Source organism: Pseudomonas entomophila (genome assembly GCF_029478665.1).
GTDB lineage: Bacteria > Pseudomonadota > Gammaproteobacteria > Pseudomonadales > Pseudomonadaceae > Aquipseudomonas > Aquipseudomonas entomophila_F.
In genome coordinates this window covers 1-57,033 of record NZ_JARPQB010000019.1, presented here as the reverse complement: position 1 = coordinate 57,033, position 57,033 = coordinate 1, and the positions used below count along the sequence as shown (strand labels likewise).

At 64.3% G+C, this 57,033-nt stretch carries 50 protein-coding genes (1 of these 50 only partly in view); 29 read left to right on the top strand and 21 right to left on the bottom strand.

What is annotated here, in order from left to right; genetic code table 11:
• The 6 genes from P5705_RS11970 to P5705_RS11945 form a co-directional block, all read left to right on the top strand.
• Positions 1–67, top strand: partial view of a tautomerase family protein gene (locus P5705_RS11970; protein ID WP_011535780.1) — the 3' portion only. 119 nt of this gene lie to the left of the window's left edge; 67 of the gene's 186 nt are visible here — the last part of the coding sequence; its start codon lies beyond the left edge, outside the window; the stop codon is at positions 65–67.
• A 250-nt stretch (positions 68–317) separates the two neighbouring features.
• Positions 318–1,469, top strand: a complete 1,152-nt coding sequence (locus tag P5705_RS11965; RefSeq protein ID WP_277461071.1) for an acyl-CoA dehydrogenase family protein — start codon at positions 318–320, stop codon at positions 1,467–1,469.
• 138 nt (positions 1,470–1,607) lie between these two features.
• The gene (locus P5705_RS11960; protein ID WP_277461070.1) at positions 1,608–2,693 is read left to right on the top strand and encodes an efflux RND transporter periplasmic adaptor subunit; all 1,086 of its coding nucleotides are present in this window, start codon (positions 1,608–1,610) and stop codon (positions 2,691–2,693) included.
• Between the two features lie 9 nt (positions 2,694–2,702).
• Positions 2,703–5,789 carry a MexW/MexI family multidrug efflux RND transporter permease subunit gene (locus P5705_RS11955; protein WP_277461069.1) on the top strand — a complete coding sequence of 1,029 codons (3,087 nt, stop codon included), beginning with the start codon at positions 2,703–2,705 and terminating at the stop codon, positions 5,787–5,789.
• Between the two features lie 4 nt (positions 5,790–5,793).
• Positions 5,794–7,233 carry an efflux transporter outer membrane subunit gene (locus tag P5705_RS11950; RefSeq protein WP_277461068.1) on the top strand — a complete coding sequence of 480 codons (1,440 nt, stop codon included), beginning with the start codon at positions 5,794–5,796 and terminating at the stop codon, positions 7,231–7,233.
• 628 nt (positions 7,234–7,861) lie between these two features.
• The gene (locus P5705_RS11945; protein ID WP_213658394.1) at positions 7,862–8,221 is read left to right on the top strand and encodes an ArsR/SmtB family transcription factor; all 360 of its coding nucleotides are present in this window, start codon (positions 7,862–7,864) and stop codon (positions 8,219–8,221) included.
• A 30-nt stretch (positions 8,222–8,251) separates the two neighbouring features.
• On the opposite strand, the gene P5705_RS11940 is transcribed toward P5705_RS11945, so the two are convergent.
• Positions 8,252–8,809 carry a chorismate--pyruvate lyase family protein gene (locus P5705_RS11940; RefSeq protein WP_277461066.1) on the bottom strand — a complete coding sequence of 186 codons (558 nt, stop codon included), beginning with the start codon at positions 8,807–8,809 and terminating at the stop codon, positions 8,252–8,254.
• 22 nt (positions 8,810–8,831) lie between these two features.
• Positions 8,832–9,329: a flavin reductase gene (locus P5705_RS11935; protein WP_011535772.1), complete on the bottom strand. Its 498-nt coding sequence runs from the start codon at positions 9,327–9,329 to the stop codon at positions 8,832–8,834.
• 309 nt (positions 9,330–9,638) lie between these two features.
• On the opposite strand from P5705_RS11935, the gene P5705_RS11930 reads away from it, so the two are divergent.
• From P5705_RS11930 to P5705_RS11900, 7 genes are all read left to right on the top strand, one after another.
• Complete coding sequence (locus tag P5705_RS11930) at positions 9,639–10,250, top strand: TetR/AcrR family transcriptional regulator (protein WP_277461065.1); 612 nt, start codon at positions 9,639–9,641, stop codon at positions 10,248–10,250.
• Positions 10,251–10,677: 427 nt separating this feature from the next.
• Positions 10,678–11,649, top strand: coding sequence for a DapH/DapD/GlmU-related protein (locus P5705_RS11925; RefSeq protein ID WP_277461064.1), 972 nt, complete (start codon positions 10,678–10,680; stop codon positions 11,647–11,649).
• A complete protein-coding gene (locus tag P5705_RS11920; RefSeq protein ID WP_277461063.1) occupies positions 11,646–12,860 on the top strand; it encodes a hypothetical protein in 1,215 nt (404 codons plus the stop codon). The genes P5705_RS11925 and P5705_RS11920 overlap by 4 nt, the downstream gene beginning before the upstream one ends.
• Before the next feature lie 36 nt (positions 12,861–12,896).
• Entirely contained in the window at positions 12,897–15,068 is a 2,172-nt protein-coding gene (locus P5705_RS11915) for a prenyltransferase/squalene oxidase repeat-containing protein (protein ID WP_277461062.1), read from the top strand.
• Positions 15,069–15,112: 44 nt separating this feature from the next.
• Positions 15,113–16,177, top strand: a complete 1,065-nt coding sequence (rfbB, locus tag P5705_RS11910) for a dTDP-glucose 4,6-dehydratase (protein ID WP_277461061.1) — start codon at positions 15,113–15,115, stop codon at positions 16,175–16,177.
• Positions 16,178–16,213: 36 nt separating this feature from the next.
• Positions 16,214–17,128 carry a glucose-1-phosphate thymidylyltransferase RfbA gene (gene rfbA, locus P5705_RS11905; protein ID WP_277461060.1) on the top strand — a complete coding sequence of 305 codons (915 nt, stop codon included), beginning with the start codon at positions 16,214–16,216 and terminating at the stop codon, positions 17,126–17,128.
• A 144-nt stretch (positions 17,129–17,272) separates the two neighbouring features.
• On the top strand, positions 17,273–18,481 hold the full coding sequence (locus tag P5705_RS11900; protein WP_277461059.1) for an SGNH/GDSL hydrolase family protein: 1,209 nt from the start codon (positions 17,273–17,275) through the stop codon (positions 18,479–18,481).
• 75 nt (positions 18,482–18,556) lie between these two features.
• On the opposite strand, the gene P5705_RS11895 is transcribed toward P5705_RS11900, so the two are convergent.
• A complete protein-coding gene (locus P5705_RS11895; protein ID WP_277461057.1) occupies positions 18,557–18,862 on the bottom strand; it encodes a putative quinol monooxygenase in 306 nt (101 codons plus the stop codon).
• A 60-nt stretch (positions 18,863–18,922) separates the two neighbouring features.
• Here P5705_RS11895 and P5705_RS11890 point away from each other — a divergent pair, with 60 nt between their 5' ends.
• Positions 18,923–19,336 carry a VOC family protein gene (locus P5705_RS11890; protein ID WP_277461056.1) on the top strand — a complete coding sequence of 138 codons (414 nt, stop codon included), beginning with the start codon at positions 18,923–18,925 and terminating at the stop codon, positions 19,334–19,336.
• Positions 19,337–19,455: 119 nt separating this feature from the next.
• On the opposite strand, the gene P5705_RS11885 is transcribed toward P5705_RS11890, so the two are convergent.
• The 14 genes from P5705_RS11885 to dksA form a co-directional block, all read right to left on the bottom strand.
• The gene (locus tag P5705_RS11885; protein WP_277461055.1) at positions 19,456–22,392 is read right to left on the bottom strand and encodes a DUF748 domain-containing protein; all 2,937 of its coding nucleotides are present in this window, start codon (positions 22,390–22,392) and stop codon (positions 19,456–19,458) included.
• A 78-nt stretch (positions 22,393–22,470) separates the two neighbouring features.
• Positions 22,471–23,340 carry an oxygenase MpaB family protein gene (locus tag P5705_RS11880; protein WP_277461054.1) on the bottom strand — a complete coding sequence of 290 codons (870 nt, stop codon included), beginning with the start codon at positions 23,338–23,340 and terminating at the stop codon, positions 22,471–22,473.
• Positions 23,341–23,378: 38 nt separating this feature from the next.
• A complete protein-coding gene (acs, locus tag P5705_RS11875) occupies positions 23,379–25,313 on the bottom strand; it encodes an acetate--CoA ligase (RefSeq protein WP_277461053.1) in 1,935 nt (644 codons plus the stop codon).
• Between the two features lie 173 nt (positions 25,314–25,486).
• A complete protein-coding gene (pgi, locus tag P5705_RS11870) occupies positions 25,487–27,151 on the bottom strand; it encodes a glucose-6-phosphate isomerase (protein WP_277461052.1) in 1,665 nt (554 codons plus the stop codon).
• A gap of 201 nt (positions 27,152–27,352) precedes the next feature.
• Entirely contained in the window at positions 27,353–28,216 is an 864-nt protein-coding gene (gene panC, locus P5705_RS11865) for a pantoate--beta-alanine ligase (protein ID WP_277461051.1), read from the bottom strand.
• Positions 28,213–29,013 carry a 3-methyl-2-oxobutanoate hydroxymethyltransferase gene (panB, locus tag P5705_RS11860; RefSeq protein ID WP_277461050.1) on the bottom strand — a complete coding sequence of 267 codons (801 nt, stop codon included), beginning with the start codon at positions 29,011–29,013 and terminating at the stop codon, positions 28,213–28,215. Before panB ends, panC begins: the two co-directional genes overlap by 4 nt.
• 250 nt (positions 29,014–29,263) lie before the next feature.
• Entirely contained in the window at positions 29,264–29,743 is a 480-nt protein-coding gene (folK, locus tag P5705_RS11855) for a 2-amino-4-hydroxy-6-hydroxymethyldihydropteridine diphosphokinase (protein WP_277461049.1), read from the bottom strand.
• Between the two features lie 2 nt (positions 29,744–29,745).
• Positions 29,746–31,140, bottom strand: a complete 1,395-nt coding sequence (locus tag P5705_RS11850; protein ID WP_277461048.1) for a polynucleotide adenylyltransferase PcnB — start codon at positions 31,138–31,140, stop codon at positions 29,746–29,748.
• Positions 31,134–31,727 carry a hypothetical protein gene (locus P5705_RS11845; protein ID WP_277461047.1) on the bottom strand — a complete coding sequence of 198 codons (594 nt, stop codon included), beginning with the start codon at positions 31,725–31,727 and terminating at the stop codon, positions 31,134–31,136. The genes P5705_RS11850 and P5705_RS11845 overlap by 7 nt, the downstream gene beginning before the upstream one ends.
• Before the next feature lie 277 nt (positions 31,728–32,004).
• Positions 32,005–33,444, bottom strand: coding sequence for a sigma-54-dependent transcriptional regulator (locus tag P5705_RS11840; protein WP_277461046.1), 1,440 nt, complete (start codon positions 33,442–33,444; stop codon positions 32,005–32,007).
• 4 nt (positions 33,445–33,448) lie between these two features.
• Positions 33,449–36,424, bottom strand: a complete 2,976-nt coding sequence (locus P5705_RS11835; protein WP_277461045.1) for a sensor histidine kinase — start codon at positions 36,422–36,424, stop codon at positions 33,449–33,451.
• Entirely contained in the window at positions 36,408–36,584 is a 177-nt protein-coding gene (locus P5705_RS11830) for a hypothetical protein (protein WP_003250005.1), read from the bottom strand. The genes P5705_RS11835 and P5705_RS11830 overlap by 17 nt, the downstream gene beginning before the upstream one ends.
• A 245-nt stretch (positions 36,585–36,829) precedes the next feature.
• Positions 36,830–37,717 (bottom strand): tRNA glutamyl-Q(34) synthetase GluQRS, encoded by an 888-nt coding sequence (gene gluQRS / locus P5705_RS11825; RefSeq protein WP_277461044.1) that lies wholly within the window; start codon positions 37,715–37,717, stop codon positions 36,830–36,832.
• Between the two features lie 65 nt (positions 37,718–37,782).
• Positions 37,783–38,226 carry an RNA polymerase-binding protein DksA gene (gene dksA, locus P5705_RS11820; protein ID WP_213658371.1) on the bottom strand — a complete coding sequence of 148 codons (444 nt, stop codon included), beginning with the start codon at positions 38,224–38,226 and terminating at the stop codon, positions 37,783–37,785.
• A gap of 213 nt (positions 38,227–38,439) precedes the next feature.
• On the opposite strand from dksA, the gene P5705_RS11815 reads away from it, so the two are divergent.
• Entirely contained in the window at positions 38,440–39,612 is a 1,173-nt protein-coding gene (locus P5705_RS11815; protein WP_277461043.1) for a pyridoxal phosphate-dependent aminotransferase, read from the top strand.
• The gene (sfsA, locus tag P5705_RS11810; RefSeq protein WP_277461041.1) at positions 39,612–40,328 is read left to right on the top strand and encodes a DNA/RNA nuclease SfsA; all 717 of its coding nucleotides are present in this window, start codon (positions 39,612–39,614) and stop codon (positions 40,326–40,328) included. The genes P5705_RS11815 and sfsA overlap by 1 nt, the downstream gene beginning before the upstream one ends.
• Here the strand turns inward: sfsA and P5705_RS11805 are convergent.
• Entirely contained in the window at positions 40,318–40,635 is a 318-nt protein-coding gene (locus P5705_RS11805) for a Rieske (2Fe-2S) protein (RefSeq protein WP_277461040.1), read from the bottom strand. The two genes, sfsA and P5705_RS11805, sit on opposite strands and share 11 nt — an antisense overlap.
• A gap of 166 nt (positions 40,636–40,801) precedes the next feature.
• On the opposite strand from P5705_RS11805, the gene P5705_RS11800 reads away from it, so the two are divergent.
• The 4 genes from P5705_RS11800 to P5705_RS11785 are packed head-to-tail and all read left to right on the top strand — an operon-like array spanning position 40,802 to position 44,389.
• Positions 40,802–41,683, top strand: coding sequence for a heme/hemin ABC transporter substrate-binding protein (locus tag P5705_RS11800; protein ID WP_277461039.1), 882 nt, complete (start codon positions 40,802–40,804; stop codon positions 41,681–41,683).
• Between the two features lie 50 nt (positions 41,684–41,733).
• Complete coding sequence (locus P5705_RS11795; protein ID WP_252088554.1) at positions 41,734–42,717, top strand: FecCD family ABC transporter permease; 984 nt, start codon at positions 41,734–41,736, stop codon at positions 42,715–42,717.
• Complete coding sequence (locus P5705_RS11790) at positions 42,714–43,484, top strand: heme ABC transporter ATP-binding protein (protein ID WP_431196942.1); 771 nt, start codon at positions 42,714–42,716, stop codon at positions 43,482–43,484. The genes P5705_RS11795 and P5705_RS11790 overlap by 4 nt, the downstream gene beginning before the upstream one ends.
• A gap of 11 nt (positions 43,485–43,495) precedes the next feature.
• Positions 43,496–44,389 carry a ChaN family lipoprotein gene (locus P5705_RS11785; protein WP_277461037.1) on the top strand — a complete coding sequence of 298 codons (894 nt, stop codon included), beginning with the start codon at positions 43,496–43,498 and terminating at the stop codon, positions 44,387–44,389.
• A gap of 171 nt (positions 44,390–44,560) precedes the next feature.
• On the opposite strand, the gene P5705_RS11780 is transcribed toward P5705_RS11785, so the two are convergent.
• From P5705_RS11780 to P5705_RS11770, 3 genes are all read right to left on the bottom strand, one after another.
• Entirely contained in the window at positions 44,561–44,839 is a 279-nt protein-coding gene (locus tag P5705_RS11780) for a TfoX/Sxy family protein (protein ID WP_011535742.1), read from the bottom strand.
• 230 nt (positions 44,840–45,069) lie between these two features.
• Positions 45,070–45,417, bottom strand: coding sequence for a pentapeptide repeat-containing protein (locus tag P5705_RS11775; protein ID WP_240064799.1), 348 nt, complete (start codon positions 45,415–45,417; stop codon positions 45,070–45,072).
• Between the two features lie 98 nt (positions 45,418–45,515).
• Positions 45,516–47,078: an AAA family ATPase gene (locus P5705_RS11770; protein ID WP_277461035.1), complete on the bottom strand. Its 1,563-nt coding sequence runs from the start codon at positions 47,076–47,078 to the stop codon at positions 45,516–45,518.
• A gap of 121 nt (positions 47,079–47,199) precedes the next feature.
• Between P5705_RS11770 and mrcB the strand changes: the two genes are divergently transcribed.
• From mrcB to msrQ, 9 genes are all read left to right on the top strand, one after another.
• Positions 47,200–49,521: a penicillin-binding protein 1B gene (mrcB, locus tag P5705_RS11765; protein WP_277461034.1), complete on the top strand. Its 2,322-nt coding sequence runs from the start codon at positions 47,200–47,202 to the stop codon at positions 49,519–49,521.
• Between the two features lie 26 nt (positions 49,522–49,547).
• Positions 49,548–50,327, top strand: coding sequence for a tetratricopeptide repeat protein (locus P5705_RS11760; RefSeq protein WP_277461033.1), 780 nt, complete (start codon positions 49,548–49,550; stop codon positions 50,325–50,327).
• Positions 50,324–50,656, top strand: coding sequence for a YqcC family protein (locus P5705_RS11755; protein WP_277461032.1), 333 nt, complete (start codon positions 50,324–50,326; stop codon positions 50,654–50,656). The genes P5705_RS11760 and P5705_RS11755 overlap by 4 nt, the downstream gene beginning before the upstream one ends.
• Positions 50,657–51,063: 407 nt before the next feature.
• Positions 51,064–52,788, top strand: a complete 1,725-nt coding sequence (locus P5705_RS11750; protein WP_277461031.1) for an acetolactate synthase 3 large subunit — start codon at positions 51,064–51,066, stop codon at positions 52,786–52,788.
• Position 52,789: 1 nt separating this feature from the next.
• Positions 52,790–53,281 carry an acetolactate synthase small subunit gene (gene ilvN / locus P5705_RS11745; RefSeq protein ID WP_003250040.1) on the top strand — a complete coding sequence of 164 codons (492 nt, stop codon included), beginning with the start codon at positions 52,790–52,792 and terminating at the stop codon, positions 53,279–53,281.
• A 55-nt stretch (positions 53,282–53,336) separates the two neighbouring features.
• Entirely contained in the window at positions 53,337–54,353 is a 1,017-nt protein-coding gene (gene ilvC / locus P5705_RS11740) for a ketol-acid reductoisomerase (protein WP_277461030.1), read from the top strand.
• A 152-nt stretch (positions 54,354–54,505) separates the two neighbouring features.
• Positions 54,506–55,348 (top strand): CDP-diacylglycerol--serine O-phosphatidyltransferase, encoded by an 843-nt coding sequence (gene pssA, locus P5705_RS11735; protein WP_011535734.1) that lies wholly within the window; start codon positions 54,506–54,508, stop codon positions 55,346–55,348.
• A gap of 75 nt (positions 55,349–55,423) precedes the next feature.
• Complete coding sequence (gene msrP, locus P5705_RS11730; RefSeq protein ID WP_277461029.1) at positions 55,424–56,437, top strand: protein-methionine-sulfoxide reductase catalytic subunit MsrP; 1,014 nt, start codon at positions 55,424–55,426, stop codon at positions 56,435–56,437.
• On the top strand, positions 56,437–57,033 hold a 597-nt coding region (gene msrQ / locus P5705_RS11725; protein ID WP_277461028.1), incomplete at its 3' end, for a protein-methionine-sulfoxide reductase heme-binding subunit MsrQ. The genes msrP and msrQ, both read left to right, overlap by 1 nt.

Here is a 57,033-nt window from a genome sequence, read left to right as displayed (position 1 = left end):
GGTGCAGATCGTCGAGGCCCCACCCGGTGACAAGGCCAAGGGCGGTATCCCCTTCGACGAGCGTTGAAGCTCGCCCCTGGGCACGGCGCGGGGCGTCGTGCCTTTCTGTTGGTTGCCTTACAGATATCCCGCCCAGCGCTGCCATTGCCTGATGTTTGCCGGCGCTCAGGCCTGATTACTCGTCTTCGCGGTTTGCAAACACGCTTTACAGAAAGATTGTACGAGGGGGTTGCAACAGTACGACTGTATGCGTACATTGGCCTCGTTCGATGTCGACACGGACCCCAGGACCCATCCCACACAGCAAGGAGCTGAACATGAAGACATTGATGCAGTGGCGTGACCTGCCTGCCGAGGCAGAAGAATGGATGGCCCGTATCGAGGCGGTCAGGCCGCTGATCCTGCGGCACCGCGACTACGCCGAAGAACACGGCGAAACCCACCCCGAAGTCATGGCCGAGCTGTTCAAGCTGGGCTTTTCCCGTCTGTGCGTGAGCAAGGCCTTCGGTGGCCAGCAATTGGACATGCGGGTGATCTCGCAGGTCGTCCAGCGCCTCGCCGCCCTTGACGCTTCGGTGTCCTGGCAGGTGATGGTGCAGGTCGCCATGGGGCGCCTGGCCGACTACCTCCCCGAGCAGGCCGCCCAAGAGATCTACAGCGGGTGCAACGGCTTCGTGGTCGGTGCGATCCACTCCGGCGGCGAAGCCATCGCCGTCGAAGGTGGCTACCGTGTCAGCGGCAAGTGGGGCTTCGCCAGCGGTTCGGCACATGCCGACTGGCTGGTGTGCACCGCCACGCTCAAGCAGGAAGTCGCCGACGGCTCGCAACCGCAGGTGCGCATGCTTTTCGTGCCACGCAGCGAATGCCGCATCCTCAAGACTTGGGATGTGATGGGCATGCGCGGCACCGGCAGCAATCACTTCGAATGCAGCAATGTCTTTGTGCCGGCGCACTACAGCGTCGACCCCGAGTCGTTGAAGAAAGCCCCGGCGCCACGCGCCTCGCTGGCCTACAAGGTGGGTTACTACGACTTCGGCACCATCGCCGCGATGGGCACCGTGCTGGGTGTGGCCAAGGCCGCGCTGGAGTACTTCCGCGACGAGCGCACCGTGCCGGCCGACGAGGGCGTGGCCGCGTTGACCAGCGAGAAGACCGGCATCGTCCTGGCGCAACTGCACAGCGCTCAGTTGCTGTTGGAAGACGCCATCACCCAGTCGCAACTGGCCGATGGCGATGGCATGAACGTGCGCGTCGGGCTGGCCGGCTCGCTGCTCAACGAGCATGCGCTCAATGCCGTGAACCAGTTGCATGGGCTGACCGGCTCCAAGGCGGTCTACAAGACCTGTGCGCTCGAGCGCAGCCTGCGCGACATCCATGTCGGCTCCAAGCACTTCGTCCTGTCGCCGTTGAACCTGTTCGGCCTGGGCAAGCTGTACCTGGGCAAGGCGCAGACCAGCAAGATCTATTGATCCGGCGATTTTCGCCAGTCACCGACATTCAGCCGATGCAACCCCGGTCAGCCCGACCGGGCCAGCAGCGTGCAGGTTGGAGTTTTCTATATGTTGAATTTCCAGAAGGTTGCCGATCCAGGCGACAGGGGGTAAGTCATGCGGGCGAAACACTATCTAGGGAAGGTAACGGCGTCAGTGGTCACGCTTGCGGTACTGGGGGGCTTGTCACTGCGTTACGTGGCTCATGGAGAAGAGCCGGCGCCCGCCCCCGTTCTGGTACCCGCGGCCCTGGCCAAGGTCAAGCAGGTGCCGTACACCTATTACCAGGTTGCCATCGGCCAGATCGAGGCCCGCCAGCAGGTGCTGCTGTCGGCCGAAGTCAGCGGCCAGGTGGTGGCCCTGGCCTTCGACTCCGGCGACAAGGTCAAGGCCGGCAACGTGGTGGTCAGGCTCAACACCTCGCCGGAAGAAGGCGAGCTGACTCGCCTGCGCGGTGAGTTCGAAGCCGCCAAGACCCACTACGGGCGACTGCAGGCCCTGGCGCGCAACGGTGCCGAGAGCCAGCGTGCGCTGGACAGCGCACGGGCGCAGTTCGACGCGGCCAAGGGCAACCTCGAGAACATCCAGGCGCAGATCGCGCAGAAGACCATCCGCGCACCGTTTTCCGGCGAGCTGGGCATTCGCCAGGTTCACCTGGGCGACTACGTGCAGGCCGGTCGGCCACTGGCCACGCTCACCGACCTCAATGGCCTGCGGGTCAATTTCACCGTCTCCGAGCGCGACAGCGCCAACATCGTCAAGGGCCAGGCCGTCGAGCTGGGTGTCGATGCGTGGAGCGGCATGAAGTTCGAAGGCACGGTCAGCGCCATCGACCCACAGGTGAACAACTCCCACGTGATCAAGGTCCAGGCGCTGCTCAAGGAGCACCAGGGCAAGCTGCGCCCGGGCATGTACGCCAAGGTCAAGGTGCAGTTGCCGGGCAAGGATGAGCTGGTGGTGCCGGAAACCGCGATCACCTACAACGCCTATGGCGAGAGTGTGTTCGTCACCTATGAAGAAAACGGCCTGAAGAAGGTTCGCCGGCAGAATATCAGCATCGGCGAGCGCCGCGATGGCCTGGCGGTGGTCGCCAAAGGCCTGCAGGCGGGCGATGAAGTGGTGACCTCCGGGCAGATCAAGCTGCAGGACGGCGTCGCCATCGAGCCTGTGGCCGACACCGTGCGGCTCAACGTCCAGCGCTGAGGAACGATCATGCATTTCACCGATATTTTCCTGCGCCGGCCCGTGCTGGCGCTGGTGGTCAGCACGCTGATCCTGCTGTTCGGGATCATGGCGTTCACCAAGCTGCCGGTACGCCAGTACCCGATGCTGGAAACCTCCACCATCACCATCACCACCCAGTACCCCGGCGCCTCCTCCGAGCTGATGCAGGGCTTCGTGACCCAGCCGATCAGCCAGGCCGTGGCCTCGGTCGAGGGCATCGACTACCTGTCGTCCAGCTCGACCCAGGGCAAGAGCCTGGTCACCGTGCGCATGCAGCTCAACAGCAACTCGATCAACGCCCTCACCGAGGTGATGGCCAAGGTCAACCAGATCCGCTACAAGCTGCCCGCCGAAGCCTATGACCCGGTGATCGAGCGCACCTCCGGCGGCTTCACCAGCGTTGCCTACGTGGCGTTCTCCAGCGAGCAACTGTCGATGCCGGAAGTGGCCGACTACATCTCGCGGGTGGTCGAGCCGATGTTCTCGGGCATCGATGGCGTGGCCAAGATCAACGTGCTGGGCGGCCAGACCATGTCCATGCGCCTGTGGCTGGACCCGGACCTGCTGGCCGGCTACGGCATCACCGGCCAGGACGTGGCGGACGCGATCAAGGAGAACAACTTCCAGGCCGCGCCTGGCCAGGTCAAGGGCCTGTACGTGGTCAGCAACCTGCGCATCAACACCGACCTGACCAGCGTCGACGACTTCAAGGACATGGTCCTGCGCAACGACAACGGCAACATCATCCGGGTGCGTGATGTCGGCACCGTCGAGCTCAACGCAGCATCGTTCGACACCAGCGGCGCAATGAGCGCGGTCCCGGCGATGTTCCTCGGCCTCGACGCCGCGCCTACCGGCAACCCGCTGACCATCGTCAACGCGGTCAAGGCACTGATCCCGGAAATCGAGAAGACCCTGCCGCCAGGCGTGAAGGTGCAGATCCCGTTCGAGGTGGCGCACTTCATCCAGTCGTCCATCGACGAGGTGACCCACACCCTGATCGAGGCGCTGGTGATCGTGGTCCTGGTGATCTACCTGTGCCTGGGTACCTTCCGCACCGTGCTGATCCCGCTGGTGACCATCCCGCTGTCGATGCTCGGTGCCGCGGTGCTGATGCAGATGTTCGGCTTCAGCCTGAACCTGCTGACGCTGCTGGCGATGGTGCTGGCGATCGGCCTGGTGGTGGATGACGCGATCGTCGTGGTGGAGAACGTCCACCGCCATATCGAGGACGGCAAGACGCCGTTCGAAGCCGCCTTGCTCGGTGCCCGCGAAGTGGCGGGGCCGGTGGTGGCGATGACCTTCACCCTCGCCGCGGTGTATGCGCCGATTGGCCTGATGGGCGGCCTGACCGGCACCCTGTTCAAGGAGTTCGCGCTGACCCTGGCCGGCTCGGTGGTGGTGTCCGGCATCGTCGCCCTGACCCTGTCGCCGATCATGAGCACCCGCTTGCTCGACGCCAAGTCCAGCGAAGGCTACATGGCGCGCAAGGCCGAGGCCTTCTTCCACTGGCTGGCCGAGCGCTATGGCAAGTTGCTGGGGATGTCGCTGTCCCAGCGCTGGATCAGCCTGGCCATCGCCCTGGTGATCTTCTTCAGCCTGCCGGTGCTGTACAAGTCGGCGCAGAGCGAGCTGGCGCCACTGGAGGACCAGAACATCCTGCTCACCGCGATCAAGGCACCGCAACACGCCAACATCAACTACGTCGAGGCGTTTTCGGAAAAGCTCCACGAAGTCTTCAAGGAGTTCCCGGAAGGCTACAGCGACTGGGTGGCCAACGGCACCGACGGCCTGTCGAACAGTGTCGGCGGCATCAACCTGGTCGACTGGGACAAGCGCGAGCGCAGCGCCAACCAGATCCAGCCCCTGCTGCAGCAACGCGTCAGCCAGATCGAAGGCACCAGCATCTTCGTCTTCCAGATGCCGCCACTGCCGGGCTCCACGGGCGGTCTGCCGGTGCAGATGGTGGTGCGCAGCGACCAGGACTACCAATCGCTGTTCGACGTGATGGACAAGCTCAAGGCCAGTGCCCGCAGCAGCGGCCTGTTCGCCGTGGTCGACAGCGACCTGGACTTCAACAACCCGGTGGTCGAGGTGCAGGTCGACAGGGCCAAGGCCAACGCCATGGGCATCCGCATGAGCGACATCGGCAAGACCCTCAACAGCCTGATCGGCGAGAAGTACGTCAACCGCTTCGCCTACCACGGCCGCTCCTATGACGTGATTCCGCAGTCGGTGCCGCAGGATCGCATGACCCCCGAGGCGCTGAACCGTTACTACGTCAAGGACCAGCACGGCAACCTGGTGCCGCTGTCGACCCTGGCCACCATCAAGGTCAAGGTCGAGCCGAACCTGCGCCCGCAGTTCAACCAGCAGAACGCCGCGACCTTCCAGGCCATCCCCCTGCCGGGCGTGACCCTGGGCGATGCCGTGGCCTTCCTCTCCGAGCAGGCCAAGCAGTTCCCGGCCGGCTACACCTACGACTGGCAATCGGACACCCGCCAATTCGTGCAGGAGGGCAACACCCTGGTGCTGACGTTCGCCTTCGCCCTGGTGATCATCTACCTGGTGCTGGCGGTGCAGTACGAAAGCTTCATCGACCCGTTCATCATCCTGATCAGCGTGCCGCTTTCGATCTGCGGGGCACTGCTGCCGCTGGCGCTGGGCTACACCTCGCTGAACATCTATACGCAGATCGGCCTGATCACGCTGATTGGTCTGATCAGCAAGCACGGCATCCTGATGGTGGCGTTCGCCAACGAACTGCAGATGCACCACGGCATGGGCAAGCTGCAAGCGATCCGCCACGCCGCCGAAGTGCGCCTGCGGCCGATCCTGATGACCACCGCGGCGATGGTCGTGGGCCTGGCCCCGCTGATCTTCGCCACCGGTGCCGGGGCCAACAGCCGCTTCGGCCTGGGCCTGGTGATCGTGGTCGGGATGCTGATCGGCACCTTGTTCACCCTGTTCATCCTGCCGACGGTCTACAGCCTGCTGAGCACCGCCAGGCAGCCCAAGGCAACGCCTGCCGACAGCATTGAAGGCCAGGCCATCGACGCGCCGGCACGGGGATAATCGCATGTTGAAAATCACACGTTGTGCATGGCCGCTGTCGCTGGCGGCCCTGGTGGCCCTGAGCGGTTGCGTCAACCACGCCGGCATCGACCACCGTCAAACCCTGCTGACCCCCGAAGGCGCGCCTTCGAGCACCCTGGCCGACGCCCGCTTGCCGGCCGCGCCCTGGCCGCAAGGGCAGTGGTGGCAGCGCTACGGCGACGCCCAGCTGGACGGGCTGGTGGCCAAGGCTTGGCAGAACAACCCCGGGTTGCAGGAAGTGCGGGCGCGGGCCGACAAGGCCAACGCCTACCAGGAATACTACGGCGCCGACCGGGCGCCGCAGGTGGACGCCTTCGGCGATGTGAAGCGCTCGCGGCTGTCGCGCAGCGAAGACTACGCCGGGCAGGGCAACCGCTATGTCACCGTGCGCAGCCTGGGCGTGACCTTCGACTACGACCTGGACCTGTGGGGCGGCAAGCGCAGCGCCTGGGAGGCTTCGGTCAGCCAGGCGCGGGCGGCGGAGGTCGAGTTGCAGTCGGCGCGCCTGCTGCTGGCGGCCAACGTGGTCAAGGCCTACAACCAGCTGACCTATGCCTGGGATGTGGTCGACCTCAGCGAGCGTGATTTGAAGCGCCTGAGCAACCTGCAGAGCCTGACGGGCGATCGCTTCCACAACGGCTTGGACAACAAGTCCCAGCTACAGCGGGTCGATGGCCTTGTGGCACGTGCCGAGGCCAGCCTGTTGGGGGCCAGGAGCGATGTGCAGGTGGCCCGTCTGCAGCTCTCGGCGTTGCTGGGCACTGGCGTCGATGGCGCCCATGACATCGCCCGGCCCAAGCCGCTCAAGAGCGACGAAGCCGCCTTGCCGGAAAACCTGCCCGCCGAACTGCTGGGGCGCCGCCCGGACATCGTCGCGGCGCGCTGGCGGGTCGAGGCGCAGACCCAGACCGTGGCGTCGGTGAAGACGCGTTTCTACCCCAACATCAACCTGCGTGCGGGGGGCGGCATCCATGCCATGTCCGGTGACAGTTTCAACGACAGCGTCAGCCGTTTCTGGAACATCGCGCCGACCGTGACCTTGCCGCTGTTCGATGCCGGGCGCTTGCGCTCTGAGCTCAAGCAGAGCAACGCCGACCTGGACCTGGCGATCGCCGGCTACAACGCCACCCTGAACACGGCACTGCATCAGGTGGCGACCTCGGTGACCGAGTTGCAGGCGGTGAACCGGCAGATCGGCCTGCAACGCACCGCACGCGACACGGCGCAGTCGTCCTTCGACCTGGCTGTCGAACGTTTCGAAGTCGGGGAAAACAACTTCCTCGATTCGCTGAACATCGAAGAGCAGTTGATCGAAGATGAAATGCGCCTGGCCCTGCTCAGCAGCAAGCAGATCGACTCGGCGGTGAGCCTGGTTACTGCACTTGGGGGCGGCTACGAGCCCGAGCCAAGCGCTGTTCGTTGAATGCTGGTTCAGCCGGCGCCGGGGTTGCACCTGGCGCCGGCTTTCAAGTGTTCGCCTGGAGGGTTGCAGCACCTACGATATCGAGCGCCGCCCGCGCGGCGCATCGCGGATGAATCCGCTCCTACCTCGGTTGCAACGTGCCGCACCTGTGAGGCCGAACGGGCCTGTAGGAGCGGATTCATCCGCGATACGCCGCGCAGGCGGCGCCCGGTCTCAAGAACCCTACAACATCTCCGACGAAAACCCCGCGCTTTACACCTTGAAACACACCGTTTTCTAAATCCGTCTCAATGCACAACGTCCTGTTTTACAAGGCTAAATGGGTTGCACCTTGATGCTCCCGGGTAGCACATGCAACACGATTGGCTCGCGAACGGTTGTAACAATGGTGTATAGTCCTACACTGTTCGTACTAACAAACAGTCGTGATTCCAGAGGCAGGCAGCCATCGACTGATGGCCCTAGGTAGTTGGGAACATGCTGTCCCCACGGGGTATTGCCAGGTTCGGACTCGGCTTTCCAGGAGCGCGACATGGAATCGCGCCTGATCAATACGGGGAAACCACGGACGGTACCGCGCAGGCGATCCGGCGCGTGGTGATCCTTGTAAGGCTATTGAGGTTATTGCATGTACACTGCCAACCACCCCAGCATCGAACAGATCCGCCTGGAGAACGTCCTGACAGCACTTGGCAACCCGTTGCGCCTGACCGTGCTGAAGGTCCTTTCCGATGGTGAAGAGCACCCTTGCGGGCGCATCCTCAAAGGTGCCTCCAAGTCGACCATGACCCACCACTGGCGCGTGCTGCGCGACAGCGGCGTGATCTGGCAACGCCCTTATGGCCGTGAGAACCTGCTGTCGATCCGCCGGGATGACCTGGAAGCCCGCTTCCCAGGCCTGCTCAGCTCCCTGCTCGACGCGGTCGACAAAGACCCGCACACCTCGCAGGTCATCCGCGACAACGAAGCCCGCCTGGAAGAAGGCTGAGTCGCCTTCCCCCGCGAGCGCGCCCTTGGCTCAGATAGCCAGTTTCAGCGGCGCGCTCCGCTCCTGCAACAACGCCCAGAAACCCTCGAGAAAGCATTCGGCGATCAGCAGTGGCTGGCCGTCGCGCATGAAGCGCGAGCGGCGGGCCAGCAACTTGCCGCCTGGCTGACCAAGCGACGTGGCCAGGCGCGACAGCGGGTCATCGGCCTGTGGGCGCTGGCATTCGAATGCGCCGCGGTGAATATCCTGCGAGTTGTACAGCATGCCGCCCAATGGCTCGCCACCGTAGCCGGCAAGCTCCGGCCAGGCCGGCCGGCGCTCGCGCATCGGCGTCAGGCTGCGGGCGCAGACCATGACCTGGTCGTCGACTTTCAAGGCCACTTCACGGATCCAGGCAGGGCTGTCGGCGGTGCAACCCAGGGCGTGGGCTTCACCGGGTTCGGGGAAATCGATCCGCTGCTGGGTCACATCCATGCTGAACCGGCCCAGCGCCTTTAGGCGCAGGGTCAGCGAGCCTGGCGCGAACAGCCAGTGACGTTGATCGTCGCTCAGGCCAGGTAGCGGCAGCGAAGTCCAGAGATTGTCCATGACGCGTGTTCTCCGGAAGTCTTCAGGCCGCAGACTGATCGGGCGCGGCAACGCGATGATAGGCACGGTCGAAATAGATCAACCCTTCCGGATGCTGGGCGCTGTCGATGTTCAGCACCTGGCAGTAGAAGATGCTGTGGCTGCCCACCGTGTGGATTTCGCTGATCCGGCAGTCGAAGCAGACGAGCGCCTCGTCCATGGTCGGTGCGCCGCTGTGGCCGGTGGACCAGGGAGTTGCCTGGAAGCGTTGCTCCATGTCCAGGTGCTTGTTGGCGAAGATGCCCGACAGATGCTGGTGGTCACCGCGCAGCACGTTCACGCAGAGCACGCCGTTTTCTTCGAAACTGCTGCGCTGGCGCGACTGGTTGTTCATGCACACCAGCAGGGTGGGCGGGGTGTCGGTGACGCTGCACACGGCGGACGCGGTGAAGCCGTGGCGACCACTGGGGCCGTCGGTGCTGATGATCGAGACGGCGCCGCCAAGCCGGGCCATGGCATTTCTGTAGGTTGCAACATCCATTGCTGAAACGCTCCTTCGGTGAGTGATCTTCGCTAAAAAAGCTTTGGCGATCATGCATGTACGCCATGACTTATTGTTTGTAAGCCGGGGTTGACGTACCCCGCAGGCGACCGCATATCATTCGCACACCGCTGATTGTACGGATGTATTAGTACAATACAATTCTTTTTGTAACGCCGTTCACGTATTGCCGCTGCACGCCCTGCCGCGCAAGGCCTGCAGGTCATGGGTGGCCTGGGCGGCGCAGTGGGATCCGGGTTGTGACTGCCTAGGTTGCGACCCACCCGTTGTGAGAAGGGAGAAGTAGATATGAGTGGTCGTGGAAGACCCCGGGAGTTCGATCGACACGAGGCGCTGGTCAAGGCCATGCTGCTGTTCTGGGACAAGGGTTACGATGGCACGTCGCTGAGCGAGTTGATGGGGGTGATGAAGATCAAGTCACCGAGCCTCTATGCCGCCTTCGGCTCCAAGGAGGACCTGTTCCTCGAAGCGCTGGAGCTTTACTGGTCCACGGTTGGCGAGGAGATCTGGAGCGAGCTGTACAAGTATGAACGGGCGCAGGACTCGATCCAGGCCGTCCTCCTGGCAACTGCCAGGATCCTCACCCGTGAAGACCGTCCCCACGGTTGTTTCGTCACCCAGACCGACCTCAATTCGCCCTTGCCCAACCTCAGGGTCGGGCTCAAGGTGCTGCGCTGCAAACCCTTCGAGATGTTGAAGAACCGCCTGCGCCTCGGGCAGGCCAGCCGTGAGATCGGCGAGCATGTCGATTGCGAGAGCCTGGCCAATTACTACGGCGTGGTACAGCGCGGCATGGCCATGGTGGCGCGTGACGGTTCACCACGCGATGCGTTGGAAAAAGTGGCAGGCCATGCCATGGGCAATTGGGAGTCCATCGTCCCGGATCATCTCGCGCACTGACCTCTCCTCTGCTAGCTGGCCTTTGGCCATTCTCTGGTTTGTCTCAACGCAACCGGCCACGTGAGTGGCCGGTTGCGTTTTTGCTGTTCCTGTGGATTTATGTGCAGGTTACACGCTAAATTCAGCAAGTTTTTCACACGATCGAAACATTTTTGTGCGTCTTGACTGCCCTGAAATTTTCTAACGACCGGCACAGAAAACGTGTTGCCTAGGCATTTTGTCTGTACTAGGATATGCGAACAGTACTAATTGACTAGTACATTATTGGCTTCGCAGGGCGGCTCTAACCCCTCGAAATCGGCAGGCCTGGACAGCAGGTCACGCCAGAGTGGCGACACCCCATGCAAGGATTCGCAACCGGGATGCATGTCTGACTTTCGCCACGGCGAAACCACGCGCTGCATCCGAACAGGCAAGGGATTGTGTGATGCAGACAACATGGCTTGTCGAAGTCGGGACGCGCGTTTCGTCCGACTCCCATATTGGTGATGCCAGCTGGGTTCGCGCCGGCAATCACCTCCAGGGCGTGACCCTGGGTCAGGGGTGCTTCATCGGTTTCAAGTGCAGCCTCGAGCACCTCGATGTTGCTGACCGCGGCATGCTGGCCACCGGCGTCGTCGCTCGCGGCAGCGAGCAACACCCCATCCGTGTGGGCCGTGGCGCCTGGATCGGTGCCCGCGCAACCCTTTTGCCCGGCGTGCACATCGGTGCCGGAGCGGTGGTGGCCGCAGGCGCACTGGTCACTGAAAACGTCGAGCAGGACTGCATCGTCGTCGGCCGCCCGGCACGGGTGATCGCCCGTCGCCAGGTCAGCGAGGATGGCTGGCCCGACCCGGCGCCGGTCCTGCAGAAAGTGCTCAAGCGTCAGCGCGAAGGCCTGCCTTCCTTTCTCGATCGCGCCTCCTGCGCATTGCACCTGGTGCATCAGCAAAACCCACAGCTCTGTACTTGGCATATCGCCGACAGCGCGTTGATCGACGCCGAATTGTCCGGTGGCGCTTCGGTGCACATCGGTGAGGACTGCGTGCTGATCGGCCGCAGCACCCGGCGCGGTGGCATGCACGATCACGGCGGTATCGCCCTTGGCGAGCACGTCGGCCTGGGGCGTGGCGTGGTCATCGAAGGGGCTGGTGGTGTCGCCATCGGCGAGCACAGCCAGCTCGACGACCAGGTCACCCTGGTGTCGTCCTCCCATGACCACGGCTACCGCTCGCTGCCCTGGAAAGCCGCCCCCATTCGCATCGGCAAGCGTTGCCGCATTGGTACCGGCGCCTTGATCGTTGGTCCTGTTTCCCTTGGCGACGACGTGGTGGTCGAACCCTACGCCGTGGTCATTCGCGATGTACCTGCACACTCGGTAGTCAAAGGCATCATTCAACTCAAGGAGGAAGTCGCATGATTCTGTTCGCCCCCGCACCCACCGGTTCCGGTCACAACATGCGCGTGCTGTCGATCGGCCGTGCCCTTAAGGATCGCAACCCCGACATCGACCTGAAGGTGGCCCTGGCCTCGCTGCAGGACGTGTTCACCCCGATGTTCGAAGGCTCGGGCATCGAGGTGATCGATGTCGCCGGGCAACTGATGGACTATTCGAAAAAGAGCAACTTGTCGCGCCAGCTCGACTGGGGCAGCTATATCGCCGGCTACATCTCCAACACGTTCCTGTCCAGCGAACGCATGCTCGCCTACCTGGCGATCATCGAGGAACACAAGCCTCGGGTGGTGATTTCCGACTTCAACATGGCGGCTTGCCTGGCGGCGATCTTCAGCCGCACGCCCCTGGTGTTCGTCACCGAGCGCTACGACTTCACCTTGTGCCAGTTGACCGACCAGGACCTGAGCGAAGGTGGTTTCGAGCTCAACGCCGAAGACCTGAACCGGGCGCGCCTGGCCTTGCACAAGCAGTTCTCGTGGATGATCGAGCAGAGCCAGCTGGTGCTGACCGACAAGCCCTACATCCCGGAAATGGACAACGGCACGCCGGTGGCCAGCGCGCTGCACTCGGGCAAGGCGCACTTCGTCGGGCCGATGATCCGTGATTTCACCCAGACCAACGCCTCCACCGTGCGCGCCGACCTGGGCCTGGGTGATGGTCCGTTCGTTGTCGCCTCCATCAGCGGCACCACCATGTTCGCCGAGAGCAAGCAGAACCTGCTCAACGGCTACCTGGAGGCCTTCGAGCGCCTGCGCGCCGAACGCCCGGAGCTGAAGATGGTGCTGCTCGGCCGCCAGGACATCGCCCCGCGCGAAGGCGTCATCAGCGTGCCGTACTACCCGGACTGGATGGGCCTGCTGCGCGAAGCCAGCCTGCTGGTATCGGCGCCGGGCTGGATCACCGTGACCGAGATCGCCGCGCTGAACATTCCGACGCTGTTCGTGCTGCCGTCGAAGTCCGAGTACCACGAGGCCGAGGCGCTCGACCGCCTGGGGCGCCTCGGCTTCCCGACCTACCTGGGTTGCGAGGCCGCGCGGATTGCCGAGCTGATCGGCGCCGAACTGGACAAGGACACCGCGGCGCCAACCTATTTCGGTGCCCACCAGCGTGTCGCCGCACCGGATGGCTTGGGTGCCCAGCGTGCCGCCAGCCGGATTCTGAGCCTGGCTCAGTAAGCAACATCATCCACAGCATTATTCAGGGAGAGGGCAATGCACAGCGCCTCAATTACCTTCATGGCCGAAGCCTTGATGGACAGGGAAGAGGGTGGCTTTCTGGCAGTCACCGACGCTACCGGTGCGGTACGCATCAGCAGCGACAAGCGCCTGGAGGACCAGGTGGCGGCGACGCTGTTCTTCGCCGCCCATGGCGAGGCCGAGCAGGCCGAGTTCGCGCTGGCCGGGTTGCTGGCGCTGCACGATGCCAGCCAGGATGGCTTCATCGAATTGGGCGACCGTTTCTGGAACCCGCATGGCTCCGGGCGTTGCCGGACCCTGGCGGTCCAGTTCGATGCCCTGCGCGCAGTACTCGAGTTCCGCCGCCTGCGGCGTGACGATGCGCAGCTGAAGAGCGTGACCCTGGGCTTGAGCCAGCGCCTGCAGCAGGTCTATGACAACCGTCTGTTCGGGGGTGTGCTCAGCAGCGACTGGAGCGCGGTGATCGATGGGCACATGCCAATCGAGTTGGACATCGGCGCGGTCAACCTGTTGTGCAGCCTGTGCGCCTGCAAGGGTGACCAGGCGCTGCTCACCCACCTGCAGCAACACGTCTGGAAGCTTGAGGACGAAGTGCGCGCCGAGCTCGATGGCCTGGGCGCAGGCACCCTGCGCAACACCGCCAGCCGGGCGCGCGCCGCGGCGGCCCTGGCGCGCTGGGCACGGGCCAACAGCCACCAGGAGATGCTGCAGCTGGCGCGCAAGCTACTCGAGGACACCTTCGAGCGCCTGCACGACAACACCTACGGCGGCTTCTGGGATCGCCTGCGCTACGACCAGCGCGTCGGCGCGGACTGGCTCACCTCGTTCAAGCGCAACGAGTCGCCGTTCCCGATCAAGACCAGCCTGGACGTGGCGTTGCTGCTCGATGCATTGGCGCTGGCACAGCCACACGACGCCGCCGAACGCCGCGATCAGTTGCTCAAGGCGCTGGGGGATTTCCACGACAGCCACCATGGTGGGTTCTTCCTGGGCAAAGGCTACTTCTGGTCGACCCCGGTCGATCCGACGGTGCCCTTCATCCGCCAGTTCTGGGCGCCACCTCGGCAGTTGGGCGTGTTCCACATCGGCAACCTGTCGTACCTGCCGTTGCACATCAAGAGCCTGGAAGGTCAACTGGCCTGCCTCAAGGCCCTGGCAAACCACACCGCGTCCTTGCCGGCGCCGCAAACCTGGGCCCCGGTCGATGGCAGCGCCCTGCGCGTGGTGGACAACCGTCGGCCGCTGGAGCAACCCCACCTGGGCCAGATGCCGAACCTGGACGTCAATTTGCCGGCCTACTACGACTGGCTGAGCCAGTCGCGTGCCTCCCTCGCGGTGCCCTACGGCCTGACCGCCGAGCTGGCGCCGCAGGGCTTCCGCGCCGACCGCTGCTGGCAGGTGTTCTCGGCGCTGCACGTGATTTCCGACCTGTATGCGTTGAAAGCGGACATCGAGGACAGCGCCAGCCTGGTGGCCTGCATCCAGGCCTCGCAGAACCCCGACGGTGGCTTCTCCGAGCAACCTGGCCAGCTGAGCGACGTGTTCGCCACCTACTGCGCGGTGATTTCCCTGCGCCTGTTGGGCAGCGCGCCACGTGCCGAGCAGGCCTGCGTCGCCTACCTGCGCCAGTGCCAGCAGGCCGATGGCGGTTTCGGCAACGTGCCGGGCTACCAGTCGGACATCTGGCACAGCAACCTGGCGGCGTTGTCGCTGCACGTACTGGGTGCACAGGCGAACCAGCCGGAGGCGCTGCTGGACTTCATCCTGGCCTGCCAGCATGCCGATGGCGGTTTCGGCAATCGCCCGGGTAACCCGCCCGACACCTTCTCCACCTACCGCGCCCTGTCGCTGTTGCATGCGCTGGACCGCGAGCTGGTGGATGCCCAGGCCACCGTGGCCTGGCTGCAAGGGCTGCAGCAAGCCGACGGGCCGTTCCTCTATCGCCCGGGCAAGGCGGTCAGCCTGGTCGGTAGCTACATGGCGGTGGCCGGCCTGTACCTGCTCGATGCCGAGCCTCGGGACAAGCAGGGCGTGACGGACTGGATTGCTCGGCACCAGAAGAAAGACGGTGGCTTCGGCCCGCTGAACACCACCTCGGCCACCACCGACGAAAGCTTCACCTGCATCCAGTCGTTGCTGATCCTCAAAGGCGCGCTCAGCAAGTACTGGGTCGCCCTGGTCAACTAAAAAAGCGTGAACGGATTCACCACACCCATTACAGGAGTACTTGCGTGAACATCTTGATTACCGGCGGCGCGGGCTTCATTGGCTCGGCCGTGGTCCGCCACCTGATTCAAAACACCGACTGCCACGTGGCCAACGTCGACGTCCTGACTTATGCCGGCAACCTCGAGTCGCTGGCCAGCGTCGCCGACTCCGAGCGCTACCGCTTCTACCAGGCCGATATCTGCGACAAAGTGCACTTGCAGCGGATCTTCGCCGAGTTCCAGCCCCAGGCGGTGATGCACCTGGCGGCCGAGTCGCACGTCGACCGCTCGATCGAAGGCCCGGACGCCTTCATCCGCACCAACGTGCTGGGCACCGCGACCCTGCTGGAAGTGGCCCGCGGCTACTGGAACGGTCTGGCACCGGAAGCCCGCGCGGCGTTCCGCTTCCATCACATCTCCACCGACGAAGTGTTCGGCGACCTGGAAGGTACCGATGACTTCTTCACCGAGCAGACCCCTTATGCGCCCAGCTCGCCCTACTCGGCGAGCAAGGCCGGCAGCGACCACCTGGTCCGCGCCTGGGGCCGTACCTATGGGCTGCCGGTGCTGGTGACCAACTGCTCGAACAACTACGGCCCGCACCACTTCCCCGAGAAGTTGATCCCGCACGTGATCCTCAACGCCCTGCACGGCAAGCCGCTGCCAGTGTATGGCAACGGCGCGCAAGTCCGCGATTGGTTGCATGTCGAGGACCACGCCCACGCCCTGTACACCGTGCTGACCCGTGGCGAAGTGGGCCAGACCTACAACATCGGTGGCCACAACGAGCGCCGCAACCTGGACGTGGTGCAAATCATCTGCGCGTTGCTCGAAGAGCTGCAACCGAACAAGCCCGAGGGCGTCCAGGCCTACAGCGACCTGATCGAGTTCGTCAGCGATCGGCCCGGGCATGACCTGCGCTATGCGATCGACGCCAGCAAGATCGCCGACGAGCTGGGCTGGACCCCGCAGGAGACCTTCGAGACCGGGCTGCGCAAGACCGTGCAGTGGTACCTCGACAACCGTGGCTGGTGGCAGCGCGTGCTCAATGGCGCCTACCGCCTGGAGCGCCTGGGCAACGCCGCCTGAACCTTCACCTCATTCATGTTTCAAGGGAGCTGTTTCATGAAAAAGACCAAATACAAGGGCATCCTGCTGGCCGGCGGTTCGGGCACTCGCCTGCACCCGATCACCCTGGGCGTGTCCAAGCAGTCCTTGCCGATCTACGACAAACCGATGATCTACTACCCGCTGTCGGTGCTGATGCTGGCCGGCATCAGCGAGATCCTGGTGATCTCCACTCCGACCGACCTGCCGGGCTTCCAGCGCATGCTCGGTGACGGCAGCCAGTTCGGCATCAAGCTCAGCTACGCCGAGCAGCCAAGCCCGGATGGCCTGGCCCAGGCGTTCATCATCGGCAAGGAGTTCGTCGGTGACGACAACGTCTGCCTGGTGCTGGGGGACAACATCTTCTACGGCACCCAGTTCAGCGACACCCTGCGCCAGGCTGCCAGCCGTGAGAGCGGTGCCACCGTATTCGGCTACTACGTGGCCGACCCGCAGGCCTTCGGCGTGGTGGAGTTCGACGCCCAGGGCAAGGCGATCAGCATCGAGGAGAAGCCCAAGGCGCCCAAGTCCAACTACGCGGTCACCGGGCTGTACTTCTATGACAATCAGGTGCTCGATATCGCGGCGCAGGTCAAACCGTCGGCCCGTGGCGAGCTGGAGATCACCGACATCAACAACGCCTACCTCGAGCGTGGCACGCTGAACGTCAACGTGTTGGGCCGTGGCTTCGCCTGGCTCGACACCGGCACCCACGATTCGCTGCTCGAAGCCGGCAATTTCGTCCAGGCCATCGAGAACCGCCAGGGCCTGAAAGTGGCCTGCCTGGAAGAGATCGCCTTCCAGAACGGCTGGATCAACCAGGCACAGTTGCTGGCACGGGCTTCGGCACTGAAGAAGACCAGCTATGGCCAGTACCTGGCGTCCATCGCCGCAGCCGCGGACGATGACGTGGTGAAGGCGCTGATCGCCTGATCAGGGGCTTTGCCCACGGGGTTGATGAAACCCCGTGGGCATTCCGGATAGTGGCGTTTTAATGGCGCCTGCAGTAGCCTCTGGCGACGGTCGCATCTGCCACCGTTGGCCTGTGTGCCAGCTACTGCGAAAGGGATTTTCCGCGTGTCTGTTTCCTCCTCCGAATTCTCGCCCTCGGTGGGCGCCGCCTGGATCTCCACCTGGACGGCTCCGGCCCAACCGGCCTGGGGCACTGAATTGCCATTTCCCACCCAGCTGCCGTCGATGGCCAGTGCATGTACCGTGCGCCAGCCCCTGCGCATCAGCCGAGGTGGGCGGATGTTGCGACTGGTGTTCTCCAACGAGTACGGCGATACCCCGCTGACCCTCGGCCTGTGCCGGGTGGCCCTACGTGAACAAGGGCAGGTTGGTGCCTGGGCAGACCTCACTTTTGGCGGTAGCCATCGCGTCACCTTGGCTGCCGGCGAACGCTTGCGCAGTGACCCGCTGGAACTGCCGGTCCCCGATCTGGCCGACCTTGAGCTGGCTGTCTACCTGCCGAGCGACTTCACCCCCACGACTTTTCACTGGGACGCCCGCCAGACCGGCAGCATCGAGCCCGGTGACCGGACGGGTAACGAAGTACCGCTGCCCGATGCGCAGCCATTGAACGTGCGGGTGCTGGTCAACGCGGTCGAGGTGCTGGGGCAGGGCGTGGCGCTGGCGGTGATCGGTGATTCGCTGGTCAATGGCCATGGCCTGGAAAAGAACAGCCATGGTTGTTGGGCCGACCTGTTGGCCAGCCACTTGGCACCGCAGGGTATCGCCGTGATCAATGCCGGGCAGTCGGGTGGCCGATTGTTGCGTGACCGGTTGGGTATCAGCGTGCTCAATCGATTCGAGCGGGATGTGCTGAGTCAGCCTGGCGTGGCCATGGTCATCGTGCAGGTGGGGTTGAACGACCTGGGGTGGGCCGACTCGGTCATCGATCCTGGCGGCGCGTTGCCCACGCTGGAAGCGTTGAAGGCCGGTTACACCGCGCTTATCGAGGCCGCTCATGGGCGTGGCATCAACGTGCTGGGCATGACGCTGACCCCGTTCAAGGGCGCGTTCGCCGGCACACCGTTCGAGGCTTTCCATCAACCAGGCAAGGATCTCTTGCGCCATCGGCTCAACCGATGGCTGCGCGAGGACAGCGGATTTGACGGCGTGCTGGACCTGGATGCATTGCTGAGGGACCCGCACGACCCGGACCGTCTGCAGGCTTGCCACGACTCTGGTGATCACCTGCATCCTGGCCGCGAAGGCAGCCAAGCCATTGCGCAGTGGTTGCTGCAGCAACCAGCGCTCACTGATTGGGCAAGACCTCTGTAGGAGCGGCTTCAGCCGCGATCACCCGCGAAGCGGGTGCCAGGCACCGCGTTGCCTGCATCGCGGCTGAAGCCGCTCCTACACGCTCACCGGATTGCGCGCCACCACCTCGCCCTCGAAGCACACCTGCTCGACGATCAGCGGCTCCACCAGCGGGCGGCTGTCGCGAAAGTGCGCGGTTTGCGTGTGTGCCTCATACGCCGCGTCGTCGCGGTAGATCTCGTACAGGTAGATCACCTCCGGGTCCTCGCGATCCTGCGACACATCGAACACCAGGCAACCTGGCTCGTTGGCCACCGAGGCGGCGGCATTGAGCTGGATGGCGCTGAGGAAGGCTTCTGCCGTTCCGGGTTTGACGCGGGTCTTGATGAACAGGCTATACACAGGCGTCTCCTTTTGTTTTAAATTCGCTTTCGAATTGTATACAAAAAAGGAGTCACGACCATGTCCGATCTACCTGCCCGTCCCGGTCACCTCAACGGCCTGCGCCATATCGCCCTGCTGGTGCCCAACCTGGAGGAGTGCGAGCGCTTCTACGTCGACGTGCTGGGCATGGAGGTACTCAACCGTGCCAACGAAGACCTGGTGTACCTCACTTGCGGTAACGACAACCTCTCGCTGGGGCGCGGCGCGGGTGCCGCCAATGGCTTGCAGACCCTGGATCACTACGGGTTCATCGTCGACAGCGTGGAAGAGCTGGAAGCCTGGTACCACTACTTCAAGGCCCATGGCGTGACCCTGCTGGACCGTCCGTTCAACCATGGCGACGGCGCGCGCAGCTTCCACCTGCTGGATCCGGCGGGGAACAAGGTGCAGCCGCTGTATCACCCGGCGGTGTCGGGGCAGCGGCTGGCCTGAGGCTGGGGTTGATCCTCTGTAGGAGCGGCTTCAGCCGCGATCACCCGCGAAGCGGGTGCCAGACACCGCTTCGCCAGCATCGCGGCTGAAGCCGCTCCTACAGGCGAAGCGTCGGGCGCTTACTCGGCGTCCAGGTGCAGCGGTGTGATCACCCGGCCATCGCGCTCGGCCTGACCAAGGGTGGTGTCGATGAAATACACCCGGTCATCGGCCAACTGCCCCTTGTCGACCAGGTAGTCCTTGATGCTGGCGGCCCGTTCCTGGCCGAGGGTGCGCAGCAGCGGGGCGCTTTCGGCCCACGACTTGATCACCGCCTCGCGCAGTTTCGCGGTGCGTTCGTCACGCCCCAGCGTTTCCCACTCGGCCGCTGGCTGCTGCTTCAGGCGCGTACGGTAGATGCCCTCGAGCATCGCCGGCTTGTCGCTGTCGTCGACCACCAGCAGGGACGCATTGGCCGGAACCTTGTCACCACGGCGCTGGAGGATCTTGTACCAGGTGGCCTGGTACTCGCGCTCCAGACGCTGCTGGGCGATCAGCGGGCCGTCGCTGTTCTGGGCCGCGGTGCCTTCGATTTCCAGGCGCAACTCCGGGCGCTCCTTGAGCGCGGACGCCAGCTTGTCCAGGGCGGACTGGGCATCAGGGGTCAGGTCGCTCGAGCCCGCGGCGAAGGCCACGGTACCGAGATCCTCGGCGCCGCCGCCCGCGACCAGCCCGCCGATGAACTTGAACGGCGCCTGGGCCGCGCGCAGCACCAGGTTGCGCAGGGTCTGCCAGACGATCGGCATGACACTGAACTGCGGGTTGTTGAGGTCGCCGGAGACCGGCAGCTCGATGGAGATCTTGCCGTCGGTATCCTTGAGCAACGCGATTGCCAGGCGAATGGGCAGGTCCACGGCGTCGGGGCTGTCGACCTTCTCGCCCAACTGCAGCTGTTCGACCACCACCTTGTTCTCGGCCTTGAGCTGGCCATTGGTGATCAGGTAGTGCAGGTCGAGGTTCAGGCGGCCCTTGCGGATGCGGAACCCGGCGAACTTGCCGGAGTAGGGCGTCAGGGTGGTCAGCTCGACACGCTTGAAACTGGTGGCGATGTCCAGGCTGGCCAGCGGGTTGAACGGGTTGAGCGCGCCCTTGATGGTCACCGGCGCATAACGGTCGACCTTGCCCTTTATGTCCACCTTGGCCGGCTGCGGCTTGCGATTGTCGAGGGTACCGATCTGGCCGTTGAGCTGCTGCACGGCCGTGGCGAAGTTGGGCGTGAGCGTGAGGTCGGCGAAGTTGGCAGAGCCATCGTTGATGCTGATCTGGCCGACATGGATGCCCAGGGGCTTGGTGCTGCCGCCACTGGCCGGCTTGGCCTGGGTGGCCGCCGGCGCGCCGGCTGGCTGCGGGATCAGCAGGTCATCGACGTTGGTGGTGCGATCTTCGTTGATGATGAAGCGCGCATAGGGTTGCAGCAGGGTCACCTTGTCGATCGACAGGGCGTCGCCATGCACGTAGCTCAAGCCATCGACGTTCACCTGCTGCCATTTGACGAAGTCGCGGTTCTTGATGGTGTCGAGGGTGTGCAGTTGGTCGACCTGGGCCTTGCCGCCAATGGTGAAGGCCAGCGGCTCGGTGCTCTTGAGGTCGACCTTGAGGTCGCTGGAGAGCATGCCGCTGCGCAGTTCAAGGCGGATGAACGGGCTGATGTAGGCCTGGGCCACGCGCAGGTCGATGTCACGGGTGGCGACGTCCAGCTTGGCGCTGACTGGCGCCAGGTTGACCTGGCCGGCTGCTTGCAACTTGCCCTGCTTGCCCACGCCGGTGTCGAGCTTGAGGGTGAAGGGCGACTGGTTGAGGCTGTCGAAGTTCTGCAACTCCAGGTTGAGCGGGCCGACGTCGAGCGCCACCGGTTCCTTCTGGCTGCGGTCGGCCAGGTGGATCAGGTAATTGCGTGCCTGCACATCCTTGAGCAGCACCTGCCAGGGCTTGCCTGGCTCCTTGGCGGCCTTCTCCTGTTCGGTCGGTTCGGCGGCGGCAGGTTCGGCCTTTTCCTTGGGCGTGGCTTTTGCTGGCTGGCTGGCGAACAGCTTCTGCCAGTCGAGCTGGCCGTCGCTTTCCAGGGCCGCCCAGGTTTCGAGCTTTTCGCTGCGGATCTTGCCGACGGTGACCAGCTGCTTGGCCAGGTCGATGGACGTTTCGCTCACCTCCAGGCTGGCCAGGCGCGCCAGTGGCCGACCATCCGGCGCCTTGATGGCGAACGGCGCGACACGCACCGAGGTGTTGTTCAGCAGCAGTTCGGTTTCCTTGGACAAGTTGAGCTTGTAGTGGGTATCGAGGCTGACCACGCCTTCTTCGAGCACCAGTGGCACGGCATCGCGCACATAGGGCCAGAACGCTTTCATCTTGCCCTCGGTGACCTTGAGCGTGCCTTCGGAGGCGATCGGGGCCAGGCTCAGGGTGCCGCTCCAGTCGATGCGCCCACCGGCCGGGCCGTTGGCTACGAGGGTCATGTCGGCGTTGTCGTCGGGCAGGGTGCTGAGGTTCTTCAGCTCCAGGTTCATCGAGTCGTAGAGGAATTCGATCGGCTCGCTCGGGCGCAGGTCCTGGAAGTGCAGGTAGCCTTCGCTGAGCTTGATGCTGCCGATGCGCAGCGGGAACGGGTCGCTGGGCGGCTCGTCAGGCTTGGCTTCGCTGGGTGGCAGTTTGAACAACTGCGTGAGGTTGAGGCTGCCGTCCTTGGCGAACAGCAGCTCGGTGCGTGGTTTGTCCAGCGCCACCGCTTCCAGGTGCAAGGCTTTGGTCCACAGGCTGTCGAGGGACAGGTTGGCGTACAGGCGCTCGAAGCCTACTTGCTCCTTGCCGGGCTCGCCGATCTGCAGCCCCCACAGGGTCAGTTCAAGGCTGAACGGGTTGAGTTCGATGCGCTGCAAGTGGGCCGGCACGGTGGCGTACTGGGCCAGTTGCTGGTTGGCGACGCGCAGGGCGATGCCGGGAAGAATCAGAAAGCCGAGCAGGCTGTACAGGGCCACCAGGGCCAGCAGGGCGCCGACGGCGCGGGTCAATCCTTTGGGCATGTGTCGCTTCGTCTGTATCAGGCTGGAGTGGTTGGAGTATGGCACGTTAAATCGGTTCCGCTGAGCTGGCCAAAAACCTCACTCGATCCCCATGCGCCGCCTGGCGCGATGCGCCGAGCCATTGCGCATGGCCCAGCGCAATACCGGGGCGGTGTTGTTCAGGCCCAGGCGGATCATGCGCCGGGACAGTTCGCCCTGGTGCAGGTCGAGCATGTCGCTGGCCCAGCCCGGCAGCAGGTCGATCCCGGCATTGAGCATCAGCTTGCCCACCGGTTGCGCCAGGCGGCTGGGCGCAGGTGCCTTGAGCAGGATGTCGACCACTTCCAGGCTGCGGGCGCTGCATTGCAGTTGTGGGCGCATGCGGCGCAGGTATTCATCGACCTGGGCGCAGGAGCGCGGCACGTCGCGGGCGCCCAGGCGTTCGGCGATCAGGGCGATCTCGTCGTAGTACTGGTCCTGGGCGGCGCGGGGCAGGGCGGGGTTGCGGTAGCGCAGGTGGGCGGCGAGGAAGCTGCTGACTTCGGCCACATGCACCCAGGTCAGCAGCTCGGGATCGCTGGCGGCATAGGGGCGTCCGTCCGGCGCGGTGCCGGTGACCTTGAGGTGGATGGTGCGCACCTTGTCGATCAGCCATTCGGCGTCGCGGGTCGAGCCGAAGGTGGTGCCAGAGATGAACTGGCTGGTGCGGCGCAGGCGGCCAAGCAGGTCCTGGCGAAAGTTCGAATGGTCCCAGACGCCGGCCAGGGCCAGGGGGTGCAGCACCTGCAGCATCAGCGCGCTGATGCCGCCCACCAGCATGCTGGGGAAGTCGCCGTGCACCTGCCAGCTGACGCTCTGCGGGCCGAACAGGCCCGGGTCACCCTTGGGCGATTCCAGGTCGAGCTGGCCGAGGGCCACCCCGGTGAGGCTCATGACCTGGGTTTCGATGCGACGGCGGAGGGTTTCCATGGCGACCTTTGCTTCAAGGCAGCCCACCCGGGCCGCGGCTATTGGTTTAGACGCTTGTCGATCAAGCCCTGGACCACGCTCGGGTCGGCGAGGGTGGAGGTGTCTCCCAGGTTGTCCAGTTCGTTGCAGGCGATCTTGCGCAGTATACGCCGCATGATCTTGCCCGAGCGTGTCTTGGGCAAGGCCGGTGCCCACTGGATCAGTTCGGGCCTGGCGAAACTGCCGATTTCCTTGCTGACCAGCGCCAGCAGTGCTTGCTTGAGCGTGTCGTCCGGGGTGACACCACTCATGGGCGTGACGAAGGCATAGATGCCCTGGCCCTTGAGGTCGTGGGGGTAGCCCACCACCGCTGCTTCGGCGACGCTGTCGTGCAGCACCAGGGCGCTTTCCACTTCGGCGGTGCCGATGCGGTGGCCGGAGACATTGATCACATCGTCGATGCGCCCGGTGATCCAGTAGTCGCCGTCGGCGTCGCGGCGCGCGCCGTCACCGGTGAAGTAGTAGCCGGGCAGGGGCTTGAAGTAGGTGTCGACCATGCGCTGGTGGTCGCCGTAGACGCTGCGGATCTGCCCCGGCCAGCTGGCCTTGATCGCCAGCAGCCCGGCACCGGGGCCGTCGATGAGCTTGCCCTTTTCATCCAGCAATACCGGCTGCACGCCGAACATGGGCTGGGTCGCGCAACCGGGCTTGAGCCTGGGGGTGCCGGGCAAGGGCGTGAGCATGATGCCGCCGGTCTCGGTCTGCCACCAGGTGTCGACGATGGGGCAGCGCTGCTGCCCGACTGCCTCGAAGTACCACTCCCAGGCTTCCGGGTTGATTGGTTCGCCGACGCTGCCGAGCAGGCGCAGGCTCTGGCGTGAAGTGTTCTGCAAGGGCCCCGGGCCTTCGCGCATCAGCGCCCGCAACGCCGTGGGCGCGGTGTAGAAGATGTTCACCCGGTGCTTGTCCACCACCTGCCAGAAGCGTGAGGTGTCGGGGTAGTTGGGTACGCCCTCGAACATCAGCGAAGTTGCGCCATTGGCCAGCGGGCCGTAGACGATATAGCTGTGGCCGGTGACCCAGCCGACATCGGCGGTGCACCAGAACACCTCGCCGTCGCGGTAGTCGAACACCACCTTGAAGGTCAGGGTGGCTTGCAGCAGGTAGCCGCCCGTGGTGTGCAGCACCCCCTTGGGCTTGCCGGTGCTGCCGGAGGTATAGAGGATGAACAGCGGGTCCTCGGCCTCCATGGGTTCGGCCGGGCAGTCGTCGCCCGCCTTTTCGGTCGCCTCGTGATACCAGAGGTCGCGGCCCTCGCACCAGGCTATGTCAGCCCCCGTGCGCTTGACCACCAGCACGCTGCTGACTGCCGGGCAGCTGGCGAGCGCCTTGTCGACGTTCTGCTTGAGCGGGATACGTTTGCCGCCGCGCACGCCTTCGTCGGCGGTAATCACGGTACGGCAGTCGGCGTCGAGAATACGGTCACGCAGCGCGTCAGGCGAGAAACCGCCGAACACCACGGAATGGATGGCGCCAATGCGCGTGCAGGCGAGCATGGCATAGGCGGCCTCGGGGATCATCGGCATGTAGATGCACACCCGGTCGCCTTTCTTGACGCCGCGCACCTTGAGCGCATTGGCCAGGCGGCAGACTTGACGGTGCAGTTCGCGATAGCTGATGGCATTGCTGTCGCCGGGATCGTCGCCTTCCCACAGCAAGGCGGTCTGTTCGCTGCGCTGGGCCAGGTGGCGGTCGATGCAGTTGAGGCTGACATTCAGTTGGGCGCCATCGAACCAGCGTGCCTTGCCGGTCTTGAGGTCGCATTGCTGAACGGTCGACCAGGGCTTGATCCAGTCCAGGCGCTTGGCCTGTTCGGCCCAGAATTGGTCGGGTGCGTCGATCGACTGGCGATAGAGGCGGCGGTAGTCGTCGTCGGAGAGTTGCGCGGCCTGGCTGACGGCCAGGGCCTGGGGGTAGTTGCGGATATCGAACATGGCGGGTGGTCCTGCTCTTGTGGAGGCGAGGGACTGCGGCGGCTATTCGATAGGACAGTGTAGCGTCGGGCGATGTTCCTGTAGGAGCCAGCTTTGCTGGCGAACCGGCGTTTCACGGAAATCTCGGTGTTGGCCGCTTCGCCAGCAAGGCTGGCTCCTACAGGGTTAGGCGATCAGCCGCGGTGACGGCCGCGGAAGTAGTTGATCAGGCCTTGGGTGGAGCCATCCTCGGCGCTGTCTTCCAGGCTGCCGACCAGGCGCTGGTAAACGCCCTTGCCCAGTTCCTTGCCCAGCTCCACGCCCCACTGGTCGAAGGCATTGATACCCCAGACCACGCTTTGCACGAACACCTTGTGCTCGTACATCGCCACCAGCGCGCCGAGGCGGCGCGGGCTGATGCGTTCGACCACCAGGGTGTTGCTCGGGCGATTGCCAGGGATCACCTTGTGTGGCGCCAGCTTGGCAATGTCGTCCTCGTTCATGCCCTTGGCGCGCAGTTCGGTTTCGGCCTCGTCGCGGGTCTTGCCGAGCATCAGCGCCTGGCTCTGCGACAGGCAGTTGGCGTACAGCCACTGGTGGTGGTCGGCGACCGGGTTGAAGCTCACCACCGGCACGATGAAGTCCGCCGGGATCAGCTGGGTGCCTTGGTGCAGCAACTGGTGGTAGGCATGCTGGCCGTTGCAGCCGACGCCGCCCCAGATCACCGGGCCGGTATCGGTCTTCACCGGGCTGCCGTCCTGCAGCACGCTCTTGCCGTTGGATTCCATGTCCAGCTGCTGCAGGTGCTTGGTGATGTTGCGCAGGTAGTGGTCGTACGGCAGGATCGCGTGGGCCTGGGCGCCCCAGAAGTTGCCGTACCACACGCCCAGCAAGGCCAGCAGCACCGGCATGTTCTTGTCGAACGGCGCGGTCTGGAAGTGCTGGTCCATGGTGTAGGCGCCGGACAGCAGTTCCTTGAAGTTGGCGGTGCCGATGGCCAGGGCGATGGGCAGGCCGATGGCCGACCACAGCGAGTAGCGTCCACCCACCCAGTCCCACATGGGGAAGATGTTCTCTTCGCGCATACCGAAGGCCACGGCGGCGGCCTTGTTGCTCGACACGGCGATGAAGTGGCGGTACAGCTCGGCTTCCGAGCCGCCCTGGGCGAGGTACCAGGTGCGCGCGGCGGTGGCGTTCTTCAGCGTTTCGAGGGTGTTGAACGACTTCGACGAGACGATGAACAAGGTGGTCTCGGCGCGCAGGTTGGCCGACAGCTCATGGAATTCGCTGCCGTCGATGTTTGCCAGGTAGTGGCAACGCACGCCGCGCTGGGCGTAGGGCAACAGGGCTTCGGAAACCAGCTCGGGGCCGAGGAACGAGCCGCCGATGCCGATGTTCACCACGTCGGTGATCGGCTTTTCGCTGTAGCCGCGCCACAGGCCGTCATGGATGCGCCCGACCAGCTCGGTGATCTGGTTCAGCACCTTGTGCACTTCGGGCATCACGTTGACGCCGTTCACGCTCAGCTTGTCGCCCACCGGGCGGCGCAGCGCGGTGTGCAGTACCGGGCGGCCTTCCGAGGCGTTGATGATCTCGCCGCTGAACATCGACTTGATGGCGTCCGCCAGCCCCACTTCGTTGGCAAGACTTACCAGCAGGTCACGGGTCTGCTCGTTGATCAGGTTCTTCGAGTAGTCGAGGAACAGCCCGCAGCTGCTCAGGGAAAACTGTTCGAAGCGCTTGCCGTCGGCGGCGAAGGCTTCGCGCATGCTGAAGCCCTGCATGGCGTCGCGGTGTTGCTGGAGCGCCTGCCAGGCAGGCAGCGCCGTCACGTCGTGGGGGGTACGGTAATACGCCATTGCGAATGATTTCCTTAATGCATTGTCAGGGTTCGACACCGGCAACCTTTGCCAGTTGCAAGTCGCCCATTATAGGCATTGGCCGTTTGGCGGGAATGGGGGGCGGGTGGGGGAACAATGAATTTTTTGCGAGGCGTTTACAGTGGGTTCGCCGGCAAGCGCGCTCCTCGTAGGAGCCGGCTTGCCGGCGAACAGGGCCCATCAGGCGGTCTGCTCTTCCAGATGCAGGTAGAGATTGTCGATCAACCGCGTGCCCCCCATGTAAGCGGCTGCGATCACTACCAGATCACGGTCATCCACCTGCGCCGGCCGCAGCGTCACGGCGTGACGCACTTCCAGGTAGTCCTTGCGGAAACCGGCAGCGTCCAGTTGCGCCTGCCCTTCGGCGATCAACGCCGAAAAGTCCCGCTGGCCACGACGAATGGCCTCGGCCATGTCACTCAGCGTGCGGTACAGCGCCGGCGCGGCGGCGCGCTGTTCAGGGCTCAGGTAGCCATTGCGCGACGACAGCGCCAGGCCATCCTCGGCGCGCACGGTCGGCTCGCCGATGATCTGGATCGGCATGTTCAGGTCGCGCACCATGGCGCGGATCACCGCCAACTGCTGGAAGTCCTTCTCGCCGAACACGGCCAGGTCGGGCTGAACCATGTTGAACAGCTTGCTGACCACCGTCGCCACGCCTTCGAAGTGCCCGGGGCGGCTGGCGCCGCACAGGCCTTCGGACAATTGCGGCACGCTCACTCGGGTCTGCACCGCCATGCCGTCGGGGTACATTTCTTCGACCGTGGGGGCGAACAGCAGGTGGCAACCGGCCTGGAGCAGCTTTTCCTGGTCGGCGGCGAGGGTACGCGGGTACTTGTCCAGGTCTTCGCCGGCGCCGAACTGCAGCGGGTTGACGAAAATGCTGGCGACCACGAAGTCGGCGCGCTGGGCGGCCTTGGTCACCAGCGCTGCGTGGCCGCTGTGCAGGTTGCCCATGGTCGGGACGAAGGCAATGCGCTTGCCCTCGCCACGGGCACGGGCCACGGCGGCACGCAGTTCACGGACGGTCTTGACGGTATTCATGCGCTGAACCCATGTTCGCTGGCGGGGAAGCTGACCGCTTTCACGGCTTGGACGTAGGCGGCCAGGGCGCTCTGGATGTCCGGCTGGCCGGCCATGAAGTTCTTCACGAACTTCGGTACACGGCCGCTGAGCGACAGGCCCAGCATGTCGTGCAGCACCAGCACCTGGCCATCGGTGGCGCTACCGGCACCGATGCCGATGACCGGAATGCCGACGGCCTGGGTGATCTCGGCGGCCAATTCGCTGGGCACGCACTCGAGCAGCAGCATGGCGGCACCGGCTTGCTCCAGGGCGATCGCATCGGCGCGCATCTGCCGCGCCTGGGCTTCCTGGCGGCCCTGGACCTTGTAGCCACCGAGCACGTTGACCGTCTGTGGGGTCAGGCCCATGTGCGCGCATACCGGCACGCCGCGTTCGGCCAGCAGGCGAATAGTTTCGGCCAGCCAGGCGGCGCCCTCGATCTTGACCATGTGGGCGCCGGCGCGCATCAGCTGGGCGGCATTGGTGAACGCCAGCTCAGGGGTGGCATGGGCCATGAAGGGCAGGTCAGTGAGGATCAGCGCACCATCGTTGCCGCGCTTGACGCTGGCGGTGTGGTAGGCCATGTCGTCGTTGCTGACGGGCAGGGTGCTGTCATGGCCCTGCAGGACCATGCCCAGGGAGTCGCCTACCAGCAGCACTTCGACGCCGGCTTCGCTCGCGGCCTTGGCGAAGGTCGCGTCGTAGCAGGTCAGCATGGTGATTTTCTCACCCTTGGCCTTGAGGCCGTTCAGGGTGGTCAGGGTTACTTCAGGCATGTAGGGGCATCCTCGTTCAGGCGCTGTGAACAACAACTGCGTACAACGCGTGCATTCATCTTCCGGAGCGGCACATCATCGGTCGTGATGTTCGGGCGCAGGTCCGTCCGAGCCTAAATGGGTGATTGCGGCATAGTGGCGCCGCGGGACGCCTATAGTCGTGAGCGAGGTGGGGGAAGTCAATGACCCGTGTTACCGCATTGTTACGCCGTGGGTGTTACTGGCGTTACCGCCGTCTGGAACGCCCGGATTACAGGCGTTCCAGGCCGACGAACGGGCAATCCTGGAGCAGGTGTTCCAGGTGACGGCCATCGGCGAGGCGGAAGTCGGCGGGTACCAGCTCGGCGAGCGGGTAGAGCACGAAGGGGCGTGCGTGCATGTGGTAGTGCGGCACTTTCAGGCGCGGCACATCGATGACCTGGTCGCCGAACAGCAGCATGTCGAGGTCGAGGGTGCGTGGGCCCCAGCGTTCCTTGCGCACCCGGCCCTGGTCGTTCTCGATGGCCTGCAGGGCGTCGAGCAGTTCAAGCGGTGCCAGCGTTGTATCAATGGCCGCCACGGCATTGGTGTAGCGTGGCTGGCCGGGCAGCAGCGAGTCACTGGTATAGAGCGCCGACGCCGCCGCCAGGCGGGTGTCGGCGATCAGGTCCAGTGCCTGGAAGGCGCTGCGCAACTGCTCGGTGGGCTGGTCGAGGTTGCTGCCCAAACCGATGAACGCACGGGTGGCCATGCTCAGTCCCAGGCCTGCTCGTCGTCGCGCTTGCGCTTCGAACCGCTGCGTTTGCGCTTGCGCGGGCCGGCACCGGCGCTGGCGCCGTCGTCGCGGTTGCCCAGCTCGCGGATCATGTCGCGGCGCTGACTGTCGTTGGCGTCCTGGTAATCGGTCCACCACTGGCCCAGACCGTCGGTTTCCTCGCCCGCGCTTTCACGCAGCAGCAGGAAGTCGTAGCCGGCGCGGAAGCGCGGGTTGTCCAGCATCATGTCGGCGCGCTTGCCGCTGCGCCGTGGCAGGCGCTCCTGCATGTCCCAGATCTCGCGGATCGGCAGGGTGAAGCGTTTCGGGATCGCGATGCGCTGGCACTGCTCGGCAATCAGGTCGTGGGCCGCACCGTTCATGGCCGGGATCGGCGGCACGCCCTGGCTCTGCAGGTACAGCGCGCGGCCCGGCAGGGCTGGCCAGAGCAGGGCGGCGAACAGGAACGCCGGTGTTACCGGCTTGCCCTGCTTGACGCGCAGGTCGGTGTTCATCAGCGCCTGGCTGATCAGGGTGTGGGTGTACGTCGGGCGTTCTTCCAGCGCGTGGCTGCTGGCCGGGAACAGGGGCTCGAACAGCTCCAGGTCGACCAGCATCTCGAAGGTCATCGCACCCTGGCCGTTGAGGAACAGCTTGAGGCTTTCCTCGAACAGGCGGGCCGGCGGGATATCGCGCAGCATCGGTGCCAGCTTGCGAATCGGCGCCACGGTGTGTTTCTCGATACCGAAGTCCAGCTTGGCGGCGAAGCGCACGGCACGCAGCATGCGTACCGGGTCTTCCTGGTAACGATGGGTGGGGTCGCCGATCAACCGCAGCAGGCGGTTGCGGATATCGTGCACGCCGTTGGCGTAGTCGAGGACGCGTTCGCTGACCGGGTCGTAGTACAGGGCGTTGATGGTGAAGTCGCGGCGTTGCGCGTCTTCTTCCAGGGTGCCGTACACGTTGTCACGCAGGATGCGACCACTGGCGTTGTGCGACGAGCGGTGGCTGTCGGCCTGGTCTTCATCCGAGTGAGGGGCGCGGAAGGTGGCGACTTCGATGATTTCGCGGCCGAAATGCACGTGGACCAGCTTGAAGCGCCGGCCAATGATACGGGCGTTGCGGAACTCGGCGCGCACCTGTTCAGGGGTGGCGCTGGTGGCGACGTCGAAGTCCTTGGGCGTGATGCCCAGCAGCAGGTCGCGTACACAGCCACCGACGAGATAGGCCTGGTAGCCGGCCGCCTGCAGGCGCTCGACGATGCCCACGGCATGGCGGCTGAACTGGCTGCGCTGCAGCGAGTGCTGGCTCTTGTTGATCACTTCAGGCGTGGTGCGCCTGTGGTGCTGGCCACGGACGGGCGGGCGGAACGACTGGAACAGCTTCTTCAGCATGGGATGCACTGTTTGAAGGAATGTTCGGCCAAGGATAGGAGAATGGCCGCATGATGGCCGGGGATTCTAGCATTTACTGGGGGAATGGTGTAGGCGCTGTGTGGACGGTGATGCGGGAGGGGGAGAAACGACATGGGGAGCCGAAGCTCCCCACCAAGTCGTTGTGTGCTCTTATTATTTTTCTGCTGGGCTTCTTGTTTTTGTTGAGTGCCCTGTTCACAAATCTCGAAGCTTGTGAACGACCCCCAAAACTGGGGGTGAAGAGCAAACGGATTGCTTTGGTCGCCGAGATGATGCTGATCTTTCGATCCAATCAGTTCAGGTGCTGCTTTTGAGTGCAGTTTTTGTTGTTCTCTGCCTGATCGTGGGGCAAGCCCCAAACACAACTCCTCTCCAAAAGAATCAGTTAGCTGCGCCTCCGCCGTCTTGTTCTTATTGTGCGTGAGCCGTTTCGTCTTGTTCTTATTCTGAGTTGCAGTGCTTGTTATTGTTCTTGTACGAAAGATATAGCAGGTGCCGTGCCAACTTTTGAAAACCCAATGAAACCGGGGGTTTTGGCGGATCGAGCGGCGTGCGGTGGCGGGCAAATGTAGAAAATTCGTTACCGTATGCCTCGGAAGCTGTTACGCCATCGGGCGTGGGTAACAGATTTTTGCGGGAACTGATGTGTTACCGAAGGTATGGTGCCCCAGGCCCGGCTTTGCCGGGCATCGCCAGCAAGGCTGGCTCCTACAGGGGACGGGGGCTGTTGGATCGCACCAATCCCAAGATCGGTGCCAAACCTGTAGGAGCCGGCTTTGCCGGCGAAAGGGCCAGTGCTGTCAGCGCAAGACAGTGGCTCCCACAGGACAAGGTCGGCAGGGCTTACTCGCTGGTGGCGTTGCTCTTGCGCCGCGGGATGCCCAGGCGCTGGCGGCGTTCCCACAGGCACTTGCGGCTGACCCCCAGCTTGCGGGCCAGCTCGGTCTCGGTCATGTGGTCCTGGTGCTCGAGGACGAAATGCTGGAAGTAATCCTCCAACGACAGGTCCTCGGTCGGCTCGTGGCTGGCATTGTTGGCACTGACGAGCGTCGGCAGGTTGTCCAGTGTGTCGTCGTCTTCCAGATCGCCAAGCTCGATGTCGATCCCCAGCAGGTCGGCGGAAATTTCCGCGCTCTCGCTGAGAATCACCGCGCGCTCCACGGCGTTCTCCAGTTCGCGCACGTTGCCTGGCCAGCTGTAGTGGCGGATGGCTTGTTCGGCTTCGTGGGAGAAGTGCAGGTCGTCGCGGCCGATGCGGGCGCTCTGGCGGGCGAGGAAGGCATTGGCGATTTCGTTGACGTCGCTGCCACGCTCGCGCAGGGCCGGCAGCTTCAGGGCGATCACGTGCAGGCGGTAATACAGGTCTTCGCGGAACTGCCCGGCCTTGGCCAAGTTCTTCAGGTCACGGTGGGTGGCAGCGATCAGGCGCACATCGACCTTCTGCGACTGCACCGAGCCGACCCGGCGGATCTCGCCTTCCTGCAACACGCGCAGCAGGCGAGCCTGGGCTTCCAGCGGCAACTCGCCGATCTCGTCGAGGAACAGCGTGCCGCCGTCGGCCGCTTCAACCAGGCCGGCGCGGCCGGCGCTGGCGCCGGTGAACGCGCCTTTCTCGTGGCCGAACAGTTCCGACTCGATGAGTGTTTCCGGGATCGCCGCGCAGTTCACCGAGATCATCGGTGCCTTGGCCCGGCGCGAGAGGTTGTGCAGGGCACGGGCGACCAGCTCTTTACCCGTGCCGGATTCACCCTGGATCAGCACATTGGAGTCGGTCGGGGCGACCTTGCGGATCTTGACGTACATGTCCTGCATCGGTGGGCAGGAGCCGATGATGCCGATCTCGCCGTTGGCGGACGCGGTACTCGCCTTGTCACCGGTGGCCTTGCCATTGCCGGCGCGTGGCTCGGCGGTTGGCGCGGCGGTCGGTGCGTTCTGCCGGTCACGCAGGATGCGGGCCACGGCCTGGAGCATCTCGTCGTGGTCGAAGGGTTTGGCGATGTAATCCACCGCGCCCATCTTCATCGAGTCCACCGCCGAGCGCAGGCTGGCGTAGCTGGTCATGATCAGCACCGGGGTGCCCTGGCCAAGCTTGATCAGCTCGGTGCCCGGGGCGCCCGGCAGGCGCAGGTCACTGACGATCAGGTCGAAGGTGGCAATGCTGAAGCGTTCCTGGGCTTCCTGCACCGAGCCGGCCTCGCTGACCTGGTACTGGTTCCGCTCGAGCAGGCGACGCAGGGCCGAACGGATGATGGTTTCGTCTTCGACGATCAGAATGTGCGGCATTGATTCAATTCTCTCGACGGTCTCGAATTTCAGGGGACGTCGCTACGACATGCCGGGGCAGGGTCACGCGGATCCGGGTACCACGTTGGCGCTCGATGTCGGCCGGGCTGTCGATGGTGATTTGCCCATAATGCTCTTCCACGATGGAATAGACCAGAGCAAGCCCCAGTCCGGTTCCCTCGCCCGGGTCCTTGGTGGTGAAGAAGGGTTCGAACAGCCGATCCATGATGCTTTTGGGGATGCCGCTGCCCTCGTCCTCGACCACCAGGTCGACGGTGTGCTCGCTGACTTCGCTGCGCACCCGCACGGCGCTGCCGGGGGGCGAGGCGTCGCGGGCGTTGGAGAGCAGGTTGATCAGCACCTGGGCCAGGCGCTGCGGGTCGCCCTCGACCCAGTGCTCCGGGTCGCAGAGGTTGAAGAACTGTACTTCGAAGTTGCGCCGGTTCAACGCCAGCAGACCAATGGCATCCTGCGCCACTTCGGCCAGGCACACCGGCTCCTCGCTGTTCTGCTGGCTACCGCCGGCATGGGCGAAGCTCATCAGCGACTGGACGATGCGCGACACGCGCTTGGTCTGCTCGAGGATTTGGCTGGACAGCTCGATGATCTCGCCATCGCCCTCGCGCTCTTCGCGCAGGTTCTGTGCCAGGCAGGCGATGCCGGTGATCGGGTTGCCGATCTCGTGGGCCACGCCGGCGGCCAGGCGGCCGATGCTGGCCAGGCGTTCGGAGTGCACCAGCTTCTCTTCCAGCGCTTGCGTCTCGGTCAGATCCTCGACCAGCAGCACCAGGCCACTGTTGCCTGGGGCCAGCGGCTCGTCGATGGCTGCCTTGTGCAGGTTGAGCCAGCGCGGCTGGCCATCGAGGGCCAGGCGCTGCTTGTGCAGGTGTTCGTCAGGCACGTTGATGAAGCCTTGCAGCAGGCCGCGCCAGGGCTCATCAATGGTCACCAGGCGCGAGCCGACCACATGCTTGGCGGCGATGCCGGTGAGTTCTTCCATCGCCTTGTTCCACATCAGGATCTCCTGGTCCTTGGCCAGCGAGCACACGCCCATGGGCAGTTCCTGGAGGGTCTGGCGGTGGTAGCGGCGCAAGGCGTCGAGCTCGGCGGCAAGGCCGGTCAGGCGCGAGTGGTAGTCCTCGAGGCGGCTCTCGATGAAGTGGATGTCCTCGGTGACGTAGTTCTCATTACCCGACTTGTACGGCAGGAAAGTCTCGACCATGTCCTGGGCCACGCTCGGGCCCATCAACCCCGAGAGGTTGGCCTCGATGCGGTCGCGCAGGCGCCGCAGGGCATAGGGGCGGCGCTCGTCGAACGGCAGGTAGAGGTCGCGCAGGGCCTGCTCCACTTCCTTCTGCGCAGCCTTTGCCCCCAGCGGCTTGGCCAGTTGCGTGGCGAATTCCTGGGGCGAGGCGGCGTGCAGTTCCCGGCGCTGCGGGCGGCGCACGTTGTCCACCGCGCAGGCCTCGGCGGCGCTGACTTCCTCGCTGCTGGCGTTGGTGAACAGCGAGATCAGCGTGAACAGCAGGACGTTGGCCGCCAGCGAGGCGATGGCCGCCATGTGCCAGCTGGTGTCGTCCAGCACGTAGATCATGTCCAGCAGTGGGATGTAGAAGCCCTGCAGGTTGCCCAGCAGCGGCAGCAGCATGGTCACCATCCACACCAGCGTGCCCGCCACCAGGCCGGCGATGAAACCGCGGCGGTTGGCGGTCGGCCAGTACAGCACCGAGAGCACCCCAGGCAGGAATTGCAGGGTGGCGACGAAGGCGACGATGCCCAGGTTGGCCAGGCTCTGGTGGTTGTTCTGGGTGAGGTAGAAGACGAAGCCGGCGGTGATGATGGCAACGATCAGCGCCCGGCGGGTCCATTTCAGCCAGCGGTAGATGTTGCCTTCGGCTGGCGGCTGGTACAGCGGCAGCACCAGGTGGTTCAGCGCCATGCCCGACAGCGCCAGGGTGGTGACGATGATCAGCCCGCTGGCCGCCGACAGCCCGCCGACGTAGGCCAGCAGGGCCAGCGCCTCGTTGTTGGCGGCAATCCCCAGGCCCAGGGTGAAGTACTCGGGGTTGGTGCTGGCGCCCAGGCGCAGGCCGGCCCACAGCACCAGCGGCACGGCCAGGCTCATCAGCAGCAGGAACAGCGGCAGGCCCCAGCTGGCGCTGACCAGCGAGCGCGGGCTCAAGTTCTCGGTGAAGGCCATGTGGTACATGTGCGGCATGACGATCGCCGAGGCGAAGAACACTAGCAGCAGGGTGCGCCATGGGCCCTCCTGCAGCGGTGTGTGCAGGGCGGCGAGGGCGGTCTGGTTCTGCAGCAGCCAGACTTCCAGCCCGTGGGGGCCGCCGAACACGCCATACAGGGCGTATAGACCGATACCGCCCAGTGCGACCAGCTTGATCACCGACTCGAAGGCGATGGCGAACACCAGGCCTTCGTGTTTCTCGCGGGTGGCGATGTGGCGCGAGCCGAAGAAGATGGTGAACAGGATGATCAGCACGCAGAAGGCGAATGCCACCCGTGCCTTGACCGGTTCGCCGGTGAGGATGCTGATCGAGTCGGCCACCGCCTGGATCTGCAACGCCAGCAACGGCAGCACGCCGATCAACATGATCACCGTGGTCAGCGCACCGGCCCAGGTGCTGCGAAAGCGAAACGCCAGCAGGTCGGCCAGCGAAGACAGCTGGTAGGTGCGGGTGATCTTGAGAATGGGGTAGAGCAGCACCGGCGCCAGCAGGAAGGCCCCGGAGACCCCCAGGTAGCAGGCGAGGAACCCATAGCCGTACTGGTAGGCCAGGCCGACCGAGCCATAGAAGGCCCAGGCGCTGGCATAGACACCCAGCGACAGGGTGTAGGTCAGGGGGTGGCGGATGACCGCCCGTGGGATCAGCCCACGTTCGCTGATCCAGGCCACGCCGAACAGCACCAGCAGGTAGGCGGCGCTGATCAGGATCATCTGGGTCAGGCTAAAGCTCATCGGCATCTCGTTGGCTCTGCAGGATGAAGGTGACGACGATCAGGATCAGCCAGAGCAGGTAGGGGCGGTACCAGGCACCGGTCGGTTCGATCCACCAGTCCATGATGGCCGGGGAGAACAGGTAGATCCCCACGACCAGAAGCAGGACCAAACGATAGATGTACATGCTGGCCTCGATGGGTTGGGCGCTGCGGGCTTGGACTTATTATTGGCGCAAATGGCTGGGGCGATGCTAGCCGGATTCCAGGGCATTCGCCAAGGATTTGAATTTATTGGGCTTTTGAAAAATTAGCGATTCAGCTACATGCCTATGGGCATGCCACGTGTAGGAGCCAGCCTTGCTGGCGAACCAGGCACTACGGCGTCGCGGTGGTTCGCCAGCAAGGCTGGCTCCTACGAGAGATCACAGCTTCAGTGCAAATCCGCTTCGGGCACCGTCACCTGTCGAGCGATTTGCTCTGGCTGCCACTGTTTTCTCGCCACCGCCAACACCTCGGCCGGGCTGGCGCTCTCCAGCGCCGGATCCGTCTGCTGCCCAAGCGCGCGCAGGGCCCGCAACAACAACGGTGTCGCCTGGTCCGCCTCCAGCGGTGGCGAACGGTACGACTTGCCCAGCTTGTGCCCGTCGGGCTGGACGATCAGCGGGATATGCAGGTAACGCGGTTGCGAGAAACCCAGCAACTCCTGCAGGTACAGCTGGCGCGGCGTGTTGTCCAGCAGGTCGGCGCCACGCACGATGTCGGTGACGCCCTGCCAGGCATCGTCCAGTACCACCGCCAGCTGATATGCGTACAGCCCGTCGCGGCGCTGGATGACGAAATCGCCTACCTCACGTCCCAGGTGTTGCTCGAACCCGCCCTGGACCCGGTCGCTGAACCGATAGATCAGCTCCGGCACCCGCAGGCGGATCGCCGCACCTTCGCGGGCATGCCCGGCATTGCGGCAAAACCCCGGGTATACGCCGTCATAACCTTCCAGTTGCTTGCGCGAACACGTGCAGGCGTAGGCCAGGCCCATGTTGAACAGGCGGTCGACGACGGCGGCATAGGCTTCGTGGCGCTGGCTTTGGAACACCACCTCGCCGTCCCATTCCAGGCCGTAGCGCTCAAGCGTCTGCAGGATGGCGTCACGGGCGCCGGGCATTTCCCGGGGCGGATCGGTGTCTTCCATGCGCAGCAACCAGCGGCCGTTCACGGCGCGGGCGTCGAGCCAGGAGGCGAGGGCTGCGACCAGCGAGCCGAAGTGCAGGAAGCCGCTGGGGGTGGGGGCGAAGCGGCCGATGTAGCGGGAGTCGTTCATGGGCTGTGCAGGCTGTATAAATGAAAACGGGGCGCATGATGCGCCCCGTCTGAAAGGGAGAGGGATCAGCCTTTGCCGACCGTCTTTTCCTTTTTCTCGGAAATTTCCTTGCAGTCGAAGCACAGGTCGGCGGTGGGGCGGGCTTCCAGGCGGCGCAGGCCGATCTCGATGCCACAGGACTCACACCAGCCGTAATCGTTGTCCTGGATCTTCTGCAGGGTCTTGTCGATCTTCTTGATCAACTTGCGCTCACGGTCACGGTTGCGCAGTTCCAGGGCGAACTCTTCTTCCTGGCTGGCGCGGTCTGCCGGGTCGGGGAAGTTGGCAGCTTCATCCTTCATGTGGTCCACGGTGCGATCCACACTGACCATCAGCTCGCCTTTCCAGGCATTGAGGAGCTTGGTGAAGTGCGCTTTCATGGGTTTGCCCATGTACTCTTCGCCCTTGGTCTCTACGTAGGGCTCGACACCGTACATGGTCTGGACTTTTTGCTTTTCTACGGTGGACATGAATAGACCGCCTCTCACTCATCTGATCCAATGCGCAGGCTTGCTTCCATCTCCGGCGCCCGCCGGCCCTGCGACTGCGAGCCGCCGAACTTACCAGATAGATCCGGGGTGCGCTACCCCGCTCTATGCCTGCTTTTGACAGTGGCCTGGCCGGCGCGTTCGGTCGTGTGCACAGGTAGAATCACCAGTTTAGACCCAATTGAGAGAAGGCCCATGGCTCAGCCACACAGTGCGCGCAGTCGCGCCATCGAACCCTTCCACGTCATGGCCCTGCTGGCCCGCGCCAACGAGCTGCAGGCCGCAGGCCACGACGTGATCCACCTCGAGATCGGCGAGCCGGACTTCACCACCGCCGCGCCGATCGTCGCCGCCGGCCAGGCGGCCCTGGCCGCGGGGCACACCCGCTACACCGCGGCCCGTGGCCTGCCCCAACTGCGCGAGGCGATCGCCGGGTTCTATGGCCAGCGCTACGGTGTGAACCTGGACCCGGAGCGCGTGCTTATTACCCCGGGCGGTTCCGGCGCGCTGCTGTTGGCCAGCAGCCTGCTGGTCGACCCAGGCAAGCACTGGCTGCTCGCCGACCCTGGCTACCCGTGCAACCGCCACTTTCTGCGCCTGGTAGAAGGTGGCGCGCAGCTGGTACCGGTAGGGCCGGAGGTGAACTACCAGCTCACCGCCGGTCTGGTCGAACGTTACTGGGACAAGGACACCGTCGGTGCCCTGGTGGCTTCGCCGGCCAACCCGACCGGCACTGTGCTTGATCGCGACGAGCTGGCCAGCCTGTCCAAGGCCACCCGCGAGCGGCATGGCCATCTGGTGGTGGATGAGATCTACCACGGCCTGACCTACGGCATGGACGCGCCCAGCGTGCTGGAAGTGGACGACCAGGCCTTCGTCCTGAACAGTTTCTCGAAATACTTCGGCATGACCGGCTGGCGCCTTGGCTGGCTGGTTGCCCCCCCTTCGGCGGTGGGCGACCTCGAGAAGCTGGCACAGAACCTCTATATCAGCGCCCCAAGCATGGCCCAGCACGCCGCGCTGGCGTGCTTCCAGCCGGACACCCTGGCGATTCTCGAGGAGCGCCGCGCCGAGTTCGCCCGCCGTCGCGACTACCTGCTGCCGGCGCTGCGCGAACTGGGCTTCGGCATCGCCGTCGAGCCACAGGGCGCCTTCTATCTGTATGCCGATATCAGCGCCTTTGGCGGTGATGCCTTCGCCTTCTGCCGGCACTTCCTGGAAACCGAGCACCTGGCCTTCACGCCGGGCCTGGATTTCGGCCGCCACCAGGCCGGGCACCATGTGCGTTTCGCCTACACCCAGAGCCTGCCGCGCCTGGAAGAGGCGGTGCAGCGCATTGCCCGGGGCCTGCGGAGCTGGCAGGGCTGATGGTGTTTTTCCCTGAACTCGAAGAAGCGCGCCTGCTGCGCCGCTACAAGCGTTTCCTGGCCGACATCGAACTGGCCAGCGGCGAGCAGTTGACCATCCACTGCCCGAACACCGGGTCCATGCTCAACTGCATGCGCGAAGGAGGGCAAGTCTGGTTCAGCCGCTCCAACGACCCCAAGCGCAAGCTGCCCGGCACCTGGGAGATCAGCGAAACGCCCCAGGGCCGGCTGGCCTGCGTCAACACCGGGCGCGCCAATGCCCTGGTCGAGGAAGCGCTACGTGCGGGCACCATCAGCGAACTGGCCGGCTTCAACCTGCTCAAGCGCGAGGTGGCGTATGGCGAGGAGCGCAGCCGCATCGACTTCTATCTGGAGTTCGCCGATGGCCGCCCGGCCTACGTCGAGGTCAAGAGTGTCACGTTAGGTTTCCCGGATACGCCCGTGGCAGCCTTCCCGGATGCCGTCACCCAACGCGGGGCCAAGCACCTGCGCGAGCTGGCGGCGCTGGCTCGGCAAGGGATTCGCGCGGTGCAACTGTACTGCGTGAACCTGACCGGCATCGAAGCGGTGCGCCCGGCCGAGGAAATCGACGCTGCCTACGCCCAGGCCCTGCGCGCCGCGGTGGCAGAAGGCGTCGAGGTGCTGGCCTACGGCACGTGCCTGGATGCCCGTGGGATCGTCATCGACCGGCCATTGCCAGTGCTGCTCAATCCGTGAGCCAGATGCCCTGGCTGTCTTCCAGGCTGTCCAGGGCCTCCAGCCACTCGCCCTCGCAGGGGCCGGCCACGCACTCGCCGCTGTCGATCACGAACAGTGCGCCATGGTGGGCGCAGTGGATCAGGCTGGCACTGTCATCGAGAAAGCGGTCCGCCTCCCAGTTCAGCGGGATGCCGCGATGCGGGCAGCGGTTGCGGTAGAGGTGGACCTTACCGTGGCGGCGCACCCCGAACAGCGACACGCCAGCTACGCTGAAGGCGCGGCTGTGGCCTTCGGTGAGGTCGTTGGAGGCACATACAAAATGCATCGAAGGTAATTTCTTCCGGTTAAGCCGTGTGACAAAGGGATGGCTTGACGCTTCAATGCGAATAATTATCAAATTGCCCGCATTCGCCGCGCCAGGCTGCCTATGGTGCGCACTTGCGTCGCCCGCCACAAGGCGCGCGACCCGCCACCTGCAAAGGAACCTGAAGATGCGCCGTCCCGCTGCCCTGATCGCCCTGTGCGCCGGTCTTGCCCTTTCTACCCAGGCGCTGGCCACCGAGCTGCCGCAACGCCTGGTCAGTGCGGGAGGTGCCCTGAGCGAGTGGATCAGCGCCCTGGGCGGCGAACAGCGCCTGGTCGGCGTCGACACCACCAGCCAGCACCCCGAATCGCTCAAGGCGCTGCCCAGTATCGGTTACCAGCGCCAGTTGTCGGCCGAAGGCATTCTCAGCCTGCGCCCGGATGTGCTGGTCGGTACCGAAGAGATGGGGCCACCGCCGGTGCTGGCGCAGATCCGCAAGGCGGGCGTGCGCGTCGAGCTGTTCTCCAGCAAGGCCGAGCTGGGCGCGGTTGACGAGAACCTCAAGCAATTGGGTGTGTTGCTGGGTAACGAACAGAAAGCGGCGGCGCTGACGGCCGATTACCATCGTCAGCTGGACACCCTGCAAAGCCAGATCAAGCAGGCCCAGGCCAGCCAGAAGGCGCCGGGGGTGTTGCTGTTGGTCGGGCATGCCGGTGCCAAGCCGCTGATCGCGGGGCAGGGCACCTCTGGCGACTGGGTGCTGCGCCAGGCCGGTGCACGCAACCTCGCTGACCACCAGGGGTACAAGAACTTCTCGGTGGAGGCGCTGGCCGCCCTGGACCCGGACGTGGTGGTGTTCTCCGACCGCACCCTCAGCGGTGAGCAGGCCTTGCAGGCGCTGTTGAAGGAAAACCCGGCTCTGGCCGCCTCGCGGGCGGTACGTGACAAACGCCTTGTATCACTCGACCCGACGCTCCTGGTCGGTGGTCTGGGGCCGCGTCTGCCGGCGACGCTGCATGAGTTGGCGGCAAGCTTCTACCCTGCGGCCAAGGTCAGCCTCGGACAATGAAGCAGCGGGTCGCGCCTCGTACACTGTTCATTTGCCTCACGTCGTTGTGCCTGCTGGCGGTATGGCTGTCGCTGGCCCTGGGCCCGGTCAGCCTGCCGTTGCTCGACACCGTGCGCGGCGGCCTGCGTTTGATGGGCCTGCCGTTAGCCGGTGATGGGCTGGAGCAGGCCGAGATGATCCTGGGCCAGATCCGTTTGCCGCGCACCTTGCTGGGCCTGGCCGTTGGCGCAGTGCTGGCGCTGTCCGGTGTCGCCATGCAGGGCTTGTTCCGCAACCCGCTGGCCGACCCCGGGCTGGTGGGCGTCGCCAGTGGCGCTGCCCTTGGGGCGGCAGTGGCGATCGTCGGCGGCAGTTGGCTGGGCGGCATGCCCGAGTGGTTCGCACCGTACCTGTTGTCGCTGTGTGCCTTCATCGGGGGGCTGGGGGTGACGGCCATGGTCTATCGCCTGGGGCGACGCGACGGGCAGACCAACGTGGCGACCATGCTCCTGGCCGGTATCGCCATGACCGCGTTGGGCGGCTCGGCCGTTGGCCTGTTCACCTACCTGGCCGACGACGCCACATTGCGTACCCTGACCTTCTGGAACCTCGGCAGCCTCAATGGCGCCAGCTATGAACGCCTGTGGCCGTTGCTGCTGGTGGCCGCGTTGGTGGCGCTGTGGTTGCCGCGGCGGGCCCAGGCGCTCAATGCGTTGTTGCTGGGCGAGTCCGAGGCACGCCATCTGGGTGTCGAAGTCGAGCGCCTGAAGCGTGAACTGGTGTTCTGCACCGCCCTGGGCGTCGGTGCGGCGGTGGCCGCCGCTGGGCTGATCGGCTTCATTGGACTGGTGGTGCCGCATCTGGTGCGCCTGGTGGCGGGACCCGATCACCGGGTGCTGCTGCCCGCTTCGCTGCTGGCAGGCGGCACATTGTTGCTATTCGCTGATCTGATCGCGCGCCTGGCCCTGGCGCCTGCGGAGCTGCCGATCGGCATCGTCACCGCGTTCATCGGCGCGCCGTTCTTTCTGTTCCTGCTGGTGAAGGTGCGTAACTGATGCTCGACGTCGAAGGGCTCCACCTCAAGCGCGGCAGCAGCGAAGTGTTGAGCGATATCAGCTTGCAACTGCGCCCTGGCCAGATACTGGGTGTCCTCGGCCCCAATGGCGCCGGCAAGAGCAGCCTGCTGGGCGCGCTGTGCGGCGAGCTTTCACCGAGTGCCGGGCAGGTACGCCTGGACGGACGCGACCTCGATGCCTGGCCCGGGCAGGAACGTGCCCGGCGCCTGGCCGTGCTGCCACAGGCGTCCAGCCTGGGGTTCGCCTTCCGTGTCGACGAAGTGGTCGGCCTGGGGCGACTGCCCCATGCCAGTGGTCGCCAGCGTGACCGCGAGATCGTCGAGGCCGCGCTGGCGGCGGCGGACGCCGGCCATCTGGCCAGCCGCAGCTACCTGGCCTTGTCCGGCGGCGAGCGCCAGCGTGTGCACCTGGCCCGAGTACTCGCCCAACTGTGGCCGGGCGAGGCGGGTACCACGCTGTTGCTGGACGAGCCGACGTCCGCCCTCGACCCCTTGCACCAGCACACCACGCTGCAGGCGGTGCGCAGTTTTGCCGACCGCGGCGCGGCGGTGCTGGTGATCCTGCATGACCTCAACCTGGCGGCACGCTACTGTGACCATATCCTGCTGCTGGAGCATGGGCGCTGCCATGCCCTGGATACACCGCAACGGGTGCTGACCCCGACTGCGCTCAACGTCGTGTTCGGGATCGATGTGCTGGTGCAGCCGCACCCGGAGCGCGGCCACCCGTTGATCATCATTCGCTAGGAGCCTGACCCATGCGCCATCCTTTGCTGTCCGGCTTGTCGATCTGCCTGGCGCTGGCGTTGGGAGGTTGCCAGGCGCAATTGAAGCCGCTGCCGGCCTGGCAGAGCAGCGAGGGGCGCGACAGCGCGCAGCTTGGGCAGATTGTCGACTTGGCCAGCGGTAACACGCTGACGCCTGAGCAATTGGTGCAACGGCTACAGGGCGCACCTCGGGTATTGGTCGGCGAAAAGCACGACAACCCCGATCACCACGCCTTGCAGCTCTGGCTGCTGCGTGCCCTGGAAAGCCGTCGACCGCAGGGCAGCCTGCTGCTCGAGATGCTCGAGCCCGGGCAGCAGCCTTTGGTCGATGCGCAAAAGGGCCAGGCACAGCCGGCGCAGGACTTGCCCAAGGTACTCGGTTGGCAGGAGGGATGGGACTGGGCGCTGTATGGGCCGATTGTCCGCGAGGCGCTGGCCCAGCCCTATCCGTTGCTGTCTGCCAACCTGTCACCGGAGGAGATCCGCCAGGCCTATCGCCAGCCAGTGGCGCCTGCGGGGGAGCGTTCGAATGCCCCGGCCGTGGTGCAGGCACTGCGCGAGCAAGTGCGCGCCGGCCATTGCGACCTGCTGCCCGAAAGCCAGCTACCCGCCATGCTCAGTGTTCAGCAACAGCGTGACCGGCGCATCGCCGAGCGCCTGCTGGCGGCACCGGAACCGGCTTTGCTGCTCACCGGCAGCTATCACGCACGCAAGGACCTGGGCGTACCGTTGCACCTCGCCGACCTGGGCGCGAAAGGGCAGAGCACTGTGCTGCTGCTGACGGAGGTCGGCGAGGCGGTCGAGCCGGGCATGGCCGACTTCGTGTGGTACACGGCGGCGCTTCCCGAGCAGGATTACTGCGCGCAACTGCGCAAGAGTCACTGAATGGCAGGCAAAAAAAGACCCGGCAATTTGCCGGGTCAATAACCGTGATTAGCCTGATGAGGAGATAATCTGAGAGTCCGAACCAGGGAGCTTTCAGGTTACCCAACCAGTCTCGCGACCAGTTGTGATAATCATAACGATTCTCATTACGGAGTCAATGCTTTCGCCGGATTATTTTTCGATTTTCTGCGGGTGGCTTTTCGCATCCAGTTGTTGGTTGAGCGCCTGCTTGCGTTCGGCGGGCAGGTCGTTCCAGTGCATGTCCAGCAGGGCACCCTCGATGGCATACAACAACACCTTCGAAGCCCGGAATCCTCGCGTTCTAACGGCGTGATAGGCCCCCACCGCGCCCAGGCGGCGAAGGTCCGATGCACTGTGGATACCGACGGCGTGCAGCCATTGCGCGGAGGTCTTGCCAAGGTTTTTCAGATGCTGCAATTCATCGTTCATCGAGCCTCCTTGCGATGGCTGAACGGGTCGTGGGGATAAATCGCGAGCAGGTCAACGTGGAGTGTAGCGGGGGTTGGAAATTGCGCGGCCTTTTGCCATCTGCCGCCGACAGGCTGCCAGCGGCGTGCGCGTACCGTAGGAGCCAGCCTTGCTGGCGAACCGCAGCCCCGCTGACGGCAGGCCGAGAGACGGTTCGCCAGCAAGGCTGGCTCCTACAGGAAACCTCGGGGTCAGCGGGCGGTGCGATAGCGCATGCGTGTGCCGAACTTCACCGACATGAGGATCTCGTCGGCGCTCAGCTCGCTGGGGAAGTAAGTCCCGGAGATCTGCGCATGGGCAAGGCTCGCCCCCTCCATCCCGTTCTCCCGCAGGTCGAGCCCACGCAGGTCGGCGGCACGGAAGTACGCGTCGGTGAAGTCGATGCCGCGCACATCCAGGTCACGCAGGTCGAGGCCACGGAAATCGCCACCGCGAAAGTCGATGGGCGTGTCCACGGGCTTCTCGCGGTTGAAGGCTGCGATCTTCTCGTCGCGCACCATGGTGTACAGGACGTTGTCCAGCTGGCGGGGTTGGTTCATGGCGGCGCCTCCTCGTGGGTGTGATGATATTGTAATGACATCACTGAGCAGGCGCCGAACTTCAGGCGTGAACTGTCGACTGCTTCACGCCTGATGCCTCAAAGGCCGGGCAGGTACTGGCGAATCTGCTCGATCAGGTGGTCCATGCTGGCGCTTTCCTGGGTGTCGACGCGCTTGCTGCGTTTGAGCTCTTCCGCGTCCAGTGGCTCGCGGCTGGCCTGTTGGGCCTGGACCACCTCCAGAGTGGCATCCGAGGGGTCGACGTTCTCGGCCTGGCGCTGCGCCAACCAGCTGGCGATGACGGCTTCGGGCGCCTGGCAATCGAGGATCAGGAACGGCACGCCGGTCTCGCTGGCCACCTCGGCCGCGGCCTTGCGCTGATCGTGCTTGAGGTAGGTGGCGTCGAGCACCACCGGGAAGCCGGCGCGCAGGATGGTCGCCGCCAGCGCATGCAGGCGCTGGTAGGTGGCCACGCTGGCGTCCTTGTCGTAGATACCTGCCTGCAACTGGCTGGCATTAATTTGCGGCTGTTCACCGAACAGGCGCTTGCGCTCGACGTCGGAGCGCACGCGCACGGCACCCAGCGCCTCGACCAGGCGCATGGCCACGTGGCTCTTGCCCACGGCCGAAACGCCATGGGTCACGGCCAGCAGGCGCGACGGGATGGCGCTGTAGCTTTCCGCCAGGTTGGCGTAGTTGCGGTAGGTGCGCAGGGTGGTGGCGCGCTGCACGCCGTCGGCCTCGGCCGGCATGCTGAACAGGGCGACCTTGGCCCGCACCAGGGCGCGGTAGGCTTTGTAGAAGTTCAGCAGCTCCAGGCCTTCGTAGTCGCCGGTCAGCTCCAGGTACTGGCTGATGAAGCGGCGCGACAGGCACTTCAGGCCACGGTCCTCGAGGTCCATGGCGAGGAAGCCGATATCGGCGTAGACGTCGGTCAGGCGGAACGGTTCGTTGAACTCGATGCAGTCGAAGATCACCACCTTGCCGTCGATCAGGGTGGCGTTGCCCAGGTGGATGTCGCCGTGGCATTCACGGATGAAACCGTTGGCCTTGCGCGCCTCGAGCAGGCCATGCAGGCGCTTGAAGCTGTCCTGGGCCCAGGCCTGCAGGTTGTCGAGCTGTTGCAGGTCGGCCTTGTCGGTGAGGAATGGGCGGATCTGCTCGAAGTTCTGCTCCACCGGCGCCATGACCGCGTCCGGGGTGCCCAGCGGGTGATCGACCGGCACCTTCGGCGCCTGCAGGTGGAAGGCAGCGATCTGCGCGGCCATCTGGTCGATGTGGCCGGCATTCAGTTCGCCATTGGCCTGCAACGTGTTGAGCATCTGCCCCTGGGGGAACTGGCGCATCTTCAGCGCATACTCGATCGGCGCGCCCTCACCGCCCAGCCGTGGTGCCTCGGCGCTGCCGGTGATCGGCAACACTTCCAGGTACAGGCCGTCGGTCAGGCGCTGGTTAAGGCGCAGCTCTTCATTGCAGAAATGCCCGCGCTGGTCCAGGCCGGTGAAGTCGAGGAAGCCGAAGTTCATCGGCTTCTTGATCTTGTAGGCGAACTCGCCCGTGAGCAGAACCCAGGAAATGTGCGTCTCGATGAGCTGGAAGCCCTCGACGGGGTGTGGATAGAGGGCAGGGTTCTGCAGCGCGCTGATCAGGGCTTGGCTCACGGAGGTTCCTTTTCTGGGGGGGCAGGGAATTCGAATCCGCCATTATGGTCAATGGTGCCGTCCCTGCAAACCGCCGCGGGGCGCCTGCCTCCCTTTTCCAAAGTGCGTATAATCCGCCGCCATGACACGTACCCGAAATTCCCGCACCCCCAAACAACGCCCGACCGGCCGCGCCCGCGCCTGGCTGGGCTGGGCGCTCAAGCTCAGCCTGGTCGGCCTCGTCGTGATCGCCGGCTTCGCGGTTTATCTCGATGCCACCGTGCAGGAGAAGTTCTCCGGCAAGCGCTGGACCATCCCGGCCAAGGTGTATGCGCGGCCGCTGGAACTGTTCGTCGGCCAGAAACTCAGCCGCAACGACTTCCTCACCGAGCTCGACGCCCTGGGTTACCGCCGCGAAAGCGCGGCCAACGGCCCAGGCGCGGCGTCGGTCAACGGTAACGATGTCGAGCTCAATACCCGTGGCTTCCAGTTCTACGAGGGCATGGAGCCGGCGCAGTACGTCCGTGTGCGCTTCTCCGGCGACTACGTCGCGGGCCTCAGCGGCGCCAACGGCGGCAAGCTCGACGTGGTGCGGCTCGAGCCGCTGATGATCGGCGGCATCTACCCGAAGAACCTCGAAGACCGCATCCTGATCAAGATCGACCAGGTGCCGCCGTACCTGCTGGAAACCCTGATCGCCACGGAAGACCGCGATTTCTACAGCCACTTCGGTGTCTCGCCCAAGTCCATCGCCCGGGCCGTGTGGGTCAACACCTCCTCCGGCGCCATGCGCCAGGGCGGCAGTACCCTCACGCAACAGTTGGTGAAGAACTTCTTCCTCACCAACGAGCGCAGCCTCAGCCGCAAGCTGACCGAAGCCATGATGGCCGTACTGCTCGAAGTGCACTACGACAAGCGCGAGATCCTCGAGGCGTACCTGAACGAAGTGTTCGTCGGCCAGGACGGCCAGCGCGCGGTGCACGGCTTCGGCCTGGCCAGCCAGTTCTTCTTCAGCCAGCCGCTGCAGGAGCTCAAGCTGCACCAGATCGCCTTGCTGGTGGGCATGGTCAAGGGGCCGTCCTACTACAACCCGCGCCGTTACCCCGAGCGCGCGTTGCAGCGGCGCAACCTGGTCCTCGACCTGCTCGCCGAGCAAGGCGTGGTCGGCCAGGACGTGGTCGACGCGGCGAAGAAGATGCCGCTGGGCGTGACCAAGCGCGGCAGCCTGGCCGACAGCTCGTTCCCGGCCTTCCTCGACCTGGTCAAGCGTCAGTTGCGCCAGGACTACCGCGACGAAGACTTGACCGAAGAAGGCCTGCGCATCTTCACCAGTTTCGACCCGATCCTGCAGATGAAGGCCGAGACCGCCATGAGCGAGACCTTCAAGCGCCTGGCTGGGCGCAAGGGCGCCGACGAGGTGGAGTCGGCGATGGTCGTCACCAACCCGGAGACCGGTGAAGTCCAGGCGTTGATCGGCAGCCGCCAGTCGGGCTTCGCCGGCTTCAACCGCGCCATCGATGCGGTGCGGCCGATCGGCTCGCTGGTCAAGCCGGCGGTCTATCTCACCGCCCTGGAACAACCGAGCAAGTACACCCTGACCAGCTGGGTGCAGGACGAACCGTTCTCGGTCAAAGGCGCCGACGGCCAGGTGTGGCGCCCGCAGAACTACGACCGCCGCCCGCACGGCACCATTTACCTCTACCAGGGCCTGGCCAACTCCTACAACCTGTCGACCGCCAAGCTCGGCCTGGAAGTGGGCGTGCCCAATGTGATCAAGACCATCGGCCGGCTGGGCGTGCAGGTCGACTGGCCGGCATTCCCGTCGATGCTGCTGGGCGCCGGCGGCATGTCGCCGATGCAGGTCGCGACCATGTACCAGACCATCGCCAACGGCGGCTTCAACACCCCGATGCGCGGTATCCGCAGCGTGCTTACCGCCGAAGGCGAGCCGCTCAAGCGCTACCCGTTCCAGATCCAGCAGACCTTCGACCCGGGCGCCATCTACCTGGTGCAGAACGCCATGCAGCGGGTGATGCGTGAAGGTACCGGGCGCTCGGTGTACAGCGTGCTGCCCAGCTCGCTGACCCTGGCGGGCAAGACCGGCACCAGTAACGACTCGCGTGACAGCTGGTTCTCCGGTTTCAGCCAGGACCTGCTGGCGGTGGTCTGGCTTGGCCGCGACGACAACGGCAAGACACCGTTCACCGGCGCCACCGGTGCGTTGCAGGTATGGACCAGCTTCATGAAAAAAGCCGACCCGCTGCCGCTGGACATGCCGCAGCCGGACAACGTCGTGAAGTCGTGGATCGACCCTTACAGCGGCCAAGGTTCCGATGGCAGCTGTCCGGGAGCGGTGCAGATGCCGTATATTCGCGGCAGCGAACCGGCCGCTGGCGCCACCTGTGGTGGCGAGCAGAACCCGGCCGAGTCGGTGATGGACTGGGTCAAGGGCTGGATGAATTGAGCACGAGCTTCTGAAGAGGGTGTGAAGTGAACAAGTGGTGGATACCTGCCCTGGCGGCAGTCAGCGTGCTGCACGGCTGTACCAGCGTCCCGCGTGGCAACATTCCGGTGGTCGATTCGAGCACCCGGGTTTCGAACAGCGAGCGCATTGCCGCCAACCGCACCTCGGCCTACCCGACCAGCGGCGGCAGCAGCCAGGCACAGGCGTTGCCCGAGGACTCCGGCGTGACCGTGATGATCCCGCAGGGCACCGGCGGCGCGCCGATCCAGTCGTTCCCGGCCGGCAGCGGCGTGGCACCGATCAGCACCGGCCCGATCACACCGGGCCCGGTCAGCAGCGCCCCGATCGCGACCAACCCCAACCCGGTCGCCGATGAGCCCTTCGACATCGCGTCGATGAGCAACCCGGCGCCGGTCAGCAGCGCGCCAACCGGCATTCCGCGGGGCAATGTTTCCGGCGGCGGCCTGTCCGCCGACGAACAGCTCGACGGCCCGGTACTGGCATTGCTGACCACCGCCCAGCAGCAGCAGGGCAGTGGCGACTTCAACGGCGCCGCCTCGAGCCTGGAGCGTGCCCAGCGCATTGCCCCGCGCGAGCCGCAGGTGCTGTTCCGCCTGGCCCAGGTGCGCCTGTCGCAAGGTGACGCGGCGCAGTCGGAGCAATTGGCCCGCCGTGCCCTGACCTACGCCAACGGCCGTCCCGACCTGCAGGCGCAGCTGTGGAGCACCATCGCCCTGGCCCGCGAGAAACAGGGTGACAGCGCTGGCGCGGCCCTGGCGCGGCAGAAGGCGCGGGTCAACCTGTGATGGAACAGCGCATCCTCGACATCGCCGACCACCTGCTGCTGATCGAGCGCGAGCTCAAGGTCCAGGGCTGGTGGAGCGATGCGCTACCCAGTGCAGAAGCGCTGGCCAGCGCGGTGCCGTTCGCGGTCGACAGCATGGCCTTCGAACAGTGGCTGCAGTGGATCTTCCTGCCGCGCATGAAGCTGATCCTCGAGCATGGTCAGCCACTGCCCAATGCCTCCGGCATCCTGGTGATGGCGGAAACGGTATTTGTCGACCGGCCGGAACAAAGCCGCGAACTACGGCGGTTGCTGGCAGCATTCGATCAATTGATCAGCCCATCAGCCTGATTTCTTCTCTTTTTCCTTTAAGGGCCGCAGATTGTGGCCCTTTTTTATGGAAATCTTAATTATTCTGCTGCTGCGCGCCTTTTTAGTGGTTGCAGGAATTCATCTTGTCGAAAATTTGGCAATAATTTCTCTTGACTTGTGCGCGCCGAATCACAAGAATCCAGATTCCGCTGTAGAGGGACTGCCAGAAGCAGACCCGCTAAGCAGATCATGAGGCGCACACCCGCGCCGACTTGTAACACCCCGCAACGCGTTACCTCGCGCTGGGTGGGAAGGCCCGCAACACACCAGGGCAGTCCCAATACTTGCTCAGTCAGTGCTGACGTTCGCTCATGCTCTGCTTGGCAGTAAACCTATTAAGACCCGCTCAGTGAGGGCGGTATTCTGGCGTTTTAGAGGTGAACAACGTGGAGCTTTTATCTGGCGCTGAGATGGTCGTCCGCTTCTTGCGTGACGAAGGCGTTAAGCACATCTACGGGTACCCTGGTGGTGCTCTCCTTCATGTTTACGATGCCCTGTTCAAGGAACCGGAAGTCCAGCACATCCTGGTTCGTCACGAGCAGGCTGCCACCCATATGGCGGACGGTTATGCCCGTGCCACCGGCAAGGCCGGCGTGGTGCTGGTGACTTCCGGGCCGGGCGCGACCAATGCCATCACCGGCATTGCCACCGCCTACATGGACTCCATCCCGATGGTCATCCTGTCTGGCCAGGTGCCCAGCACCATGGTGGGTACCGACGCGTTCCAGGAAACCGACATGATCGGTATTTCCCGGCCGATCGTGAAGCACAGCTTCATGATCAAACACGCTTCGGAAATCCCCGAAGTCCTGAAAAAAGCGTTCTATCTTGCGCAATCCGGCCGCCCTGGCCCGGTAGTGGTCGACATTCCAAAAGATATGACCAACCCGGCCGAGAAGTTCGAGTACATCTACCCGAAAAAGGTCAAGCTGCGTTCGTATAGCCCCGCCGTGCGCGGCCACTCCGGCCAGATCCGCAAGGCGGCCGAAATGCTCCTCGCGGCCAAGCGCCCGATCGTCTACTCCGGCGGTGGCGTAATTCTGGGTGGCGGCTCCGAAGCCCTTACCGACATCGCCAAGTCGCTGAACCTGCCGGTCACCAACACCCTCATGGGCCTCGGTGGCTTCCCCGGTACCGATCGCCAGTTCCTTGGCATGCTGGGCATGCATGGCAGCTACACCGCCAACATGGCCATGCACCACGCCGACGTGATCTTCGCTGTCGGTGCGCGTTTCGACGACCGCGTGGTCAACGGCCCGGCCAAGTTCTGCCCGAACGCCAAGATCATCCACATCGACATCGACCCGGCGTCGATCTCCAAGATGATCAAGGCCGACGTGCCGATCGTCGGCCCGGTCGAAAGCGTGCTGAGCGAAATGCTCACCATCCTGAAAGAGATCGGCGAGCAGCCCGACAAGGCCGCGATCGATGCCTGGTGGAAGCAGATCGACGAATGGCGCGGCGACGGTGAGCTGTTCCCCTACGACAAGGGCGACGGCAACATCATCAAGCCGCAGCAGGTGATCGAGACCCTGTGCGAAGTCACAAAAGGCGACGCTTTCGTCACCTCCGACGTGGGCCAGCACCAGATGTTCGCGGCGCAGTACTACCGTTTCAACAAACCCAACCGCTGGATCAACTCCGGTGGCCTGGGCACCATGGGCTTCGGTTTCCCCGCGGCCATGGGCGTCAAGCTCAACTTCCCCGACCAGGACGTGGCCTGCGTGACCGGTGAAGGCAGCATCCAGATGAACATCCAGGAGCTGTCCACCTGCATGCAGTACGGCTTGCCGGTGAAGATCGTCAACCTGAACAACGGTGTGCTGGGCATGGTCCGCCAATGGCAGGACATGGCCTACAACGGTCGTCACTCGCACTCGTACGTCGAGTCGCTGCCGGACTTCGTCAAGCTGGCCGAGGCCTATGGCCATGTGGGTATCCGCATCACCAGCCTGAAAGACCTCAAGCCCAAACTGGAAGAGGCTTTCGCGATGAAGGACCGCCTGGTGTTCATCGACATCGCGGTCGACCGGACCGAGCACGTCTATCCGATGCAGATCAAGGACGGCTCGATGCGTGACATGTGGCTGAGCAAGACGGAGCGTACCTGATATGCGGCACATCATCTCCTTGCTGCTGGAAAACGAACCCGGTGCCTTGTCTCGCGTGGTCGGCCTGTTCTCCCAGCGCAACTACAACATTGAAAGCCTGACCGTGGCACCGACCGAAGACCCGACCCTGTCGCGTCTGACGCTGACCACCGTTGGCCATGACGAAGTGATCGAGCAGATCACCAAGAACCTGAACAAGCTGGTCGAAGTGGTCAAGCTTGTCGACCTGTCGGAAAGCGCCCACATCGAGCGCGAACTGATGCTGGTCAAGGTCAAGGCCACCGGTGCCCAGCGTGCCGAAATCAAGCGCACCACGGATATCTTCCGTGGCCAGATCGTCGATGTGACCGCCAGCGTGTACACCGTGCAACTGAGCGGCACCAGCGACAAACTGGACAGCTTCATCCAGGCCATCGGCACCGCATCGATTCTCGAAACCGTGCGCAGTGGCGTCACCGGCATTGCCCGTGGCGACAAAGTGCTCAGCATCTAACTTCAAAAATTAGCGATGGCTCCGCAGGGGCCGAGATATAACCAGGGGTATTTTCATGAAAGTTTTCTACGACAAAGACTGCGACCTCTCCATCATCCAGGGCAAGAAAGTCGCCATCATCGGCTACGGTTCGCAAGGCCACGCCCAGGCCTGCAACCTGAAGGACTCCGGTGTGGATGTCACCATCGGTCTGCGTAAAGGCTCGGCCACTGTCGCCAAGGCCGAAGCCCACGGCCTGAAAGTGACCGACGTTGCCTCTGCCGTCGCTGCCGCCGACCTGGTCATGATCCTCACCCCGGACGAGTTCCAGGGCCAGCTGTACAAGAACGAAATCGAGCCGAACATCAAGAAGGGCGCTACCCTGGCCTTCTCCCACGGCTTCGCGATCCACTACAACCAGGTCGTGCCGCGTGGCGACCTCGACGTGATCATGATCGCGCCGAAGGCCCCGGGCCACACCGTTCGCTCCGAGTTCGTCAAAGGCGGCGGCATCCCTGACCTGATCGCCATCTACCAGGACGCTTCGGGCAACGCCAAGAACGTCGCTCTGTCCTACGCTTCGGGCGTGGGCGGTGGCCGTACCGGCATCATCGAAACCACCTTCAAGGACGAGACCGAAACCGACCTGTTCGGTGAGCAGGCCGTTCTCTGCGGCGGTACCGTCGAGCTGGTCAAGGCCGGTTTCGAAACCCTGGTCGAAGCCGGTTACGCGCCGGAAATGGCCTACTTCGAGTGCTTGCACGAGCTGAAGCTGATCGTCGACCTCATGTACGAAGGCGGTATCGCCAACATGAACTACTCGATCTCCAACAATGCCGAGTACGGTGAGTACGTCACCGGCCCTGAAGTCATCAACGAAGAATCCCGCAAGGCCATGCGCAACGCCCTGAAGCGTATCCAGGACGGCGAGTACGCGAAGATGTTCATCAGCGAAGGCGCCACCAACTACCCATCGATGACCGCCAAGCGTCGCAACAACGCCGCCCACGGCATCGAGATCATCGGCGAGCAGCTGCGCTCGATGATGCCGTGGATCTCGGCCAACAAGATCGTCGACAAGACCAAGAACTAAGGTCCTGCTTCGATAAATGAAAAACGCGGCTTCGGCCGCGTTTTTTCGTTTGCGCGGCCAGCTTCTGGTATAAAGCGACCAGTGGCTCGCCGTCAGAACCCGTTTCGCGAGCCCATGTCGAACATATTCCACCCTGTTGCAAGGTACTTTTCATGAGCGAACGTCCCGAAGAGCCGAACAAGCCCTCCGACGCCGAAAGCCTGCTACCTGTCGATGAGCATGTCGAAGAAGGCCACGATGCCGAAGGGCGCAAGGTCCGCCACCGCGGTATCTACCTGCTGCCCAACCTGTTCACCACCGCGAACCTGTTTGCCGGCTTCTATTCCATCATCAGCTCGATGAGCGCGCAGAGCGCCGGCGACCCGCGCGAGGCGAGCAAGTATTTCGCCTTTGCCGCGATCGCAATTTTCGTCGCCATGGTGCTCGACAGCCTCGATGGCCGCGTGGCACGCATGACCAACACCCAAAGCGCCTTCGGTGCCGAGTACGACTCGCTGTCGGACATGGTCGCCTTCGGCGTGGCGCCGGCGCTGCTGGCCTTCGGCTGGGCACTGGGCGACATGGGCAAGGTCGGCTGGATGGTCGCCTTCATCTATGTGGCCGGCGCCGCGCTGCGCCTGGCGCGCTTCAACACCCAGGTCGGCACCGCCGACAAGCGCTATTTCATCGGTTTGGCCAGCCCGGCCGCGGCCGGTGTGGTGGCCGGTACCGTGTGGGCCTTCAGCGATTACGGCATCCAGGGTTCCAAACTGTCGTTCCTGGTGGCGCTGCTGGTGGCGGCCGCGGGTATGCTGATGGTCAGCAACATCAAGTACAACAGCTTCAAGGAGCTGGATCTCAAGGGCCGTGTGCCGTTCGTTGCGATCCTCGCCGTGGTGCTGGTGTTCGCCGTGGTGTTCAGCGACCCACCGCGCATCCTGCTGCTGATCTTCCTCGGCTACGCGATTTCCGGCCCGGTGCAGTACCTGCTGCGTGGCCGTCGTCGCAAAGTCTGAATGATTTAATCGCGGAATAACCTGCCGGCTCCATAGTCTTATGGGTACATCAGTTGCCCATACTGTGGAGCCGCCATGCTCATCAAGCTATCCCGTTCTTCTGACTGCAAGTCGTCAGAGATCACCCCTGAAGACCTCTACTTCTCACGTCGTACCCTGCTGGGTGGTGCCGTGGCCGGCTTGGCCCTGGGCGCACTCCCGCGTTTGGGGGCGGCCGCCGAGCCGTCGCGTTATGCCGATGCCGCCGCCGGTAACGCGCCTGCCTGGTTTACCGACAAGCTGGCGGCGACCCACTGGCAGGCAGTGACCGTGAGCGGCGAGTCGATCACGCCGTTCAAGGATGCTACCCACTACAACAATTTCTACGAGTTCGGGCCCGACAAGGGCGACCCGGCGGCGAATGCTGGGTCGTTGAAAACCGAGCCCTGGAGCCTGGTGGTTGATGGCGAAGTGGCCAAGCCTGGCCGTTATGCGTTGGAGGACTTCATCAAACCCTACCAGCTTGAGGAGCGTATCTATCGCCTGCGTTGTGTCGAGGCCTGGTCGATGGTTATCCCGTGGCTGGGCTTTCCTTTATCCGAGGTGCTCAAGCAGGTCGAGCCCACTTCGAAAGCGCGCTACATCCGATTCGAAACCCTGCAGGACCCCAAGAGCATGCCAGGGCAGCGATCGGGCTTCGCCCTGATCGACTGGCCCTATGTGGAGGGTTTGCGCCTGGATGAGGCGATGAACCCGCTGGCGATCTTGGCGGTAGGCATGTACGGACGGGAGCTGGCCAACCAGAACGGTGCACCGCTGCGCCTTGTCGTGCCGTGGAAGTACGGTTTCAAGAGCATCAAGTCGATCGTGCGCATCAGCCTGGTGGCGGAGCAGCCGCAAACCACCTGGCAGGGGCTGGCGCCGGACGAGTACGGCTTCTATGCCAACGTCAACCCGACCGTCGACCATCCGCGCTGGACCCAGGCGCGGGAGCGGCGGCTGCCCAGTGGTCTGTTCAGCCCCAATGTGCGCGACACACTGATGTTCAATGGCTACGCCGATGAAGTGGCGTCGCTGTATACCGGGCTCGATCTGCGGAAGAACTACTGATGCGCTATCCCGGGTTTCGCTTGGCGATCTTCGTGGTCGGGTGCCTGTTTCCGTTGTGGTGGTTCTATGAGGCTGCCATGGGACTGCTCGGGCCTGATCCAGGGAAGATCATGATGGATCGGCTTGGGTTGGGGGCGTTGGTGTTTCTGCTGGTCACCTTGAGCATGACGCCGCTGCAGCGGCTTACCGGGTGGTCGGGGTGGATCGTGGTGCGTCGTCAGCTGGGGTTGTGGTGCTTTGCTTATATAGTGCTGCACCTGATTTCTTACCTGGTGTTCATCCTCGGTCTGGACTGGGGGCAGTTCGGGGTGGAGTTGCGCAAGCGGCCCTACATTATTGTGGGTGCGCTGGGTTTCCTTGGGTTGTTCGCGTTGGCGGTCACGTCCAATCGGTATAGCCAGCGGCGGCTGGGGGCGCGGTGGAAGAAGCTGCATCGGCTGGTTTATGTGATTCTCGGGTTGGGGTTGCTGCATTTCTTGTGGATCGTGCGTTCGGATCTGAAGGAGTGGGCGATCTATGCGGGGATTGGTGGGGTGTTGTTGGTGTTGAGGATTCCGCCAGTGTGGCGGCGGGTGCCGCGGTTGATGGGTGGGCGG

What these genes read in the sequence shown, in the direction of transcription:
- P5705_RS11965 (WP_277461071.1), top strand. Translation starts at nt 318, where the DNA reads ATGAAGACATTGATGCAGTGGCGTGACCTGCCTGCCGAGGCAGAAGAA.
- P5705_RS11960 (WP_277461070.1), top strand. Translation starts at nt 1,608, where the DNA reads ATGCGGGCGAAACACTATCTAGGGAAGGTAACGGCGTCAGTGGTCACG.
- P5705_RS11955 (WP_277461069.1), top strand. Translation starts at nt 2,703, where the DNA reads ATGCATTTCACCGATATTTTCCTGCGCCGGCCCGTGCTGGCGCTGGTG.
- P5705_RS11950 (WP_277461068.1), top strand. Translation starts at nt 5,794, where the DNA reads ATGTTGAAAATCACACGTTGTGCATGGCCGCTGTCGCTGGCGGCCCTG.
- P5705_RS11945 (WP_213658394.1), top strand. Translation starts at nt 7,862, where the DNA reads ATGTACACTGCCAACCACCCCAGCATCGAACAGATCCGCCTGGAGAAC.
- P5705_RS11940 (WP_277461066.1), bottom strand. Translation starts at nt 8,809, where the DNA reads ATGGACAATCTCTGGACTTCGCTGCCGCTACCTGGCCTGAGCGACGAT.
- P5705_RS11935 (WP_011535772.1), bottom strand. Translation starts at nt 9,329, where the DNA reads ATGGATGTTGCAACCTACAGAAATGCCATGGCCCGGCTTGGCGGCGCC.
- P5705_RS11930 (WP_277461065.1), top strand. Translation starts at nt 9,639, where the DNA reads ATGAGTGGTCGTGGAAGACCCCGGGAGTTCGATCGACACGAGGCGCTG.
- P5705_RS11925 (WP_277461064.1), top strand. Translation starts at nt 10,678, where the DNA reads ATGCAGACAACATGGCTTGTCGAAGTCGGGACGCGCGTTTCGTCCGAC.
- P5705_RS11920 (WP_277461063.1), top strand. Translation starts at nt 11,646, where the DNA reads ATGATTCTGTTCGCCCCCGCACCCACCGGTTCCGGTCACAACATGCGC.
- P5705_RS11915 (WP_277461062.1), top strand. Translation starts at nt 12,897, where the DNA reads ATGCACAGCGCCTCAATTACCTTCATGGCCGAAGCCTTGATGGACAGG.
- rfbA (WP_277461060.1), top strand. Translation starts at nt 16,214, where the DNA reads ATGAAAAAGACCAAATACAAGGGCATCCTGCTGGCCGGCGGTTCGGGC.
- P5705_RS11890 (WP_277461056.1), top strand. Translation starts at nt 18,923, where the DNA reads ATGTCCGATCTACCTGCCCGTCCCGGTCACCTCAACGGCCTGCGCCAT.
- P5705_RS11885 (WP_277461055.1), bottom strand. Translation starts at nt 22,392, where the DNA reads ATGCCCAAAGGATTGACCCGCGCCGTCGGCGCCCTGCTGGCCCTGGTG.
- P5705_RS11880 (WP_277461054.1), bottom strand. Translation starts at nt 23,340, where the DNA reads ATGGAAACCCTCCGCCGTCGCATCGAAACCCAGGTCATGAGCCTCACC.
- acs (WP_277461053.1), bottom strand. Translation starts at nt 25,313, where the DNA reads ATGTTCGATATCCGCAACTACCCCCAGGCCCTGGCCGTCAGCCAGGCC.
- pgi (WP_277461052.1), bottom strand. Translation starts at nt 27,151, where the DNA reads ATGGCGTATTACCGTACCCCCCACGACGTGACGGCGCTGCCTGCCTGG.
- panC (WP_277461051.1), bottom strand. Translation starts at nt 28,216, where the DNA reads ATGAATACCGTCAAGACCGTCCGTGAACTGCGTGCCGCCGTGGCCCGT.
- panB (WP_277461050.1), bottom strand. Translation starts at nt 29,013, where the DNA reads ATGCCTGAAGTAACCCTGACCACCCTGAACGGCCTCAAGGCCAAGGGT.
- folK (WP_277461049.1), bottom strand. Translation starts at nt 29,743, where the DNA reads ATGGCCACCCGTGCGTTCATCGGTTTGGGCAGCAACCTCGACCAGCCC.
- P5705_RS11850 (WP_277461048.1), bottom strand. Translation starts at nt 31,140, where the DNA reads ATGCTGAAGAAGCTGTTCCAGTCGTTCCGCCCGCCCGTCCGTGGCCAG.
- P5705_RS11840 (WP_277461046.1), bottom strand. Translation starts at nt 33,444, where the DNA reads ATGCCGCACATTCTGATCGTCGAAGACGAAACCATCATCCGTTCGGCC.
- P5705_RS11835 (WP_277461045.1), bottom strand. Translation starts at nt 36,424, where the DNA reads ATGCCGATGAGCTTTAGCCTGACCCAGATGATCCTGATCAGCGCCGCC.
- P5705_RS11830 (WP_003250005.1), bottom strand. Translation starts at nt 36,584, where the DNA reads ATGTACATCTATCGTTTGGTCCTGCTTCTGGTCGTGGGGATCTACCTG.
- gluQRS (WP_277461044.1), bottom strand. Translation starts at nt 37,717, where the DNA reads ATGAACGACTCCCGCTACATCGGCCGCTTCGCCCCCACCCCCAGCGGC.
- dksA (WP_213658371.1), bottom strand. Translation starts at nt 38,226, where the DNA reads ATGTCCACCGTAGAAAAGCAAAAAGTCCAGACCATGTACGGTGTCGAG.
- P5705_RS11815 (WP_277461043.1), top strand. Translation starts at nt 38,440, where the DNA reads ATGGCTCAGCCACACAGTGCGCGCAGTCGCGCCATCGAACCCTTCCAC.
- sfsA (WP_277461041.1), top strand. Translation starts at nt 39,612, where the DNA reads ATGGTGTTTTTCCCTGAACTCGAAGAAGCGCGCCTGCTGCGCCGCTAC.
- P5705_RS11805 (WP_277461040.1), bottom strand. Translation starts at nt 40,635, where the DNA reads ATGCATTTTGTATGTGCCTCCAACGACCTCACCGAAGGCCACAGCCGC.
- P5705_RS11800 (WP_277461039.1), top strand. Translation starts at nt 40,802, where the DNA reads ATGCGCCGTCCCGCTGCCCTGATCGCCCTGTGCGCCGGTCTTGCCCTT.
- P5705_RS11785 (WP_277461037.1), top strand. Translation starts at nt 43,496, where the DNA reads ATGCGCCATCCTTTGCTGTCCGGCTTGTCGATCTGCCTGGCGCTGGCG.
- P5705_RS11780 (WP_011535742.1), bottom strand. Translation starts at nt 44,839, where the DNA reads ATGAACGATGAATTGCAGCATCTGAAAAACCTTGGCAAGACCTCCGCG.
- P5705_RS11775 (WP_240064799.1), bottom strand. Translation starts at nt 45,417, where the DNA reads ATGAACCAACCCCGCCAGCTGGACAACGTCCTGTACACCATGGTGCGC.
- mrcB (WP_277461034.1), top strand. Translation starts at nt 47,200, where the DNA reads ATGACACGTACCCGAAATTCCCGCACCCCCAAACAACGCCCGACCGGC.
- ilvN (WP_003250040.1), top strand. Translation starts at nt 52,790, where the DNA reads ATGCGGCACATCATCTCCTTGCTGCTGGAAAACGAACCCGGTGCCTTG.
- ilvC (WP_277461030.1), top strand. Translation starts at nt 53,337, where the DNA reads ATGAAAGTTTTCTACGACAAAGACTGCGACCTCTCCATCATCCAGGGC.
- pssA (WP_011535734.1), top strand. Translation starts at nt 54,506, where the DNA reads ATGAGCGAACGTCCCGAAGAGCCGAACAAGCCCTCCGACGCCGAAAGC.
- msrP (WP_277461029.1), top strand. Translation starts at nt 55,424, where the DNA reads ATGCTCATCAAGCTATCCCGTTCTTCTGACTGCAAGTCGTCAGAGATC.